Origin of the sequence: Alloalcanivorax marinus (assembly GCF_016785095.1) — a bacterium.
In the GTDB taxonomy this organism is placed as follows: domain Bacteria; phylum Pseudomonadota; class Gammaproteobacteria; order Pseudomonadales; family Alcanivoracaceae; genus Alloalcanivorax; species Alloalcanivorax marinus_A.
In genome coordinates this window covers 1-56,909 of record NZ_JAEKJB010000004.1, presented here as the reverse complement: position 1 = coordinate 56,909, position 56,909 = coordinate 1, and the positions used below count along the sequence as shown (strand labels likewise).

Annotated in this window: 50 protein-coding genes (1 of these 50 running past the window's edge); 30 read left to right on the top strand and 20 right to left on the bottom strand. The window is 66.9% G+C overall.

Annotated features, from left to right (window positions below):
- A protein-coding gene (locus tag JF515_RS04940; RefSeq protein WP_203101585.1) for an alpha/beta fold hydrolase crosses the window boundary here: on the bottom strand, positions 1-246 show its beginning. Its footprint begins 879 nt before the window's first position; the window shows 246 of its 1,125 coding nt (coding positions 1-246); the start codon lies at positions 244-246; its stop codon lies off the left edge, out of view.
- A 77-nt stretch (positions 247-323) separates the two neighbouring features.
- Here JF515_RS04940 and JF515_RS04935 point away from each other — a divergent pair, with 77 nt between their 5' ends.
- From JF515_RS04935 to JF515_RS04925, 3 genes are read left to right on the top strand one after another with little or no spacing between them, the layout of a single operon-like run.
- Positions 324-794, top strand: a complete 471-nt coding sequence (locus tag JF515_RS04935) for a PaaI family thioesterase (protein WP_338015170.1) — start codon at positions 324-326, stop codon at positions 792-794.
- Complete coding sequence (locus tag JF515_RS04930; protein WP_203101583.1) at positions 794-1,246, top strand: PaaI family thioesterase; 453 nt, start codon at positions 794-796, stop codon at positions 1,244-1,246. The genes JF515_RS04935 and JF515_RS04930 overlap by 1 nt, the downstream gene beginning before the upstream one ends.
- Entirely contained in the window at positions 1,243-2,493 is a 1,251-nt protein-coding gene (locus JF515_RS04925; protein ID WP_203101886.1) for an MFS transporter, read from the top strand. The genes JF515_RS04930 and JF515_RS04925 overlap by 4 nt, the downstream gene beginning before the upstream one ends.
- Positions 2,494-2,549: 56 nt before the next feature.
- Here the strand turns inward: JF515_RS04925 and JF515_RS04920 are convergent, their stop codons facing one another.
- Entirely contained in the window at positions 2,550-3,215 is a 666-nt protein-coding gene (locus JF515_RS04920; RefSeq protein WP_203101581.1) for an OmpA family protein, read from the bottom strand.
- 250 nt (positions 3,216-3,465) lie between these two features.
- Between JF515_RS04920 and JF515_RS04915 the strand changes: the two genes are divergently transcribed.
- The 4 genes from JF515_RS04915 to JF515_RS04900 are packed head-to-tail and all read left to right on the top strand — an operon-like array spanning position 3,466 to position 8,622.
- A complete protein-coding gene (locus JF515_RS04915; protein WP_203101580.1) occupies positions 3,466-5,061 on the top strand; it encodes an FAD-binding oxidoreductase in 1,596 nt (531 codons plus the stop codon).
- A gap of 4 nt (positions 5,062-5,065) precedes the next feature.
- Complete coding sequence (locus JF515_RS04910) at positions 5,066-6,568, top strand: glycerol-3-phosphate dehydrogenase/oxidase (RefSeq protein WP_203101579.1); 1,503 nt, start codon at positions 5,066-5,068, stop codon at positions 6,566-6,568.
- Positions 6,565-8,145 carry an FGGY-family carbohydrate kinase gene (locus JF515_RS04905; RefSeq protein WP_338015169.1) on the top strand — a complete coding sequence of 527 codons (1,581 nt, stop codon included), beginning with the start codon at positions 6,565-6,567 and terminating at the stop codon, positions 8,143-8,145. Before JF515_RS04910 ends, JF515_RS04905 begins: the two co-directional genes overlap by 4 nt.
- 51 nt (positions 8,146-8,196) lie before the next feature.
- Complete coding sequence (locus tag JF515_RS04900; protein WP_203101578.1) at positions 8,197-8,622, top strand: MerR family transcriptional regulator; 426 nt, start codon at positions 8,197-8,199, stop codon at positions 8,620-8,622.
- Between the two features lie 66 nt (positions 8,623-8,688).
- Here JF515_RS04900 and JF515_RS04895 read toward each other — a convergent pair whose 3' ends face one another.
- Positions 8,689-10,554, bottom strand: a complete 1,866-nt coding sequence (locus tag JF515_RS04895; RefSeq protein ID WP_203101577.1) for a cation:proton antiporter — start codon at positions 10,552-10,554, stop codon at positions 8,689-8,691.
- 169 nt (positions 10,555-10,723) lie between these two features.
- Between JF515_RS04895 and JF515_RS04890 the strand changes: the two genes are divergently transcribed.
- On the top strand, positions 10,724-11,917 hold the full coding sequence (locus tag JF515_RS04890; RefSeq protein WP_203101576.1) for a multidrug effflux MFS transporter: 1,194 nt from the start codon (positions 10,724-10,726) through the stop codon (positions 11,915-11,917).
- Positions 11,918-11,929: 12 nt separating this feature from the next.
- Here the strand turns inward: JF515_RS04890 and JF515_RS04885 are convergent, their stop codons facing one another.
- Together JF515_RS04885 and JF515_RS04880 are read right to left on the bottom strand one after the other, a co-directional pair.
- Positions 11,930-14,380 carry an FtsX-like permease family protein gene (locus tag JF515_RS04885; protein ID WP_203101575.1) on the bottom strand — a complete coding sequence of 817 codons (2,451 nt, stop codon included), beginning with the start codon at positions 14,378-14,380 and terminating at the stop codon, positions 11,930-11,932.
- Complete coding sequence (locus JF515_RS04880; RefSeq protein WP_203101574.1) at positions 14,373-15,047, bottom strand: ABC transporter ATP-binding protein; 675 nt, start codon at positions 15,045-15,047, stop codon at positions 14,373-14,375. Before JF515_RS04880 ends, JF515_RS04885 begins: the two co-directional genes overlap by 8 nt.
- On the opposite strand from JF515_RS04880, the gene JF515_RS04875 reads away from it, so the two are divergent.
- Positions 15,048-15,662 carry an arylesterase gene (locus JF515_RS04875; protein WP_203101565.1) on the top strand — a complete coding sequence of 205 codons (615 nt, stop codon included), beginning with the start codon at positions 15,048-15,050 and terminating at the stop codon, positions 15,660-15,662.
- Between the two features lie 40 nt (positions 15,663-15,702).
- On the top strand, positions 15,703-16,311 hold the full coding sequence (locus JF515_RS04870) for a DUF924 family protein (RefSeq protein WP_203101563.1): 609 nt from the start codon (positions 15,703-15,705) through the stop codon (positions 16,309-16,311).
- Positions 16,312-16,396: 85 nt separating this feature from the next.
- On the opposite strand, the gene JF515_RS04865 is transcribed toward JF515_RS04870, so the two are convergent.
- Both JF515_RS04865 and JF515_RS04860 read right to left on the bottom strand, forming a co-directional pair.
- Positions 16,397-18,988, bottom strand: coding sequence for a DUF349 domain-containing protein (locus tag JF515_RS04865; protein WP_203101561.1), 2,592 nt, complete (start codon positions 18,986-18,988; stop codon positions 16,397-16,399).
- Between the two features lie 76 nt (positions 18,989-19,064).
- The gene (locus JF515_RS04860; protein WP_203101559.1) at positions 19,065-19,955 is read right to left on the bottom strand and encodes an acyltransferase; all 891 of its coding nucleotides are present in this window, start codon (positions 19,953-19,955) and stop codon (positions 19,065-19,067) included.
- A 162-nt stretch (positions 19,956-20,117) separates the two neighbouring features.
- Between JF515_RS04860 and JF515_RS04855 the strand changes: the two genes are divergently transcribed.
- Together JF515_RS04855 and JF515_RS04850 are read left to right on the top strand one after the other, a co-directional pair.
- A complete protein-coding gene (locus JF515_RS04855; RefSeq protein WP_203101557.1) occupies positions 20,118-21,299 on the top strand; it encodes a CaiB/BaiF CoA transferase family protein in 1,182 nt (393 codons plus the stop codon).
- A gap of 101 nt (positions 21,300-21,400) precedes the next feature.
- The gene (locus JF515_RS04850; RefSeq protein WP_203101556.1) at positions 21,401-22,414 is read left to right on the top strand and encodes a hypothetical protein; all 1,014 of its coding nucleotides are present in this window, start codon (positions 21,401-21,403) and stop codon (positions 22,412-22,414) included.
- A gap of 158 nt (positions 22,415-22,572) precedes the next feature.
- Here the strand turns inward: JF515_RS04850 and JF515_RS04845 are convergent, their stop codons facing one another.
- The 3 genes from JF515_RS04845 to JF515_RS04835 all read right to left on the bottom strand — a co-directional run bounded on the left by JF515_RS04845 (position 22,573) and on the right by JF515_RS04835 (position 24,265).
- Positions 22,573-23,232 carry a TIGR04211 family SH3 domain-containing protein gene (locus JF515_RS04845; RefSeq protein ID WP_203101554.1) on the bottom strand — a complete coding sequence of 220 codons (660 nt, stop codon included), beginning with the start codon at positions 23,230-23,232 and terminating at the stop codon, positions 22,573-22,575.
- Positions 23,233-23,340: 108 nt separating this feature from the next.
- Positions 23,341-23,640, bottom strand: coding sequence for a YciI family protein (locus JF515_RS04840; protein ID WP_203101552.1), 300 nt, complete (start codon positions 23,638-23,640; stop codon positions 23,341-23,343).
- Positions 23,618-24,265, bottom strand: a complete 648-nt coding sequence (locus tag JF515_RS04835) for an inner membrane-spanning protein YciB (protein ID WP_203101550.1) — start codon at positions 24,263-24,265, stop codon at positions 23,618-23,620. Before JF515_RS04835 ends, JF515_RS04840 begins: the two co-directional genes overlap by 23 nt.
- Before the next feature lie 79 nt (positions 24,266-24,344).
- Here JF515_RS04835 and JF515_RS04830 point away from each other — a divergent pair, with 79 nt between their 5' ends.
- From JF515_RS04830 to rluB, 6 genes are all read left to right on the top strand, one after another.
- Positions 24,345-25,247: a PHP domain-containing protein gene (locus JF515_RS04830; RefSeq protein WP_203101548.1), complete on the top strand. Its 903-nt coding sequence runs from the start codon at positions 24,345-24,347 to the stop codon at positions 25,245-25,247.
- The gene (locus JF515_RS04825) at positions 25,244-25,867 is read left to right on the top strand and encodes an L-threonylcarbamoyladenylate synthase (protein WP_203101546.1); all 624 of its coding nucleotides are present in this window, start codon (positions 25,244-25,246) and stop codon (positions 25,865-25,867) included. Before JF515_RS04830 ends, JF515_RS04825 begins: the two co-directional genes overlap by 4 nt.
- Before the next feature lie 149 nt (positions 25,868-26,016).
- A complete protein-coding gene (locus JF515_RS04820; protein WP_203101537.1) occupies positions 26,017-27,231 on the top strand; it encodes a tryptophan--tRNA ligase in 1,215 nt (404 codons plus the stop codon).
- Positions 27,232-27,256: 25 nt separating this feature from the next.
- Complete coding sequence (locus tag JF515_RS04815; protein ID WP_425305600.1) at positions 27,257-28,189, top strand: segregation and condensation protein A; 933 nt, start codon at positions 27,257-27,259, stop codon at positions 28,187-28,189.
- 2 nt (positions 28,190-28,191) lie between these two features.
- Complete coding sequence (gene scpB / locus JF515_RS04810; RefSeq protein WP_203101827.1) at positions 28,192-29,049, top strand: SMC-Scp complex subunit ScpB; 858 nt, start codon at positions 28,192-28,194, stop codon at positions 29,047-29,049.
- Entirely contained in the window at positions 29,046-29,885 is an 840-nt protein-coding gene (rluB, locus tag JF515_RS04805) for a 23S rRNA pseudouridine(2605) synthase RluB (RefSeq protein WP_203101535.1), read from the top strand. The genes scpB and rluB overlap by 4 nt, the downstream gene beginning before the upstream one ends.
- Before the next feature lie 107 nt (positions 29,886-29,992).
- Here the strand turns inward: rluB and JF515_RS04800 are convergent, their stop codons facing one another.
- On the bottom strand, positions 29,993-30,709 hold the full coding sequence (locus tag JF515_RS04800) for a 16S rRNA (uracil(1498)-N(3))-methyltransferase (RefSeq protein WP_203101534.1): 717 nt from the start codon (positions 30,707-30,709) through the stop codon (positions 29,993-29,995).
- 124 nt (positions 30,710-30,833) lie between these two features.
- Here JF515_RS04800 and JF515_RS04795 point away from each other — a divergent pair, with 124 nt between their 5' ends.
- The 3 genes from JF515_RS04795 to JF515_RS04785 all read left to right on the top strand — a co-directional run bounded on the left by JF515_RS04795 (position 30,834) and on the right by JF515_RS04785 (position 33,777).
- Complete coding sequence (locus JF515_RS04795; protein ID WP_203101533.1) at positions 30,834-31,676, top strand: AAA family ATPase; 843 nt, start codon at positions 30,834-30,836, stop codon at positions 31,674-31,676.
- Between the two features lie 91 nt (positions 31,677-31,767).
- Complete coding sequence (locus tag JF515_RS04790; RefSeq protein WP_203101532.1) at positions 31,768-32,946, top strand: vWA domain-containing protein; 1,179 nt, start codon at positions 31,768-31,770, stop codon at positions 32,944-32,946.
- 126 nt (positions 32,947-33,072) lie between these two features.
- Positions 33,073-33,777, top strand: coding sequence for a hypothetical protein (locus tag JF515_RS04785; RefSeq protein ID WP_203101531.1), 705 nt, complete (start codon positions 33,073-33,075; stop codon positions 33,775-33,777).
- Positions 33,778-33,781: 4 nt separating this feature from the next.
- On the opposite strand, the gene JF515_RS04780 is transcribed toward JF515_RS04785, so the two are convergent.
- From JF515_RS04780 to JF515_RS04770, 3 genes are all read right to left on the bottom strand, one after another.
- Positions 33,782-34,684, bottom strand: coding sequence for a DMT family transporter (locus JF515_RS04780; RefSeq protein ID WP_203101530.1), 903 nt, complete (start codon positions 34,682-34,684; stop codon positions 33,782-33,784).
- Between the two features lie 93 nt (positions 34,685-34,777).
- Positions 34,778-35,530: a slipin family protein gene (locus JF515_RS04775; RefSeq protein WP_202553075.1), complete on the bottom strand. Its 753-nt coding sequence runs from the start codon at positions 35,528-35,530 to the stop codon at positions 34,778-34,780.
- Positions 35,527-36,894 carry an NfeD family protein gene (locus JF515_RS04770; RefSeq protein WP_203101529.1) on the bottom strand — a complete coding sequence of 456 codons (1,368 nt, stop codon included), beginning with the start codon at positions 36,892-36,894 and terminating at the stop codon, positions 35,527-35,529. The genes JF515_RS04775 and JF515_RS04770 overlap by 4 nt, the downstream gene beginning before the upstream one ends.
- A gap of 119 nt (positions 36,895-37,013) precedes the next feature.
- On the opposite strand from JF515_RS04770, the gene JF515_RS04765 reads away from it, so the two are divergent.
- The 3 genes from JF515_RS04765 (at position 37,014) to bioA (ending at position 40,289) form a co-directional block, all read left to right on the top strand.
- Positions 37,014-37,922 (top strand): AraC family transcriptional regulator ligand-binding domain-containing protein, encoded by a 909-nt coding sequence (locus tag JF515_RS04765; protein WP_203101527.1) that lies wholly within the window; start codon positions 37,014-37,016, stop codon positions 37,920-37,922.
- An 88-nt stretch (positions 37,923-38,010) separates the two neighbouring features.
- Positions 38,011-38,916: a hypothetical protein gene (locus JF515_RS04760; protein WP_203101525.1), complete on the top strand. Its 906-nt coding sequence runs from the start codon at positions 38,011-38,013 to the stop codon at positions 38,914-38,916.
- 68 nt (positions 38,917-38,984) lie between these two features.
- Positions 38,985-40,289 carry an adenosylmethionine--8-amino-7-oxononanoate transaminase gene (gene bioA / locus JF515_RS04755; RefSeq protein ID WP_203101523.1) on the top strand — a complete coding sequence of 435 codons (1,305 nt, stop codon included), beginning with the start codon at positions 38,985-38,987 and terminating at the stop codon, positions 40,287-40,289.
- On the opposite strand, the gene JF515_RS04750 is transcribed toward bioA, so the two are convergent.
- From JF515_RS04750 to JF515_RS04725, 6 genes are all read right to left on the bottom strand, one after another.
- A complete protein-coding gene (locus JF515_RS04750; RefSeq protein ID WP_203101520.1) occupies positions 40,249-41,328 on the bottom strand; it encodes a saccharopine dehydrogenase family protein in 1,080 nt (359 codons plus the stop codon). The two genes, bioA and JF515_RS04750, sit on opposite strands and share 41 nt — an antisense overlap.
- 178 nt (positions 41,329-41,506) lie before the next feature.
- The gene (locus JF515_RS04745) at positions 41,507-41,941 is read right to left on the bottom strand and encodes a hypothetical protein (RefSeq protein ID WP_203101518.1); all 435 of its coding nucleotides are present in this window, start codon (positions 41,939-41,941) and stop codon (positions 41,507-41,509) included.
- A 238-nt stretch (positions 41,942-42,179) separates the two neighbouring features.
- The gene (locus JF515_RS04740; RefSeq protein WP_203101516.1) at positions 42,180-43,634 is read right to left on the bottom strand and encodes a sodium:solute symporter family protein; all 1,455 of its coding nucleotides are present in this window, start codon (positions 43,632-43,634) and stop codon (positions 42,180-42,182) included.
- Between the two features lie 2 nt (positions 43,635-43,636).
- On the bottom strand, positions 43,637-43,816 hold the full coding sequence (locus JF515_RS04735) for a hypothetical protein (protein ID WP_203101514.1): 180 nt from the start codon (positions 43,814-43,816) through the stop codon (positions 43,637-43,639).
- Positions 43,817-43,857: 41 nt separating this feature from the next.
- Positions 43,858-46,575: a c-type cytochrome gene (locus JF515_RS04730; RefSeq protein ID WP_203101512.1), complete on the bottom strand. Its 2,718-nt coding sequence runs from the start codon at positions 46,573-46,575 to the stop codon at positions 43,858-43,860.
- Positions 46,572-47,078, bottom strand: a complete 507-nt coding sequence (locus tag JF515_RS04725; RefSeq protein ID WP_203101510.1) for a (2Fe-2S)-binding protein — start codon at positions 47,076-47,078, stop codon at positions 46,572-46,574. The genes JF515_RS04730 and JF515_RS04725 overlap by 4 nt, the downstream gene beginning before the upstream one ends.
- Positions 47,079-47,431: 353 nt before the next feature.
- Here JF515_RS04725 and JF515_RS04720 point away from each other — a divergent pair, with 353 nt between their 5' ends.
- From JF515_RS04720 to JF515_RS04695, 6 genes are all read left to right on the top strand, one after another.
- A complete protein-coding gene (locus tag JF515_RS04720; RefSeq protein WP_203101508.1) occupies positions 47,432-49,699 on the top strand; it encodes a xanthine dehydrogenase family protein molybdopterin-binding subunit in 2,268 nt (755 codons plus the stop codon).
- A complete protein-coding gene (locus JF515_RS04715; RefSeq protein WP_203101506.1) occupies positions 49,696-50,292 on the top strand; it encodes an NTP transferase domain-containing protein in 597 nt (198 codons plus the stop codon). Before JF515_RS04720 ends, JF515_RS04715 begins: the two co-directional genes overlap by 4 nt.
- A gap of 91 nt (positions 50,293-50,383) precedes the next feature.
- Positions 50,384-51,469: an efflux RND transporter periplasmic adaptor subunit gene (locus JF515_RS04710; protein ID WP_203101504.1), complete on the top strand. Its 1,086-nt coding sequence runs from the start codon at positions 50,384-50,386 to the stop codon at positions 51,467-51,469.
- A 6-nt stretch (positions 51,470-51,475) separates the two neighbouring features.
- Positions 51,476-54,613, top strand: coding sequence for an efflux RND transporter permease subunit (locus tag JF515_RS04705; protein ID WP_203101503.1), 3,138 nt, complete (start codon positions 51,476-51,478; stop codon positions 54,611-54,613).
- A 292-nt stretch (positions 54,614-54,905) separates the two neighbouring features.
- The gene (locus JF515_RS04700) at positions 54,906-56,072 is read left to right on the top strand and encodes an FAD-dependent monooxygenase (protein ID WP_238400863.1); all 1,167 of its coding nucleotides are present in this window, start codon (positions 54,906-54,908) and stop codon (positions 56,070-56,072) included.
- The gene (locus JF515_RS04695; RefSeq protein ID WP_203101501.1) at positions 56,069-56,875 is read left to right on the top strand and encodes an alpha/beta fold hydrolase; all 807 of its coding nucleotides are present in this window, start codon (positions 56,069-56,071) and stop codon (positions 56,873-56,875) included. The genes JF515_RS04700 and JF515_RS04695 overlap by 4 nt, the downstream gene beginning before the upstream one ends.
- Positions 56,876-56,909: the final 34 nt, after the last annotated feature.

Sequence of the window (56,909 nt, the reverse complement as noted above, 5' to 3'; positions counted from 1 at the left end):
GCCAAGCGCCGGCACCAGAATCAGCGGCAGCCGGTGCTTGTCCCGACGCACCGGCACGGTGTCCTGGCCGACCGCCACCTCGGCCATCGGAGGCAGGCTGTAATGCCGCACCGCCATGATGCCGTCGCGATGGATTTCCTCCCAGGGCGTCTTGTCGGTCTGAATGAACCGCCGTGGATGCCTGCGCCGCTCGATGGCGTGACGCAGCGCGCGGGTGGAGCGGGTAAGGGATGGGCGTGGCGCCATGCAACCTCTCGCCAATTGAACCTGTGGAAACGAGGGGGTAATCTTGCCGGGCCCGCAGTAACCGAGCATTGGCCGCCGTGACGGATTCCAAGATTCCCTACACCCGAATGGATGTGTGCAACCGTTCCCTGGAAACGGTAAAGCACTCGCGCAACCTGGGCATGGAAGTGCTCAGCGCCGAGGAAGAGGGCGTGCGCGTGCGCCTGCCCTGGCGCGAGGATCTGGTCGGCAATCCGGACACCGGCGTACTGCATGGCGGCGCCATCTTCGCGATGATGGACCAGGCCGGTGGCATGGCCAACAGTTGCCGGCTGTACCCGAACTTCGAGATCACCCCGACCATCGACTTCCGGGTCGATCACCTGCACGCGCCGACGCCGGGCAAGGCGGTGATCTGCCATGCCGCCTGCTACCGACTCACCGAGCACGTCACCTTCGTCAGGCTGACCACCTGGGAGGAAGGCAAGGAAGACGGCGAGCCGGTGGCCACCGGGCTGGCCACCTACACGCGTATGAAAATCGACAAGAACGGCCGGGTGGTGTCCTGATGACCGAGAGCCTCAAAGCGCTGATCGAAGCCTGCCGGCACGGCAAGGCGGATTATCAGGATCTGGTGGACCGGGTGCCCTACGCCCGCTTCCTGGGCATTGAACTGCGTGTTCAGGGAGAGGAGCTCACCTTTATCCTGCCCAAGAATCCGGACAATATCGGCAACCCGACGCTGCCGGCGCTGCATGGCGGCGCGGTGGCCGGCTTCATGGAACAGGCCGCGATCATTTTCATCCTGCTGGAAATGGGCGAGCCCAAGGTGCCCAAGACCATCGACTTCACCATCGATTATCTGCGTGCCGGGCTGTTCCGCGATACTTTCGCGGAATGCCGAATTACCCGCCTGGGACGGCGTATCGCCAATGTGCACATCAGCGCCTGGCAGAAGCGCCGGGAAGAGCCGATCACCATCGCCCGGGCCCATTTCCTGCTTTCCGAAGAAAACAATTGAACCCCTCGCTCGCCCCCGGCCCGACCCAGGCCCTGCTGCTGGGGGCCGTGGGCGTCACCGCCCTGGGCCAGACCCTGGTGTTCATTCTGCTACCTTCCCTGGGCCGCGCCGCCGGGCTGGCGGAAATCCAGGTGGGCCTGATCATCAGCTGCTCGTCCCTGGCGTTCGCCCTGGCCAGCCCGATCTGGGGCTATCTGAGCGAACTGCGCGGGCGCCGTCCGGTGCTGATCATCGGCCTGAGCGGCTACGCCGTGGGCACGCTGATCTTCGGCGTGATCTTCCACCTTGGCCTCACCGGGTTGCTGGCCGGCGGCGCGCTGCTTGCCCTCCTGGTGGTGGCGCGCATGGCCCAGGCGCTGATCATGGCCGCCACGCCCCCCTCGGCGGCGGCCTACACCGCCGACATCACCACCCCGGAGGCCCGTACCCGGGGCATGGCCCGCATTGGCGCCGCCAACAATCTGGGCACCGTGCTGGGCCCCGGCGTGGGTGGCATGCTGGCCGCGGTGTCCCTGGTGCTGCCGCTGTATCTGGTGGCGGCCCTGGTGGGGCTGATGGCCCTGGCGGTGATGTTTTTCCTGCCGCCTTCGCCGTACCGGGGCCAGCCCGCTGACCAGCGCGTGCGCGCGGTGCTTGCCACCGGGCTGCGCGCCTATGGCGACCGCCGTTTCCGTGATCTTCTGGTCACCGGCGTGGTGCTGTTCATGTGCCTGGCGCTGATCCAGCAAACCCTGGGTTTCCTGTTCCAGGACGCGCTGCACATGAGCCCGGCGGAGGCCGCCGGCGCCCTGGGCACCACCATGATGGCGGCGGCGATAACCTCGCTGCTGGGCCAGTTGCTCGTCGTGCAGTGGTTGCGGGCCCCGGCGCTGGTGCTGCTGGCGGTGGCGGTACCCGCCATCGGCGTCGGCGCCGGGTTGCTGTGGGTGTTCGATAACCGCATCGGCATGACCGCGGCGGTGATGCTGGTGGGGCTGGGGATCGGTTTCGGGATGCCCGCCATCATGGCCCTGGCCAGTCTTCGGGTGGCCAGCGAGGAGCAGGGCAGGGTGGCCGGCCTGGCGAGCGCCTGTCCGTCCCTGGGGTTCGTGCTGGGGCCGTTGGTGGGAACCGGGCTCTATTCGGTGGATCACCGCTTCCCGTACATGCTGGTGGTGGTGTTGATGGTGCCGCTGGCGTTTCTGGTATGGCGGCTGCGCGCCAAAAAGCAGATCGAGGAAGTGCCGGTGGAGGACGCCGCGGAATAATCGCGGAATAATCGCGGAATAGCAGGAGCGGCGGGCGCCGCCCCTGCTGGTGGGGCTTACTTCTCGTAGGGGATCAGGGTCAGTTCAACGCGACGGTTCTGCTGGCGACCGCTGGCGGTGCCATTGTCGGCGATCGGCTGGGTTTCGCCGAAACCGACCGTGTCGATACGCACCGCCTGCACGCCGAAGCCCTGCAGGACCTGGGACACGGCCTGGGCGCGCTGCTGGGACAGCAGCAGGTTATAACGCTCGCCGCCGGTGCTGTCGGTGTGGCCGGCCACCTGAATCATGGTGGATTTGTACTCCTTGAGCACTTCGGCCACGGAATCCAGCACCGGGCGGAAGTTGCCTTGCACGGCGGTGCTGTCGGTGGCGAAGGTCACGTTACCCGGCATGTTGAGGATGATGCGGTCGCCCTGACGGGTCACGGATACGCCGGTGCCTTCCAGTTTCTGACGCAGCTTGGCTTCCTGGGTGTCCATGTAGTAGCCCACGCCGCCGCCGGCGATGGCGCCGATACCGGCACCGGCCAGTGCCCGTTCCTTGCGCTCCTTGGCGTTGTCGGAGGTGGCGATCCCCAGCAGGGCACCGCTCACCGCGCCGATGGCGGCGCCGGAGGTGGCCTTGGAAGTCTGTTTCTCACCCGTGTACGGGTTGATGGTGCTACAGCCGGCCAGGGTCACGGCCCCCGCCAGCATGAGGCTTCCGGCAAGACGTTTCATTGTCGCTCCTTAGATCCTTTGTTTTCCGGTGGCTTCACCTTAGCCCACCGGGGAGGCGAAACCATAGCCAGCCGGTAAAAATCGGTAAAGTCGCGTAGCCTGGGAATGAGACCGGCGTTGCCTCACCTGGGCCCGAAGCGGGGCGCCTTGTCCTTAAAAGTCCATTTTTGTCCGCCAAGGCCAGTGAAAGCATGCCGCCCGGGCACTATCATCGAGGTTTTATCGCGGCCACCGCAGGAGAACCGACCGCATGCGACGCTGGAACGGCTGGGGCGACAGCGCCAACGACTATCCCTTGAAAGCGACCGGCGCCGCCTTTCTGGAGGCCCGCCTGGGTGCCGGCCGGCGGCTCGCCGACGCGGATCTGCGGCAGGTGCTGGCCACGGTGCCGGCCAGCCGCCTGCCGGACCACCCGCTGGTGGTCACGGACCCGGAGACCCGGCTGCGGCATGCCCGCGGGCAAAGCCTGGCCGACTGGCTGGCGATGCGCTCCGGGGACTTCGGAGTGTTTCCGGACGGCGTCGCCTTTCCGGACAGCAGCGATCAGGTACGCGAACTGCTCGACTGGTGCGCCGACCAGGACCTGCTGCTGATTCCTTACGGCGGTGGCACGTCGGTGGCGGGGCACATCAATCCCCGTGCCGGTGAGCGCCCGGTGCTGACCCTCAGCCTGGCGAAGCTCAACCGCCTCACCGACCTGGATGAAGCCAGCCAGATCGCCACCTTCGGGGCGGGCACCGCCGGCCCGGACGTGGAACGCCAGCTTGCCGAGCGGGGCTACCGGCTCGGCCACTATCCCCAATCCTGGGAGCTTTCCACTCTGGGGGGCTGGGTGGCGAGCCGCTCCAGCGGTCAACAATCCCTGCGCTACGGACGCATCGAGCAGCTGTTCGCCGGCGGCCGGATGGAAACGCCCACCGGTACCCTGACCCTGCCCACCATTCCGGCGTCCTCCGCGGGCCCGGATCTGCGTGAGATGGTGATGGGCTCGGAAGGCCGCCTGGGGGTGATCACCGAGGTCAAGGCGCGGGTCAGCCCGCTGCCCGAGGACGAGCAGTTTCATGTCGCCTTCCTGCCGGATTGGGACAGCGCCGTGTTACTGGCCCGTCACCTGGTGCAGGCGCGGGTGCCGCTGTCCATGGTGCGCGTTTCCAACGCCGAGGAAACCCGCACCCAGCTTACCCTGGCCGGCCACGAACGGCTGGTGGCGGCCCTGGAACGTTATCTGGCCCTGCGCGGCCAGCCGCGACAACGCAAATGCATGCTTACCTTCGGCGTCACCGGCGACAAAGCCCATTGCCGCCGGACCCTGGCCGAGGCACGCCGGGCCATCCGCGCCGCCGGTGGGGTGACCGCCGGCCGGGCCCTGGGCCGTAAATGGGAGGAGGCGCGTTTCCGTTCCCCGTATTTGCGCCACGGCCTCTGGGAACGGGGCTACGCGGTGGATACCCTGGAGACCTGCGTGGACTGGGGCCAGGTACCGCGCACGGTGGCGGCCATCGAGCAGTCGATCCGCGATCACGCCGGCGATGGCGAAACCGCACACGTATTCACGCACCTGTCGCATTTGTATGCGCAGGGTTCCAGTATCTACACCACCTATGTGTTCCGCTGCTCGGAGGACTACCAAGGCACCCGGCGACGCTGGTGGGCGATGAAGCAGGCCGCCAGCGACGCCATCGTCGCCAACGGCGGCACCATCAGCCATCAACACGGCGTCGGCCGCGACCACGCTCCCTGGCTGGTGCACGAGAAAGGCGAGCGGGGCCTCGCCGCCCTGCGTGACCTGGTGACCCATTTCGACCCGCAAGGGCGGCTCAATCCGGGCTGCCTCCTGGAGGACTGAGAACATGCTGGCACAGCGCCCGACCCTGGCCGACCTGGCCGGACAACAGTGGGATCTGATCGTGGTCGGCGGCGGCATCACCGGCGCCGGCGTGCTACTGGAAGCCGCCCGGCAGGGCCGCAAGGCGTTGCTTCTGGAGCAGCGCGATTTCGCCTGGGGCACCTCCAGCCGCTCCTCGAAGATGGTGCACGGCGGGCTGCGCTACATCGCCCAGGGCGACGTGCGGCTGACCCGCGACGCGCTGCGCGAACGGGAAAGGCTGCTGCGCGACCTGCCCGGGCTGGTGGAGCGCGCCACCTATCTGTTCCCGTTGCGCAAGGGCCGCTTCCCCGGTCGCTGGCCAATGACCGCGGTGTTGTCCCTGTACGATTTCCTGGCCGGCATCCGCGACCACCGGTTCCTGTCCAGAAAGGAGCTGTTGCGCCGGGTACCGGGCCTGGACGACACCGGCCTCAGCGGCGCCATGAGCTACACCGACGCGCTCACCGACGATTGCCGCCTGGTGATCCGCTGCCTGCTCGAGGCGGCCCGGGCCGGCGGCCAAAGCCTCAATTACGCCCGCGTTACCGGTACCCGCCGGGACGACGGCGTCACCCGAGTCCTGGTCCGGGACGAAGTAGCCGGCGAGGAGGGAGAACTGAGCGCGCCGGTGGTCATCAACGCCACCGGCGCCTGGGCCAACCGCCTCGGGGATGACAACGGCCAGGGCCCGCGCATTCGCCCGCTGCGCGGCAGCCACCTGTTCGTTGATCCCCAGCGCTTGCCGGTGGACGACTGCCTTACCGTGATGCACCCCCGGGATGGCCGGCCGGTGTTCGTGTTTCCCTGGGAAGGGGTCACCTGCGTGGGCACCACGGACCTGGATCACGGTGATGATCTGGACCTGGAGGCCAGCGCCAGCGGCGCCGAGGTGGATTACCTGCTGGAGCTGGTCAACGGCCAGTTTCCCGCCGCCCGGCTGACCCGCGACGATGTGCTGTCCACCATGGCCGGGGTGCGCCCGGTGATCGCCTCCGGAGACGGCAAGGACCCTTCCAAGGAACGCCGGGATCACGCGGTCTGGGAACGCGACGGCCTGGTCACGGTCAGTGGCGGCAAGCTCACCACGTTCCGCCTGATCGCCCTGGACGCTCTGGCCGCCGCCGGCCTGCTGGACCCTCGATCGGCACGCCGCGCGCGGCGCAGCAATGCGCCTCTGTTCCGCCCCTTACCGGAGGCGCCGCCCCAGGTGGATGCCTTCCTGCACGGTGCCCAGGATGACGACGCCCTGCTGCGCTGGGTATTGCGGAACGAGGCGGTGGTGCACCTGGACGATCTGTTGCTGCGGCGCACCCGTCTGGGCCTGCTGCGCCGCGATGGCGGCGAGGGCCTGGCGGAACGCCTGCGTCACCTGAGCGCGGAGCTGCTGGGCTGGGACGATACCCGCTGGGGGCAGGAGTGGGCCCGCTACCAGGACCTGCGGGCCCGGTTCTATGGGGTGCCGCCGGTGGAGCGGGCAGCGGCGTGAGCACCGCCCCGGCCCGGCCGGCGCCACTGCTGCTGGCGCTGGACCAGGGCACGCAAAGCGCGCGAGCCATGCTGTTCGACACCGCCGGCGAGCTGGTGGCGCGTCATCAGCAGCCGATCCAGGCCTACCGGGACACCGGTCCGGGGCAGGCGGAGCAGGACGCCGACTACTTCTGGGCGCAACTGGCGCGGGCCTGCCAGGGCCTGTGGGCGGAGCACGGCGCGCTGCGCGAGCGGGTGGTGGCGGTGGCGCTCACCACCCAGCGCGCCTCCGTGGTATGCCTGGATCAGGCCATGCGGCCGCTGCGACCGGCGGTGATCTGGCTTGATCAACGCCGCACCCGGGACTATCCGCGTCTGCCCTGGTACTGGCGTTGGCCGGTGGCGGCGCTGGGGCAGGGCGAGACCCTGCGCCAGTTTCAATCCAAGGCGGAATGCAACTGGCTGGCCGCCGACGAGCCCGAGCTGTGGGCCAGCACCCGTTATTTCCTGCTGCTGTCCGGTTACCTGACCTGGAAGTTGTGCGGCCAGCGCCGTGACTGCACCGCCAGCCAGGTGGGCTATCTGCCCTATGATTTCAAGCGCCAGGACTGGGCCGCTCCGACGGATATGAAATGGCGCGCCCTGCGCGTGCGCCGCGAGCAGTTGCCGGAGCTGGTGGGCCCCGGCCACTCTCTCGGCGCGATCACCGCCAGCGCCGCCGCCGACACCGGTATTCCAGAGGGGCTGCCGCTGATCGCCTGCGGTGCCGACAAGGCCTGCGAGGTACTCGGCGCCGGCGCCTTCAGCCCGGAGGTGGGCAATCTGAGCTACGGGACCACGGCCACCTTCAACACCTGCAACGAGCATTTCGTGGAGCCGATTCCCTTCGTGCCGGCCTATGGGGCGGCGGCGCCGGGGCGCTACAACTCCGAGATCATCGTGCAGCGGGGTTATTGGATGGTGAACTGGTTCAAGCGCGAGTTCGCCGCCGAGGAGGTTCGCGAGGCGGAGCGCCTGGGGGTGACCCCGGAGCACCTTTTCGAGCGCTTGCTGGAGCAATCGCCTCCCGGCGCCATGGGGCTCACCCTGCAGCCATTCTGGAATCCGGGCGTGCGCATTCCGGGGCCGGAGGCGAAGGGCGCCATCATCGGCTTCGGCGACGTGCACACCCGCGCCCACCTGTACCGGGCCATCATCGAGGGCATCGCCTACGCCCTGCGCGACGGCAAGGAGCGCTTGGAGAAACGGAACCGCACGCCGGTACGGGAATTGAGAGTGTCCGGCGGCGGCTCGCGGAGCGATGCGGTGATGCAGATCACCGCCGACCTGTTCGGCCTGCCGGCGGTGCGACCGCACACCTTCGAGACCTCCGGCCTGGGCGCCGCCATCAACGCCGCGGTGGGGGCCGGCTTGTACCCGGACCACGGCGCCGCCGTGGCGGCCATGACGCGCCGTGGCGAGACCTTCACGCCGCGCCCGGTGCCTGGCGCGCTCTATGACCGTCTTTACCGCCGTGTATACCGACGGCTTTATCCGCGCCTGGCGCCACTGTACCGTTCCATCCGCCACGCCACCGGTTACCCGGGCCAGTATTGAAAGCCCGGTGTTACACTGGGGTTTTGCCGATGCCAACACCGGGGTAATGCCATGCGCGTCACCGACCTGGCCCGCCGGGCCGACACCACCGCCGAAACCGTGCGCCACTACACCGACCTGGGCCTGCTGCGGCCGCGCCGCGATCCGGGCAACGGCTACCGCCTGTATGGTGGCGACGATCTGCGCCGCCTGCGCTTCGCCCTCAAGGCGCGCAGCCTGGGCTTCACCCTGAGCGACGTGCGCGAGCTGATCGAGGAGTCGGAAGGGGGCGAGGCACCCTGTCCCCGGGTGCGTAAGCTGATCGAGACGCGGCTGAGCGAGGTGGAGGACCGGATTCGTGAACTGAGCGGCCTCAGCGAGCGCATGCGCGCCGCCATGGCCGCCTGGGAGCACGCCCCGGATTGCCGACTGGACGACGGTCGCGTGTGCGGGCTGATCGATTCGTTCAACGCGGTCGGCGAGGAAACACATCCCTGAAGGAGATCGCCTTCCAGGGCCGATCGCGGCTGAAGCCGCTCCTACAGCTCTCCAGTAGGAGCGGCTTCAGCCGCGATCAGTGCCCTTGCCGGCGCCTTTCTCCGACGCTTTTTCGGAGGCCTTTTCGGAGACCCGTTCTTCCTTGGCATCATCCTTGATCAGCGCCATCACCGACCAGCCCGGGCGCGGTTCCGGCTGCGCCTCGGCGGTGAATACATGGATGCGGTCGCGGGGGTCGATGGCGAACAGCGGCCACACCTGGCGGTCTTCCACCGCCAGGTAGGCCTGGAAGTCGAATTCCTCGGTGATCCGGGTGCGGCGGATTTCCGCGCCCTGGCTGATCAGGCTGGCCAGTCGCGCGTAGCTGGCCTCGTTGCTGAACAGGGTGGCGCCGCGATGGTGCGCCGCCACCTCGTGCTTGTCTTCCTTCTCGCTCACCCAGGGCAGGCTGTAGACGTTGGGCTCGCCGAATTCCAGCCGGTAGCGCATGGTGGATACGGTGTTCAGTTCCCGTCGCGGGCTCAGCCCCAGCAGCTTGCCATAGCCGACCAGATCCAGGTGCTGGTCGGCGTGGCTGGACACCGGATTACCATAGAAGGTACTCAGCCCGTCCATGCGCGCGGAACGAATGCTCTCCCAGTTGGAATCGATCAGCAGCACCGGGAAGTTGTTCTGTTGCAGGGCCTTGCCGATGGCCCGGGACACCGGGTTGGCGCCGATCAGCAGGAAGCCGCGCGGCCCCGGCTCCGCCACTTTAAGCAAGCGCGCCAGCGGGCGCGCGGTAACGCTCTGCAGGGCCACCGTGCCGATAATGATCATGAAGGTAAGGGGCACCAGAAGGTCGGCACCGGCCACGCCACTTTCCTCCAGTCGCTGGGCGAACAGCGCCGACACCGCCGCGGCGACGATGCCGCGCGGCGCGATCCAGGCCAGCAGTGCCTTCTCCCGCCAGTTGAGGCTGCTGCCCAGGGTCGCCACCCATACCGACAGCGGCCGGGCCACCAGCTGCACGATGGCCAGCACCAGCAGGGCGGACGCCCCGAGGCTGAGCAACTGGTCCATTTCCAGGCGCGCCGCGAGCACGATGAACAGACCGGAGATCAGCATCACCGACAGGTTCTCCTTGAAGTGGAGAATGTCGTCGGTGCGCACGCCCTTGCGGTTGGCCATGACGATGCCGGTGACGGTTACCGCCACCAGGCCGGATTCCTCGCTGAGACCATTGGCGAGCACGAATTCACCGATCACCGCCGATAGAACCAGGAAGCTGCGCAGGTATTCCGGCACCAGATGGCGGCTGAGCAGGGCGCTCAGCATGAAGGCCACCACGGTACCGATCACGGCGCCCACGGCGATCGCCTGGAAGAACAGCCACAGGCCATGCAGCAGGGCGCCTTGCTGGCCGGTGGCCACCACCAGCTCATAGGCCAGTACCGCCAGGATCGCGCCCAGCGGATCGATGACGATGCCTTCCCAGCGCAGCAGCCGGGCGATGTTGGCCTTGGGCCGCACGCTGCGCAATAACGGCACGATCACCGTCGGGCCGGTGACCACCACCAGGGCGCCGAACAGCAGCGCCAGCCCCAGCGGCAGCTTGAGCAGCCCCCAGGCGGCCAGGGTCACCACGCCCCAGGTGATCAGGGCACCCCAGGTCACCAGCCGGCGTACCGTCTTCTCCAGGCCGCGAATCTCATCGAACCGCAGGGTCAGGGCGCCTTCGAACAGAATGATCGATACCGCCAGGGACACCCCCGGCAGCAACAGGTCGCCGAACAACTCAAGGGGTTGGATCAGTCCGCCCACCGAGCCGAGCAACAAGCCGGAGATCAGCAACGGCAGAATCGCCGGCAGTTTGATTCGCCAGGACGCCCATTGGCACAGAAAGGCGACCACGGTAATCAGCGCCAGCTGGAAGGGAGCGGAAAGTTCCATGGGCTTCCTTGTCTCGAGAATGCGGCTATGGTCCCAGCCAACCCGGAACGCCGCAAGCCTTTGTTTTGAAGCGATCAAAATCTGATAAAAAGCGCGTCAAAGCGGGCACCGGGGGCACTTGAATGATAGGCTTGCCCTCCCTCTGAACTGGTTTCCCGGGAAACGATTCATGTCCGCGATTTCTCCGCTGCGCCTGGCGCTCATGCTGGGCACGCTGGTGGCCCTTGGGCCGCTGGCCATCGACACCTATCTGCCGGCACTGCCGACCATGGCGGAGGGCTTCGGCGTGGCGGTGCACCGGGTGGAACTCTCGGTCAGTTTCTATGTGATCGGCGTGGCCCTGGGGCAATGGCTGGGCGGTCCGCTGTCGGACCACTTCGGTCGCAAGCCAGTGGCCTACGTGGGGTTGGTGGTGTTCATTCTCGCCAGCCTGGCGATCAGTATCTGCCGTACCGTGGAGCAGCTTTACCTGCTGCGCGTGGTGCAAGCGCTCGGCGGCGGCGCCACGGTGGTGATCGCCGCCGCCTCGGTGCGCGATCATTTCAACGGTCGGGAAGCGGCCCGGGTACTCACCTCCGTGGGCCTGGTGCTGCTCATCGCGCCGCTGCTGGCGCCGGCCATCGGCGCCGCGCTGCTCAAGCTGTCCGGCTGGCCCAGCATCTTCGTGATGCTGGCCGGTTACGCCGTGGTGGTGGGGCTGATGCTGCGTTTCGCGCTGCCCACGGTGACGCCCCAGGTAGCGGAGGAACCGCTGCGCCACCGCATGTTCGCCGCCTACGGGCGGGTGCTTCGCCAGCGCAAGGCGATGGGGTTCATCCTCGCCAACGGCCTGGTGTTCTCGGCCATGTTCACCTTCATCACCGACGCCGCCTTCCTGTACATCGAGTACTTCGGCATGGACGAGTCGGAGTTCCCGCTGCTGTTCGGCGCCAACGTGGTCACCATGCTCGGCCTGAACCGGGTCAACGTGCTGTTGCTGCGCCGCCATGACAGCCCGGTGATCATGGGCGTGGCGGTGCTGATCCAGGCGGTGGCCGCCCTGGTGCTGCTGGGCCTCACGCTGAGCGGCCACCTGACCCTGTGGACCACGGTGCCGTTGATCATGCTGGTGGCGGGCATGGCGGCGCTGGCGATTCCCAACGCCTTGGCCAGCTTCCTGGCCTATTTCGACCGGGACAGCGGCGCCGCCACCGGGCTCAACGGCTGCCTGCAGTTTCTTCTGGCCGGCCTGATCGGCACCGGGCTGGGCATGATCCATGATGGCACGCCGCTGCCCATGACCGCCCTGATGGCGGGCAGCGCCGTGGCGGCGCTGATCAGCTTCCGGCTTCTGGCCGGCGAGCGCATCGCCAACCGGCTCTAACCGCCGGCGCCGTCAGCCGGCCAGGCGCGCCATTGGGCGCTCCTGGTTGCGCGGCCGCGCCGCCTCCAGGACCAGCATGGGCACGACCAGCGCCCAGGGCAGCAGAATCCAGCCGGACAACGGCAGGTCGCCGTCGAACAGCTTGATGCCCAGGGGCACCAGCGCCGCCAAGTGCAGCAGGTGGGCGAACAGGGCGGCGCCGCCGAGCAGCAGCAACTGCTCCAGCACCGCCACCCGCCGCAACAGGGCGCTGCGTGCCCCCAGCACCCGCAGCAGCGCTTCGTCCTTGCGCCGCTGCTGGCCGCCGGCCAGCCAGGCCGCCGCCATCACCAGCACGCTGGCCGCCAGCAGCAGCGCCGCCAGGGCCAGGGCCGCGCGGCTGGCCTGGGCGATCAGCGCCTGGGCCTGGTCGAGCAGGGCGTTCACGTCCAGCAGGGTGATCTGCGGAAACTGGCGAATCAGCGCCGGCAGTTCCGTGGCGCGGTCCTCGGGTAGATAGAAACTGGTCAGCCAGTAGCGGCTCTGGCCGTCCAGGGTGCCCGGGCTGAACATGAAATAGAAATTGGGCTCGAAGCTTTCCCAGTCCACCTCGCGCAGGCCTACCACCGTGGCGGTCAGGTCACCGGCCTGGGCGGTAAAGGTCAGTTGGTCGCCCACCTCAAGGCCCAGGGACTCCGCCAGTTCCGACTCCACCGACACCTCGCCGGGGCGGTCGCCGAGCCAGCGCCCCGCCAGGGTCCGGTTGCTTTCCGGCAGGGCGTCCGCCTCGGTGAGTGACAGGTCCCGGTTGAGGGCGCGCTGGCCCTGATCGTCCTCGTCCTCTTCCTTGGTTACCGCCTCGCGGACCGGCTGGCCATCGATTTCGGTGAGCCGGCCACGTACCACCGGGTAATAGCCGGGCACGCGGGCACCATGATCGTCCAGCCAGGCGCGGAAAGCGTCCAGATCCTGGTCGAACAGGTTAAGCACGAAGTAGTTCGGCGCCTGCTCCGGCAACCGGTCGCGCCAGTCCGCCAGCAGTTGCCGGCCGACCTGCGTGGCCAGCGACATGATCGCCAGGGCCAGCACCATGGCGGCCAGCATCGGCAGGGTGGTCAGCGGTCGCCGCGACAGCCGGCGCAGGGCCAGCCGCGCGGCCAGGGGCCAGCGCTGGCCGGCCCGGTCCGCCAGGCGCAGCGGCATCCACAGCAGCAGTGGCAGCCCCACGGCCACCGTCACCATCAGCGCCAGCAACTGGCCCAGATCCATCAATGATCCTGACAGCATCATCGCCACCAGCACCGGCGCCAGCAGGGCGCCGACCAGGTTCAGGCCGGCCCGGGCGGAGGGCGCTTCCGGGCTGTCGCCGAGGATTTCCCTGGCTGGCAGATGGACCAGCCGCCACAGGCGCGGCAGGGCGAAGCCCGCCCAGATCACCAACGGCGCCAGGCCCAGCAGTAGCCAGGTGTGCCAGGGCGGTCGCCAGGCCAGTTCGTCGCCCAGCCATTGCCGCAGCGCCAGGAAAGCGCCGGCGGCCAGGGCCAGCCCCACCAGCAGCGACGGCAGCAGCGCCACCAGTTCGCGGCCCAGCACCCGGGAAAGTATCTGGCGACGGCGGGCGCCGAAGGTCTTCATCACCGCGCAGCGACGCGCCTGCTCGGCGCCGCGCACGCCGGCGGCCAGGTAGACCGCGCCGCCGCACAGCAGCACCACCATCATCACCGCCAGTTGCCCCCACAGGGTGAGCTGGCGCAGCGGGCCCATGGAGCGCAGACCGGCATCGTCGCGGGTGTCGATTTCCTGGTTCACCGCCAGGGTCGGGCGCAGCGCCTCCGCCACCGTGTCCAGGGCGTCGCCGGGGGCGGCGATGCGCAGTTCATGGCGCACCCGGGTGCCCGGGCCGAGAATGCCGGTGGAGGCCACGTCCGCCCGGTTCATCATCAGCCTCGGGTTCATGCTGTAGAAGCCGGCGCCCTGGTCCGGCTCGCGGATCAGCACCTTGCTGACCAGCAGGGCGCGGTCGCCCACGGTGATGAACTCTCCGGTGGCCTGGCCAAGCCGGTCCAGGGCGGTGCCGGCCAGCCACACCTCGCCGGGAGCCGGTCCATGGGCCGCCGGGTAGGGATCGCCGAAGCGCTGGTCGGCCACGGTGAGCGCGCCGAACAGCGGGTAGCCGTCGTCCACCGCCTTGACGCTGGCCAGCACGAAGGTGTCGTCGCGCACCAGCACGGTGGTGAAACGGGTGACCTGGGAATGGGGCCGGTCCGCCACCAGCGCGACCTGCCCGTCACCGGCCGGCTGGCTGCCTTCCAGGATCAGGTCACCGCCAATGGCCTCGGCGGTGCGGTTGGCGAAGCGGTGGTCCAACTCGCCGCGCATCAGCACCACCGCGGCGATCGCCAGGGACGCCACCAGCAGCGCCAGGGCCTGGATGCGGAAGGCGCCGGAACGCCAGGGGCGCATCAGCAATCGTGGATCAAACACTCAGACGGCCCTCCACCAGCTCATGGTGATGGGCGCAATGGGCGGCGAGGGCCGGGTCATGGGTGACCAGCACCAGGGCGGTGCCATGGTCCCGGTTGAGGTCAAACAGCAAGCTCGCCACCTGTTCGCCGTTGGCCCGGTCCAGGCTGCCGGTGGGTTCGTCGGCGAACAGCAGGTCCGGTTCCAGGGCGAACGCTCGGGCCAGGGCGACCCGCTGCTGCTCGCCGCCGGACAGCTGGCCGGGAAAATGGCGCTCGCGGTGCGCCAGGCCAACCCGCTCCAGCCAGTGACGGGCCCGCGCCCGGGCCCGGTCGGCGCCGGTGATCTCCAGCGGCAGCATGACGTTCTCCACGGCGTTGAGGTCGGAAACCAGATGAAACGCCTGGAATACGAAACCGCAATAGCGCCCGCGCAATGCCGCCCGACCGTCCTCGTCCAGGCGGCTGAAAGGCTCGCCGCGCAGCCGTACTTCGCCGCCGCTGGGCACGTCCAGGCCGGCGAGCAGGCCCAGCAGAGTGGATTTTCCGGAACCGGACGGCCCGGTGATGGCCATACTGTCACCAGGGTTCAGCGTCAGGTCGATATCATCGAGGAGGGTAAGCGTGCCTTCCGGGGCGGGAACCGTTTTGCTAAGTTGACGCGCGTCGAGTACCGGAGTCGAAGCCATATGTTGGGACGCCTGCTGATCGTAATCTGTTTGATTGTGCCCGCCATCGTGCGCGCCGAAGGGGTGCTGGTGCTGGGCGACAGCATCAGCGCGGCCTATGGCATCGACGAAACGCAGGGATGGGTACAGCTTCTCCGACAGCGTCTGGATAAGCAATGTTCCGGGTTACCGGTGGTGAACGCCTCGGTGAGCGGCGATACCAGCGACGGTGGCCGGGTGCGTCTGCCCAAGCTGCTGGAACGCCACCAGCCGGATACCGTGGTCATCGAGCTGGGCGGTAATGACGGCCTGCGCGGTCTGCCGCCGCGCCGGCTGGCGGACAACCTGGCCACCATGATACGCCTCAGCCGTGAAGCCGGCGCGGAGGCGGTGCTGCTGGGCATGCGCATCCCGCCCAACTACGGACAGGGCTACACCCGCCTGTTCGAGGGCGCGTTCCAGGACGTGGCCGAAGAGACCGGGGTGCCGTTCCTGCCGTTCCTGCTGGACGGCGTGGTGGAGGCCGGGCAACTGCAGGGCGACGGCATCCATCCCACCGCCGAGGCGCAGCCCCGGTTGCTGGACAATGCCTGGCCGGTGATCGAGACCGCGCTGCCCGATGAGGCCTGCGAATGACCTGCCCACCGCCCGTGACCTTCCAGGAAGGAGCCGCCCCATGGATCTGAGCGCCCCCCATCAGGACGTCCTCACCTTCTGGTTTGGCGACGACGGCGGCGACTGGCCGCCGGCGTCGGTGAGCCGGCGCTGGTTCAAGAGCACCCCGGGCCGAGACGCGGAGATCGAGGAACGGTTCGGCGACCGGGTGCGGGCCGCTTTGCAGCGGGAACTGGTGGACTGGGAACGGGAAGCCGGCTCGCGGCTGGCGCTGATCGTGCTGCTGGATCAGTTCACCCGCAACATTTACCGGGGCACCGCCGATGCCTTCGCCGGCGATCATCGGGGCGCCACTCTGTGCCTGGAAGGATTGTCGACGGGCATGGACCGGCGCCTGGATTGGGCCGGGCAAGTGTTCTTCTGCATGCCGCTGATGCACGCCGAGGATGAGGACCTGCAGAAACGGTCGGTGGCTTGCTACCGGGACATCCAGGCACGGGCGCCGGAGGTGGCACGGGCCGCCATCGGGCACAGCCTGAAAGCAGCGGAAGAACATTCGCGGATCATCCGGCGCTTCGGGCGCTTCCCGCACCGCAACCAGGTTCTCGGTCGGGAAAGCACCGCCGAGGAACTGGTGTTCCTGGAAACCGCCAAACGCCACGGGCAATAGCGGGATTTGAGCGCCGGATCGCGACCGAAGCCGCTCCTACGGTGGCTTCCATACCCGGTAGGAGCAGCTTCAGCCGCGATCAGCTTTATCCGGCGTGCGGCTCAACAGCGGCCAGGGCCACCGTCATGCGCTGGCGCAGCGCCGGGTCCAGCGGGGCGTCCGCGTCCCGTTGCTCCACCAGCTTGAGCGCTTCTTCCAACGGCGCGTAGCCGGCGGACTTCATCGCCCGGGGCAGTTGTTCAAGCTGCCAGGCCATGCGTTCGGCGCGGGCATGCTCCGGGCTGTCCACGCCGGCCAGGGCTTCCAGGGCCACCGCCAGGGCGCGGTCCTGATCGGAGGCCTCGCCGTCCGGGGCGGCCGCCAGGCGTTGCTCCGCATCGCGCCAGCGATGCCAGCGGGGCAGATCGGCGCGGCGGCGGCGCAGGCTGTCCAGCAGCTGCTGCTTGCGGCGCTGCTGACCGCGTTCCAGAGCACCATGATCGAGCCCATCCAGCTCCCCGATCAGCGCCGCCAGCGCGGCATCATCCAGCTCCAGCGGATCGTCGCGCAGGCGGCGTTCGCCGTCGTCGAGCAGGGCGGCGGCCCGCTCACGCTCAGCCTGCCGGGCCTCGTCCCGGGCCTGGCTGGCGGCCTGACGGGCGCCGAAGATGGCGTCCATCAGGCCCCGGAAATCCTTCTGCCAGCGCCGGTGCCGGGCCGGTGGCAGCCAGGGCGCGGCGCGCCACTCCTTCTGCAACTCGCGGGCCTGGCGGGCGGCGTCGTGGGCATCTTCCCGCTCGCTCAGGGCGCGGGCGCGGTCGATCATCCCGGCGCGCTGGCGCTCGGCCTCCTGCCAGGCCCGGTCCAGGTGTTCGTCGATCTCGGAGAGCAGGGCGGAAAAGCGCTTGCGCAAATCACGACCGTCGGTGAAGCGCACCGGTGAATGGTCCTTCCATTCCTGGGGGGCGCGCCGGCGGATCTCCCACACCGCCTGCCAGTCCGCCTTGTCCCAATTCTCGCCGTTGACGAAGGCCGCCAACTGGTCGCACAGGGCGCGGCGGCGGCGCAGGTTCTCGGCTCGTTGCGCATCCAGTTCCTCGAAATGGGCCCGGCAGGGTTCATAGGCCCGGTCCGAGGCGGCCTTGAAACGGTCCCAAAGAGCCTGATCCTGGTCCTGGTCGGAGCTCATCAGCGCCCGCCATTCATCGTGCAGGGCCTGGATCGCACTGGCCCGCTCGTCGGCGTCCATGGACTGCTCGATAAGCGCTTCCATGCGCTCACACAACGCGTCCTTCTTGGGCTGGGCGGCGAAGGCATGCCAGTCACGCAACTCCTCGCGCCGCGCGCCGTGGCGTTCCAGTTGCCGCGCCAGCCAAGGATCGTTTTCCTCCGCGAGCACCGCCTCGGCCTTCAACCACAGGCGGTTGGCGTGTTTCAGGTTGCCGCGCTGCAACTCGCGGCGCAGTGCCACCACCAGGCCCTGGTGGCGGCTGCGCTGGGAGCGTCGCGGGGAAGCCTCCCGGGTCAACTCGGCAGGCCCGGCGGCATCGACATCGCCGCCGAGCGGCGGCGCCAGGTCCGCCAGGGAGGAGGGGGCCGGCACCCGCCGGGGCCATTGTTCGGCCAGCGCGTGGCGGTCTTCCGGGTCCGGGTTATCGCGGGCGGCCTCGGCCAGCGCGATCAGTCGCCGCCACTCATCCAATTGCGAGCGGAACGCCAGCTCCTGGTCGTCGTCGCCGGGGGCTTCCTCGGCGGCGGCCTGCCAGCGGCGCTCCTGGGTGGCCACCGCGGAACGCAGCTCGCCCAGTTGCTGGTCCCAGGTGTCGCCGTCCAGGTCACGCATCAGAGCGCGCAGGGTGTCCAGGGCCGCGTGCCGCTCTTGCCGGGCGGCCGCCAGCTCCGCTTCCCGTCGCTCCTCCTGGCGCGCCTGCTCAAGCCGCGCGCGGGCGTCCTCCAGGGCCTTGCCGGCGCGTTCCGCCTGACGTGGGTCGGCGCCCTCGGCGAGCGCCTCCCAGCGTTGTTCCAACTGGCCGAAACGGGCCGCGAACAGGGGATCGGCGCTATGGGCGGCGAGGTGCTCCAGGGCATCCAGGGTCTGTCCCCGTTCCTCCTCCCGACGCTCCTGTTCGGTGTGTTCGCGCTGATGGGCCTTGAGGCGCTCCCGGGCCAGGCGCACCACCTTCTTGTCGCGACCCTCACGGCCCAGCTGGCGCAACCGCTCGTCGTCTTCCAGCCGTTCCGCGGCGGCCAGCCGGGTAGCCGCGTCCTTGCCATGCAACGCCAGTTGGTACAACGACTCGGCATCGCGGATCGACGCCAGCGCCGCCTCGCGGCTGGCCGCGTCCGGGCTGTGCCGGACCACATGCATCAATACCCGGGGATTGTCGGTATGGCGGATCAGCCGCAGGCGGGTCTCGGCGGCGGGAGCCCCGGCCACGGTGCCGGCCAGCAGCGCCATGATGCGCTCGGAGGCGGCGTCACGCACCGCCGCGTCCGTGTCCTTGGCGATCAGTTGATCAAGCAGGCTGAGATCAAGCAGGGCGGCGGCGGCCGCCGCGCGTACTCGCGGGCTGTCGTCGTCGCGCGCCAGCCGCGCCAGCAGTTCGCTGTCCTGGTCCGGATTCAGGGCCGTGGCGGCTTGCGCGCGCACGTCGGCGTCCCGGTGTCGCCACCGGGGTTTGAACAGATTGCCTAGCATGGCCTTCCCATCGGATTCGCTTTGTATTTCTCGGGGCCGGGATGGCACCGGGCCACTACTATAGGCAAATCCGCCCTTACGCGGAAAGCCGTGACTGAATCAAAGCGTCCTTTTCCGTCCACAATTCGCTGATCCAGGCCTGGATGCGAGCGCGGAATTCCGGGTCATTCTCGTAATCGCCCCGCGAAGCCCAGTCCGGGATTGGCCGGCGGTGCACGATCACCTGAACTTCATCCATGGCGCCGCCCAGGAATCCGAGCAGGGAGCGGGTGGTATTCGGCGGATAGACGATGGTGAAATCGAGCAGGGTATGTAACTGGCCGCCCATCGCCTTCAGGGTGAAGGCGGCGCCGCCGGCCTTGGGCTTGAGCAGGTGGGTATAGGGCGAGCCCTGTTCGTCGTGTTTTTCCCGGGTGAAGCGGGTGCCCTCGAAGAAGTTCATCACCGACACCGGGTAATGGGCGTATTTCTCGCAAGCCCGGCGGGTGGTTTCCATGTCCTTGCCTTTCAGTTCCGGGTGCTTGGCGAGCTGGGCACGGGTGTAGCGCTTCATGAACGGAAAATCCAGCGCCCACCAGGCCAGCCCCAATAGCGGCACCCAGATCAATTGCTGCTTGAGAAAGAACTTCAAAAACGGCACCCGGCGGTTGGTGGCCATCTGCAGCACCAGGATATCGGCCCAGGACTGGTGGTTGGACGTGACCAGATACCACTCCTGGCGCGCCAGCCCCTCCATCCCCTCAATCCGCCAGCGTACGCCACTGGTGAGCCTGGCGATGGCGTTGTTCACCGCGATCCAGGTCTCCGCGATCACCACCAGCACCCGGGCCAGCATCACCTGGGCCCGATGGAACGGCAGGCACAGCCGCAGCAGGGCGAACAGATACAGCAGTGGCGCCATGATCAGGGTGTTCAGTGTGATGCCCACCAGGGCCAGGGTGCCGCGCAGTTTGATGAGTGGCGTCATAATGATCCGCGATATCCATGGAAGAGGCGCATGCTAGCGCAGTTGACGCCCGCGCCCCATGTCCGTTTCGGTCAGTCGGCGATGGCAATGGCCATTGGCGGCGCCGTCCCCGGACGGTAGGGTTCCGGTTCCCCACAGCCCGTTTTGGAAAGGAGCGGTTTCATGAGCGGACCCCTGGCCACCCTGAAAGTCCTGGATTTTTCCACCTTGCTGCCTGGCCCCTTCGCCACCCTGTTGCTGGCCGACATGGGCGCCGAGGTGCTGCGCGTGGAGTCGCCCACCCGTCCGGATATGGTTCGTCTGCTGCCGCCCTCCGAGGACAATGTCTCGGCGGTGCACGGCTACATCAACCGTTCCAAACGCTCCCTGGCGCTGGATCTGAAAACCCCGGAAGGCCGCGAGGTGGTGTACCGGCTGGTAAAGGACTACGACATCGTGGTGGAGCAGTTCCGGCCCGGCGTCATGGACAAGCTGGGGGTCGGCTACGAGACCCTCAAGGCGATCAACCCGGGCCTGATTTACTGCTCAATCACCGGCTACGGCCAGGATGGCCCCTACCGCGACCGCGCCGGCCACGATCTGAATTACCTCTCCATCGCCGGCATGACCAGCTATAACGGTCGCCGGGACAGCGGCCCGGCGCCGATGGCGTTCCAGGTGGCGGACGTGGCCGGCGGCTCCTGCCATGCCGTCATGGGCCTGCTGGCGGCGGTGATTCATCGCCACCATACCGGCGAGGGCCAGCAGGTGGACATTTCCATGACCGATGCCGCCTTCAGCCTGCACGGGCTGAGCGCGCCGCCGGCCCTGGTGGCCGGCGAGGACCCGACCCTGGAAGGCACCACCCTGAATGGCGGCAGCTTCTATGATTGCTACCGTACCCGTGACGGTCGCTACCTTTCCGTGGCGGGGCTGGAGCCCCAGTTCTTCAGTCAGTTTTGCGAGACCATTGGCCGGCCGGATCTGACCACCAAGGGGCTCAGCCGCGAGCCCGCCCAGGTGGCGGAGGTGAAGGCGGCGATCGCCGAGGTGATCGGCGGCCAGGACCATGATCACTGGTGCCAGGTATTCGCCGAACTGGACTGCTGCGTGGAGCCGGTGCTGAGCTTCAGCGAGGCGGCGGCGCATCCGCAGCTCCAGGCCCGCGGCATGGTGGTGGAGGTACCGCGCCACGATGGCGGGCATCAGCGTCAGGTGGCGTCGCCGTTCAAGTTCTCGGCCACGCCGGTGGGCTACCGGTTCAGCGGCGCCCGGCTTGGCCAGCACAATGAGGCGGTGCTGCGCGAGCAGGGCTTCGACGACGACGAAATTGCCGCTCTTCGCGCCGCCGGCGCCCTGGGCTGATTCCCGAGGCGTCGCCGGCACGCTATGCTGGCGCCATGAGGTGTTGGTGGTCACTTGGTCGTTCGTTGTTGCCCGGCATGATAATGCTTGGTATGTCGTCCATGGCGGGGGCACAGCCCGTCGACGCCTGTCGTTGGGAAGGCGCCGGCACCCTGGTGGACCGCACCCATGACTGGCTGTCGCGCAGCCTGTGCTGGCCGAGCCGCTGGGTGGACGGTTTCTTCGAGGACCCGCTGCGCGAGAACAACGAACCGGCCGCCAGCTTGGTGCGTCTTACCGGTGAGCGGGTATGGCGCGACGATGGCGACGGCGCCAGCGACGTGGACCTGGACGCCCGGGTCTGGCTGCCGAGCGCTGAACGCCGCTTCTCGCTGCTGTTCCGTAGCCACGATGAGGATCAGGATCCGGAGACGCCGGTGGCCCGGGAAATTCCCGCCGGGGAACGCGACAATGGTTTTCGTGGGGCCCTGCGCTGGGCCATCGAGCGCACCGACGCCATGGATCTGGATCTGGACGTGGGCGTGCGTTCGGACCTGACCACCTTCACCCGCCTGCGTTACCGCCGTCTTTATCCACTGTTCAACGAATCCGCCTGGTTGCGCTACACCCAGCGCATCTACTGGCGCGACCCTGACGGCTGGGGCAGCCGCTCCCTGTTCGACCTGGACCGGCCGCTGGCGCCGGACACCACCCTGCGTTTTTCCAGCGAGATCCGTTACACCGAGGAACTCAACCAGGCCGGTGATGGGCTGGGGCTGTTCCAGGGCGTGAATTTGTTCAAACGGCTGGACGGGCGCTCGGCGCTCAATCTGGGGCTCGGGGTAGGGGGCCACAGTAAACCGGCCGTGGTGGACAATTACCGGGTCTATGCGCGCTATCGGCGTAACGTGTGGCGGCCCTGGCTGTTCTTCGAGGTGGAGCCGTTCGTGCTGTGGCCCCGGGATCAGGGTTACCAGGGCGTCAACGGGGTGGTGCTGCGCCTGGAAACCCTGTTCGGGCGGGTGGCCAGGGAGCCTCTGAATACCGCCTTGCGTACTCAGGCTTACAGGCTGGCTCACAATCAAGGCGCCCTTTTGAAGGCAGGCTGGTTGCCTGTCGAAAAAGGGCAACGATGAATGTGGGCCAGCCTGTAAGCCCCACCGGGCGTGGCCTGAAGTGCACCGCCGCCGCGCCTTGCCTCTTGGAAAGGGCGCCACCCTGCCCGTCGAGACAAGACACGACGGCGGCGCACTTCAGGCCACGCTGAGCACGTAAGGCGGTATTCAGAGGCTCCCTAGTTAGCCCAGGTGCTGCGGCGGCGGCCGGATTTGGATTTGAGCAACAGGCCGGCGATGGCGCCGAGTAGCAGGATGCCGACCCCGGTGATCCATTTGCGCGAGGTGTTGTCGCTGCGCAGCATGGTGTTTTCCGCCTTCAACTGATCCAGATCCGAGCGCAGCATGCTCAGTTCCTCGTTGAGCCGGCGGTTGGCCTGGTCCAGACGAATCGGATCGGCGGCCACGTCGCGCAGCTTGTCCAGCTCCTGACCACGGCTGCTCAGCGAGCCCTTCAATTCCTCGTTCTCGCCACTCAGGCTGTCGCGCTCCTGGCGAATCCGCCCGAGTTCCTCCTGGAGTTCACCGACCTGTTTCTCGAGCTGCTGGTTTTCCTGGCTGACCCGCTGCAGGCGGATGGCGGCGGTGGGGGAGCGGCTGATGTACTGCTTGCCAATGTAGCCCTCGGTGCCCTGGTAGCGGATGTGCGCCCAGTCGCCTTCCTCGCCGAGAAACTCCACCTGGGTACCGCTTTTCAGCCCGCGGTGGACGATTCGATAACCGGAACCGGCGCCGGAGCGGACCGGTACGTAGATTTCATCGTCCACCCAGGCGGTGGCGGCCAGGGCCGGCGCCGACAAAGCGGCAATCAGGAAACAGCAGAACCAGCGAACCAGCATGAACGGGCACTCCTTGATGATCTGGGCGCGAAGTTTAGGCAACCGGCGCGGCGAACGGCGCCGAAGTAGTCACATTTCCCGGCCCTGGCGGGCCGGGTTTGTAAAAAATCAGGGCAGAACGGCCTTGAACGGTTTCACCGTGACCCGCTCGTAGACGCCGGCCTCGATATAGGGGTCGGCGTCGGCCCAGGCGCGGGCATCGTCCAGGGAGTCGAACTCCGCCACCACCAGGGAGCCGGTGAAACCCGCTTCGCCGGGATCGGCGCTGTCCACCGCCGGGTGCGGCCCGGCCAGCACCAGGCGGCCCTGATCACGGAGCCGCTCCAGGCGCGCCAGGTGGTCGGCGCGAGCGCCGGCGCGGCGGTTCAGGGAATCGGCCACGTCTTCACTGATGATCGCGTACAGCATCGTCCTCGTCGTCCTTCTTGGTCGGTTCCGGTTCGTTTTTGTCCTGGTGAAACAGGCGTTGGCGATCCGCCTCCGGCATGCGTTTGTAGAAATACAGGAAGGCGGCCACGTAGAACACCATCTGGATGGCGGTGAAGCCGAACAGCTTGAAGTTCACCCAGAATTCAGTGCTGAAATTATAGGCGATGAACAGGTTCAGCCCCCCCAGAGCCAGAAAATACAGCACGAAGGCCAGGTTCAGCCGGCTCCAGTCGCGGCGCTCCAGCGTTACGACGAAGCCGAAGCCACCCACCATCAAGCGTTCGCACAGGCGTTGCAACAGGTTGCGCTCGCCCAGGAAGTGGCCCACCAGCAGCACCGCGCCAAGCACGAAGCTGATGATCGAGGGACGCCATTTAATGAACACATCATCGCGCAGCAACAGGGTCAGGCCACCGAACACCAGGGTGATCACGAACACCACCAGATGCAGCCGGTGCCAGCGCTTCCAGATCAGCCGGCCGGCCAGCACCTGGAAGGTGGTGGCGCCGATGATGCCCCAGGTGGCCAGCATGATGTCCTGGCCACTGAGGAAATAGAGGCCGAAAAACACCACCACGGGCAGGTAGTCGAACAGTTGCTTCATGGAATCGTTCCTTGTTCGGATCGCCGATGGTATCGGGAACCGCACGGCAAATCATCCCGAGTATGGTACCGTTGCCCCCATGATTGAAGCCGCACCCTTCCAACGCCCCGACCTGCATTGCCACAGCCTCGCCTCCGACGGCGTGCTGTCGCCGGCGGATCTGGTCGCCCGCGCCGCCGAGTACGGCGTCGATGCCCTGGCGCTCACCGACCATGACACCCTGGCCGGGTTGCCCGAGGCCCGCGCCGCGGCGGCCCACCATGGCCTGACCCTGGTCAACGGCATCGAGCTGTCGGTGCTGTGGGGCAGTCGCGAGATTCATGTGCTGGGCCTGTGGGTGGACCCGGATTGCCCGGTGCTGGCCGCCCGCGTCGCCGATCAGTTGGAAGCCCGCCGGCAGCGGGCAAGGCGCATCGGCGCCCGGCTCGACAAGGCGGCCCGGCTCGAGGACAGCTACGCCAAGGCCTGCGCGCTGTCGGATTCGGACACCCCCGGCCGGCCCTGGTTCGCCCGGGTGCTGGTGGAGGAGGGCGTGGTGCGCGATCAGCGCCATGCCTTCAACCGCTTTCTCAAGAAAGGCCAGTCGGCGTTCGTCGCCACACCCTGGGTCAGCCTGGAGCAGGGCATCCAGGACCTGCGCACCGGCGGCGGCGTGGCGGTGCTGGCCCATCCCCAGGCCTATGACCTGACCCGCAAACGTCTGCGCGAGCTGGTGCGCGACTTCCGCGCCGCCGGAGGCCAGGCCATGGAGGCGGTGATGCCCGGACTGACCCGGCACCAGGCCGGCCTGCTGGAGGAATGCTGGCGCCACTTCGGGCTGGCGGTGTCCGGTGGCAGCGATTTTCACTCGCCGCAACAGAAATGGCTGAGCCTGGGCGGCCTGCCGCCGTTCCCGCCGGACGGCACGCCGGTATGGCGACTGGCCGGTGCTCCGGGGGACCTTGCGCCGACCCCGGGCCGGGTGGAGAATGCCGCCCCATGACCGAAGTACTGCATATTCATCCCGAGACTCCCCAACCGCGCCTGATTCGTCAGGCCGTGGACGTAATCCGTCAGGGCGGGCTGATCGCTTACCCCACCGACACCACCTATGCCCTGGGCTGCGGCATCGGCGAGAAGGATGCCCTGGAGCGTCTGATCCGCCTGCGGCGGCTCGACGACAAGCACCAGTTCACCCTGCTGTGCGCGGACCTGTCCGTGCTCGCCACCTATGCCAAGGTGGACAACCCGGACTATCGCCTGCTCAAGGCGCACACGCCGGGGCCTTACACCTTCATTCTCAAGGGTACCCACGAGGTGCCACGGCGCCTGATGCATCCGAAGAAACGCACCATCGGCATCCGCGTGCCCGATCATCCGATCTGCCAGGCACTGCTCAAGGAGCACGGCGAGCCGATCATGACCTCCACGGCACACCTGCCGGACGATGAGTTCCCCCTCACCGACCCCCAGGACGTTCGTGACTTCCTGCAGAATCAGGTCGATCTGGTCATCGATGGTGGCTTCTGTGGCGTCACCGAAACCACGGTGATCTCCCTGGCCGATGGCACCGGGCCGGAAGTGGTCCGCGAGGGCGCCGGCCCCCTCGACGCCATTTTCTGAACATTCGTTACCCAACCGGGCCGGGCTGGCATCGAGTCTGCATGAAGAAAATGGGTTGAACGGGCTCCGGTGGACCGCCGGCCCTGTCTTTACCCCGGCGGTTCCCTTTATAATCGCCGTTTTCTTGCCGTTACGACAGGAGTCGGCTTTTGAGTTCCGTGGTTCCCTCCCAAAGAGTGGTATCGGGCATGCGCGCCACCGGGCGCCTGCATCTGGGGCATTACCATGGCGTGCTCAAGAACTGGGCACGTTTGCAACACGAGTACGAGTGTTTCTTTTTTGTCGCTGACTGGCACGGTCTCACCACCGAGTACGAGAATCCGCACGCCATTCAGAACCATGTCTGGGACCTGGTGATCGACTGGCTGGCCGCTGGCGTCAACCCGGGGTCCGCGACCCTGTTCATCCAGAGTCAGGTGCCCGAGCACGCGGAGCTGCACCTGCTGCTGTCGATGATGACGCCGCTGTCCTGGCTGGAGCGGGTGCCCACCTATAAGGACCAGCAGGAAAAGCTGCGTGAGAAGGATCTGAGCACCTACGGATTTCTTGGCTATCCGCTGCTGCAGGCGGCCGACATCCTGATCTACCGTGCCGGCCAGGTCCCGGTGGGCGCCGATCAGGTGGCCCATGTGGAGCTGACCCGGGAAGTGGCGCGCCGCTTCAATCACCTGTACGGCCGCGAGCCGGGCTTCGAGGAAGCGGTGGTGGCCGCCATCAAGAAGATGGGCAAGAAGCAGGCGCGCATCTACACGGAGAACCGGCGCAAGTACCAGGAACAGGGTGACGAGACCGCCCTGGAAACCGCCCGCGCCCTGGTCCAGGGTCAGCAGAACATCACCCTGGGCGACAAGGAACGCCTCAACGGCGACCTCGAGGGCGGCGGCAAGATGATTCTGCCGGAGCCCCAGGCGCTGCTGACGCCGGCGTCGCGCATGCCCGGCCTGGACGGGCAGAAAATGTCCAAGTCCTACGGCAACTTCATCAGCCTCCGCGAGGAGCCCGACGAGGTGGACGCCAAGATCCGGCGCATGCCCACGGACCCGGCCCGGGTCCGACGCAGCGATCCGGGCACGCCGGAAAAATGCCCGGTGTGGGAATTCCACAAAGTGTACTCCGACGCCGACACCCAGGACTGGGTGCGCCAGGGCTGCACTACCGCCGGCATCGGCTGTCTGGAATGCAAGAAGCCGGTGATCGAGGCGGTCCAGGAGGAGCTGGCCCCGATCCGCAAGCGCGCCGAGGAACACATGCGCAATCCGGATCTGGTACGCACCATCGTCGCCGAGGGGTGCGAGGAAGCCCGCGAGGAGGCCCGCGCCACCCTCGAGGAAGTGCGCGCGGCGATGGGACTCCATTACCGGTGATCGCCAAGGAGGCGAAGCAGCAGCCATGAACGACGTCATCGACCAACAGGCCCCCCCGCGAGGGGATGGCAATAATCCGCTGGCGCCGCCCGGTCCGCGGCAGGCGGAGATGCCCTTTGGTCTGATGTACGGTCAGGCGATCACCAAGCTGCCGGACGACCTCTATATTCCGCCGGATGCCCTGGAAGTCTTTCTGGAGGCCTTCGAGGGGCCGCTGGACCTGCTGCTTTACCTGATCAAGCGGCAGAACCTGGACATTCTGGACATCCCGGTGGCGCAGATCACCAGCCAGTACATGGAGTACGTGGATCTGATGAAGGCGCTCAACCTGGAGTTGGCCGCCGAGTATCTGGTGATGGCCGCCATGCTGGGCGAGATCAAATCGCGCACCCTGCTGCCTCGGCCCAGCCACGACGAGGACGAGGACGGGGAGGACCCGCGTGCCGAGTTGATCCGTCGGCTGCAGGAGTACGAGCGTTTCAAGCAGGCCGCCGAGGACATCGACGGGCTGCCGCGTCAGGAGCGTGACTTCCAGATCGCCGCCGCGCGGCGCCCGGACTATGTGCGCCAGAAAGCGCAGCCGGACGTGGACCTGCGCGAGCTGTTGCTGGCCTTCAAGGAGGTGCTGCACCGGGCCGATATGTTCGAGAGCCACCAGGTATCGCGGGAAAAGTTGTCCACCCGCGAGCGCATGGCCAACGTGCTCGACCGCCTCAAGGGGCGAGAGTTCGTGCCCTTCGTGGAGCTGTTCGAGGCCGAGGAAGGGCGTCTGGGCGTGGTGGTGAGCTTTCTCGCGGTGCTGGAACTGGTGAAGGGTTCGCTCATCGAGCTGATCCAGAACACACCGTTCAGCCCGATCCACGTCAAGGCGAAAACCCTGGTTCTGGAGGAAAGTGAAGCCCTGGCGGCGCTGGAAATCGACGACGAGCCCTCAAACGACATAGCCGAGGACGATTGACCGTGGAGCCCCAGCAGATCAAGAACATCGTGGAAGCGGCGATCTTCGCCGCCGACGGCCCGCTGGACCGGGACGCGCTGTTGATGCTGTTCGACGAGCACGACCGCCCGGACAAGGCTGACTTGTCACGGTTGCTCGAGGAAATCGCCACGGAATACGGCGAGCGCGGCATCGAGCTGCGCGAAGTGGCCAGCGGATTCCGCTTCCAGGTGCGCAAGGACCTGGGGCCCTGGGTCAGCCGGCTGTGGCAGGAAAAACCGCCGCGCTACAGCCGCGCGATCCTGGAAACCCTGGCGCTGGTGGCCTACCGCCAGCCGATCACGCGGGGCGAGATCGAGGAGATTCGCGGCGTTTCGGTCAGCTCGCACATCGTCAAGAGCCTGCTTGAGCGGGGCTGGGTGCGGGTAGTCGGGCACCGCGACGTGCCCGGCCGGCCGGCGATGTTCGCCACCACGCGGCAGTTCCTGGACTACTTCGATCTGAAGAGTCTGGAGGACCTGCCGCCGTTGTCGGAGATCAAGGATCTCGACAAGCTGAACGAGGAACTGGCGCTCAGCGACGTCCCCGACGCGGACGGCGACGATGACCAAGAGGCCGGCCATGGCGAGCCCGGAGCGGCGGCGGAACGCCTGTTCGGCGTCGAGGACGACGAGCCGGAAATCGACGATGCCACCTTGATGAGCATGGACAAGGTGGACGCTGTGAATGCCGGTTTCGAAACCCGGTTCCGCCACAAAAGCTCACCGGAAGCGGAGAACGACGCCGCGCCGGTGGCCCCGGTCGCCGCCGAAGCGGCGCCGCGAACGAATGACGACGACGGCGGCGACGATGCCGCCAACGAGGACGAATCGACCTCATGAGTGAGAAATTGCAGAAAGTCCTGGCCCGCACCGGGCTGGGATCACGCCGTGAACTGGAGACATGGATCGCCGATGGGCGCGTCTCGGTGAACGGCCAGGTGGCGACCCTGGGCGACCGGGTGGAGCCGGAAGACACAATCAGAGTGGACGGCAGGATCATTCCAGTGAAGGCGGAAGAAGACGTAATTCGGCGCGTGATCATTTATCACAAGCCCGCCGGTGAGGTGTGCTCGCGGAACGACCCGCAGGGCCGCCCCACAGTGTTCGACAACCTCCCCCGGCTGCAGGGCCTGCGCTGGGTGCAGGTCGGCCGCCTGGACATCAACACCACCGGCCTGATGCTGTTCACCACCGACGGGGAACTGGCGCATCGGCTGATGCACCCGTCCAACGGCTTCGTGCGTGAATACGCGGTGCGGGTGCACGGCGAACTCACCGACGCCAAGCGCCAGGCGATGCTGGACGGGGTGCTGCTCGAGGACGGCGTGTCCAGCTTCGAGAGCATCGAGGACGCCGGCGGAGCGGAAGAGGGTGCCAACCACTGGTACAAGGTCAGTCTCACCGGTGGCAAATACCGGGAAGTGCGCCGCCTGTTCCAGTCCCAGGACCTGGAAGTGGCGCGGCTGATCCGCATCCGTTTCGGCGACCTGACACTGCCTTCCGATCTGCGCATGGGGCGCTGGAAGGAACTGACCGCCGAGGAGATCCAGCCGCTCACCGACCGGGTCGATCTCAAGGGCAAGAAATACACTGGCCTGTACGGCCGTGCCCGACTGCGTCATCAGCGCGGCAACAAGCCACCGCGCAAGCCGCGCCGTAACCCCTACCGCCGCTAAGGCATTTAGCAAGCCATCGCGACTGAAGTCGCTCCTACGGCGGGTCGTACGTCCCCGTAGGAGCGACCGGGCGGCGTTCCGCTTCAGTCGCGATAACCCGCCACGCCCTACGGCAACCGCATCAAAGCCCCCACCAACGCCGGCAAAGCCGTCTCCACCCGCAGAATGCGGGTGCCGAAGCGGTGCGCCCGGAAGCCGTGTTCCTGCAGCAACTCCACCTCGAACGGTGTCCAGCCCCCTTCCGGCCCGATCGCCAGGGTGGCCGGCCCGGCCTGCTCGTGGGGCAGGGCGGGGTGGTCGCCGGGGTGGGCGAGGTAACGCGCCCCGGGACCCGCCCAGCCATCCAGTTCATCCTCCACGAACGGCCGGAAGCGTGGCGCCTGGATCAGCTCCGGCAGCACCGTGTCGCCGGCCTGCTCCAGACCCAGGAGCAGTTTTTCCCGCAGCAACCCGGCCTTCAGGTTGGGGGTGCGCCAATAGCTCTTGTCCACCTTCCAGGCGTTGATCAGCACGATGCGCTTGATGCCCAGGCTGGCGGCGTCGATCAGCAGGCGTTTGAGCATCTTGGGGCGGGGCAGGGCCAGTACCAGATTCAGCGGCAGCGGCGCCGGCGGCTTTGAATCCACTTTAAAAGATAGTGTTATCTCATTGTTTTTCATGGATTCTATCCGCGCCTCGCCAAGGCCGTCGTTGAGCACGCCGGCGCGACAGCGGTCGCCCTCGGCGAGCTTGAGCACGGTGCGCGCATGGGCGCTCTGACGCTCGTCGAGCCGCCATAGATCGCCTTCCAGGCGTTGGTCGGGGTGCAGCAGGAACAGGTTCATGGGCGGCGATTATGGCACAGCCACTGACGTAATCCTCCCGCTCCGTGGCGGTTCCGGCCCTTTGCCCCGGGCCCGGGGGTTGCTAGAGTGCGCAGCGTTATTCTCGATGATGTGGAGAACCCGCATGCAGTTTCAGGGCACCGAAAAGTACGTTGCCACGGAAGATCTGAAAATGGCCGTCAACGCGGCCATCGCTCTGCAGCGCCCGCTGCTGATCAAGGGTGAGCCCGGCACCGGCAAGACCCTGCTCGCCGAGCAGGTGGCCGAAGCGCTCGGCAAGCCGTTGCTGGCCTGGCACATCAAGTCCACCACCAAGGCCCAGCAAGGCCTCTATGAGTACGACGCGGTGTCCCGGCTGCGCGACTCCCAGCTCGGCGCCGAAGGCGTCGAGGACGTGTCCAACTACATCAAGAAGGGCAAGCTGTGGGAGGCGTTCGCCGCCGACGAGCAGGTGGTGTTGCTGATCGACGAGATCGACAAGGCGGACATTGAGTTCCCCAACGATCTGCTTCAGGAATTGGACCGCATGGAGTTCTTCGTCTACGAAACCGGCGAAACCGTGCGCGCCGAGAAGCGCCCGATCGTGATCATCACCTCCAACAATGAGAAGGAGCTGCCCGACGCCTTCCTGCGCCGCTGCTTCTTCCACTACATCAACTTCCCCGACGCCAAGACCATGCAGTCGATCGTTGATGTGCACTTCCCGGAGATCAAGAAGGAGCTGGTCACCGAAGCGCTGGAGCTGTTCTTCGACCTGCGCAAGGTGCCGGGCATGAAGAAGAAGCCCTCCACCAGCGAGCTGATCGACTGGCTCAAGCTGCTGATGGCCGACGACATCCCCGAGGACATCCTGCGCAACCGCGACACCAAAAGCGCGGTACCGCCGCTGTACGGGGCGCTGGTCAAGAACGAAGCCGACGTGCAACTGCTCGAACGGCTGGCCTTCATGAACCGCCGCGAACGCTGAGCGGTGATCGCGGCTGAAGCCGCTCCTACGGTGCACGTTGTAGGAGCGGCTTCAGCCGCGATCCGCACCGAGGATTGGGGAGGCACCTTCCATGCTGATCGGTTTTTTCGAGGACCTGCGCGCCCACCGGGTGCCGGTGAGCCTGCGCGAGCTGCTGGACCTGTTCGACGCGCTCAAGCACCACGTGGCGTTCGGCTCCATCGAGGACTTCTACATGCTGTCCCGGGCGGTGATGGTCAAGGACGAGAAGTACTATGACCGTTTCGATCGCGCCTTCGCCCATTACTTCGAGGGGCTGGAGAGCATCGAGCCGGACTGGCTCAGCCAGACCATCCCCGAAGAGTGGCTGCGCAAGCAGCTCGAGAAGACCCTGTCCCCGGAGGAACGGGAACAGCTGCAGGGTCTGGGCAGCCTGGAGAAGATTCTCGATGAACTCCGCAAGCGCCTCGAAGAGCAGGAAAAACGCCACCAGGGCGGCAATAAATGGATCGGCACCGGCGGCACCAGCCCGTTCGGTGGCTACGGTGAAAATCCGGAAGGCATCCGCATGGTGGGGCCGTCGCGCAACAAGAGCGCGGTGAAGGTCTGGGAGAAGCGGGAATTCCGCAACCTGGACGATTCCGTGGAGCTGGGCATCCGCAACATCAAGCTGGCCCTGCGCCGGCTGCGCAAGTTCGCCCGTACCGGCCGCGAGGACGAGCTGGACATGGACGACACCATCAAGTCCACCGCCCGCAACGCCGGCCTGCTCGACATCAAGATGCGCCCGGAGCAGGAAAACCGGGTCAAGGTGCTGCTGTTCTTCGACATCGGCGGCTCCATGGACCCGTACATCAAGATGTGCGAGGAGCTGTTCTCCGCCGCCCGGCTGGAGTTCAAGCACATGGAGTATTTCTATTTCCACAACTTCATCTACGAATACGTGTGGAAGGACAACCGCCGCCGCTGGGACGAAAAGGTCTCCACCTGGGACGTACTGCACAAGTACGGCAGCGACTACAAGGTGATCTTCATCGGCGACGCCGCCATGAGCCCCTATGAGGTGAATTCCGTGGGCGGCTCCGTGGAGCACTGGAACGACGAGCCCGGCGCGGTCTGGTTCCAGCGTCTCATGGAAACCTACGAGAAGGTGATCTGGCTGAACCCGGAACCGGAACGGGCCTGGCAGATGACCACCTCCACCCAGTGGATCAAACAGCTCACCGACAACCACATGTACCCGCTTACCCTCGAAGGCATCGAGCGGGCCATGAAATACCTGAGCAAATAAAGCGCGGTGGGAGCGGCCCGGGCGGCGGGCCGCATCGGCCGCGATCCCTCCTTAAGCTTTCCTTAAGCCAACCCTCCAACCGCCGCGCTACCCTTGCCGGGTCTCATGCATCAACAAGGCCCCGGAATGAATCAACGCCTGCCGCGCCTGATGGCGCTTACGTTTTGCGTCAGCCTGCCCGCCCTGACCCTGGCCGACGTGGACAAGGTCTATTCGCCGCGCATCCATGCCGGCGACTGGGAACTGGAAACCCGGGGCACCTACCTGGATGATGGCGACCAGGCGGAAGACGGTCGCTGGCTGGAGAAATTTTCCCTGGGCCACGCTTTTAGCGACCGTTTCGCCCTGGAAGCCTATCTGAAAACCGAAAAACCACCCGGCGAATCCCTGGAGCTGGAAGCCTACGAACTGGAGGCCCGCTTCAACCTGTTTCAGAACCCGGACCGGGCCCTGGCGCTGCTCGGCGAAGTGGAAAAGGAGCGCGAGGACGACGTTTGGGAGTACAAGCTCGGCCCGCTCTATGAGCAGCGGCTGCCATCGAACCTGCGCCTGCGATTAAACGCCTTCGCCGAGAAGCAGGACGGCGCCGACGCCGAGGAAAGCGACATCGAATACTCCGGCGCGGCCCAACTGGCCTGGTTGGCCGACGATGAGCTGGCGCCGGCCTTGGAGTACTACGGCGAAAGCGGCAATCATGGCGCGGGCCCGGTGCTGCTGGGCGAATTCGAGCTCGGCGGCCACGAGCTGGAATGGGAAGCCGGCGCCATCTTCGGCCTGTCCGGCGGCGCCGACGAGGTGGTGTATCGCTGGTCCCTGGAAACGGAATTCTGACGGTTCAGCGTCGCGCCGGCGTCTTCACCAACTTGAGGGCGCCGATGCTGGCCAGCACCACCACCAGACCCAGCCACTGGACCGGCCCCAAGTGCTCGTCCGGGAACAGGGCCAGGGCGGCGGTGACCGTGACCACCGGCCCGAACATGGCCACCACCGCCGCCTCCGAGGCGTTGGCGCGGTGGAAGCCCTCGAACAGCAAGAAGAAGGGCAGCACCGTGGACAGCACCACCAGCACCACCATCCAGCCCAGGGCCGGGGCGCTCAACGCCAGTTCCGAGGCCGGAATGCCCGGCAGCAGCCCCACCGTCATGAACACCAGGGTGAAGCTGTTGGACACCTGGTTGAATCGCACCGAGCCGAGCGGTTTCATCAATCCCTGGCTGAGCGTCAGGAAGCTGGCGTAGCAGGCCGCCGCGCCCAGGCCGTACAGGGTGCCGGCCAGGGTCACCCGCCCGATCTGCCAGCCCGGCAGCAGCAGCAGGGCGATGCCGGTCCAGGCGCCGGCGAACACCAGCAGGTGGAGCGGGGCGGGCAGGCGCCGCAAGCGCACCGCCTCGATCAGCATGATCAGCGCCGGAAACAGGTACAGCAGCATCCGCGACAGGCTGGCGCCCAGTTCATGGATGGCGTTGAAGTCGCACCAGGTGGAGAAGAAGAACAACAGCCCGCTGACCGCGCACAGCCCCCACTGCCGGCGGCTGAGCCGCTCCTTGGGCCGCCCCCGGTTGATCCACAGGGCGCCCAGCCAGAACAGCGGCACGGCGAGCAGGAAGCGCCAGATCAGCAGGGCGTCCACGGACACGCCGTGCTGGTAGACCAGGCGGGCGAAAATGCCCTTGAAGGCCATGGCGAAGGTGGCGACGGCCACCAGCGCCAGGCCGGACTGCCAGAAGCGGCGCGACATGGGGAGACTCCCGTCCAGAGGGGCGCCCATGGTCCACGCCGGCGGCGCCGAAATCCAATGAAAACGGCGACTTTATGATATTCCCCACGGGAATCATTTATCCCGGTTCATAAAACTTTCGATCATGTCCATGGGCAACGGGAAGACGATGGTGCTGGAGCGCTCGTTGGCCACCTCGGTGAGCGTCTGCAGGTAACGCAGCTGCAACGCCTGGGGCTGGGAGGCCAGGGTGCGGGCGGCATCCAGCAGCACCTCGGAGGCCTCCTTCTCGCCGTTGGCGTGGATCACCTTGGCGCGCCGGATGCGCTCCGCCTCCGCCTGCCGGGCGATCACCCGCACCATGTCCTCGTCCAGGTCCACGTGCTTGATCTCCACATTGGTGACCTTGATGCCCCAGGGGTCGGTCTGCTCGTCGAGAATCGCCTGGATGTCCTGGTTCAGCTCGTCCCGGGAGGCCAGCATCTCATCCAGCTCGTGCTTGCCGAGCACCGACCGCAGGGTGGTCTGGGAGAGCTGGCTGGTGGCGGCGTAGAAGTCCTCCACGTTGATCACCGCGCGCTCGGAATCCACCACCCGGAAATAGAGCACCGCGTTCACCTTCACCGACACATTGTCCCGGGAAATCACGTCCTGGCTGGGCACGTCCAGTACCCGCACGCGCAGGTCCACCTTCACCATCTGCTGGATCACCGGGACCACCAGGATCAGCCCGGGCCCTTTCACCTTGTAGTAGCGGCCGAGCATGAAAATCACCCCGCGCTCGTACTCGCGCAGGATGCGGAACATGCTGAACACGAAACCGATCACCAGGATCGCGAACGCGATCCAGAAGTAGCTGAACATCATGGGGAGTCCTCCTCCACGTCGAGGGTAAGTCCGTCCCGGCCACGCACCAGCAGTACCTGGCCCCGGCGCACCGGCCGGGCGGCGCGGGCGCGCCACACCTCACCGGCGGCGCGCACCTGGCCTTGTTCCTGAAAATCCTCCAGGGCCACGGCCCGGGTGCCGATCAGGGTGTCGGCGCCGCTCACCACCGGGTGGCGGTGCGCCTTCACCGCCAGTCGCACCGCCACGCCCAGCAGCAAGGCGCCGCCGGCGCCCACCGCGGCGATCACCGGCAGCGCGATCTGGAAAGCGGGCAGGTCCGTGTCCATCAGCATCACCGAGCCGATCAGCAGGGCGGCCAGCCCGCCGGCGCCGAGCACGCCGAAGGAGGGCGACAGGGCCTCCGCCACCATCAGCGCCACGCCCAGCACGATCAGCCCCAGGCCCACGTAGCTCACCGGCAGCATCTGCAGCGCGTATAGCGCCAGCAGCAGGCAGATGGCGCCCAGCACGCCGGGCACGCCGACGCCGGGGCTGGAGAATTCCAGTACCAGGCCGTAGAGGCCCACCAGCATCAGGATGTAGGCGATGCTGGGGTCGGTGATCACCGCCAGGAAGGCGGTGCGCCAGTCCTGCTCCACGGTTTCCACCGTGGCGCCGGCCAGCTCCAGGGTCACGGTGTCGCCGTCCACGGTGACCTGGCGGCCGTCCAACCGGGCCAGCAGGTCGTCCAGGTCGGTGGCCATCAGATCGATGACGTTGCGTTCCAGGGCCTCCCCGGCGGGCAGGCTTCGCGCCTGGCGCACCGCCTGTTCCGCCCAGTCCGCGTTGCGCCCGCGCAGCTCCGCCAGCGCGCGGATGTAGGCCACGGCGTCGTTGATCTGTTTGTGGCGCAGGGCCGAGCCGCTGTCCGGCGGGGCGCCCGAGGAGGTTTCGGGATCGGAGTCCGGCGGGTCGGCGCCGCCGGGGAGCGGCGAGTCGCCGCCGATTTGCACCGGGGTGGCCGCGCCCAGATTGGTGGCCGGCGCCATGGCCGCCACATGGGCGGCGTAGAGCAGGTAGGTGCCGGCGCTGGCCGCGCGGCTTCCGGACGGCGCCACGTAGACCGCCACCGGCACCCGGGAATCGAGCAGGGCGTGGATCATGTCGCGCATGGCGGCGTCCAGGCCGCCCGGCGTGTCCAGGCGCAGCACGAACAGCGCCACCCGGTCCTCGTTGGCGCGCGCCAGGGCGCGCACGAAACCGTCGCTGACCGCGGGCCCGATGGCGCCCTTCAGATCCAGCACCCGCACCGTGGGCGCCGCCGTGGCGAACGCCGGGGCCAGGGCGCCGAGCAGCAGCGTCATCAGGGCCAGCCGGCGGGTGCCTTCCTGCCATCGCCTCATTGCCACCTCCTGGTGATCCGCACCCCCATGAAACCGCACTCCAGGCCCGCCGGGCAATCTTCCGTTGACCCCGGCCCGCTCGACCGCTAGCGTTCCGCCGATAACAGGGAGAAAGACGAATGGAACACCACGACGCCTCGCCACGGACAGACGGCAGGGCATCGCTGGCCCCCAACCGCACCATGCGCCGTCTGGTGATGGAAGGGTTGGGGCGGCTCGGGCACGACGGTGCCCGCCTTGCCTACGAAACGCTGCCCGGTGGCCACCCCGCCTATTGCGACCCGCATCTGGAGGCACCGCTGTTCTGGAGTGGCATCGCCGAGCGCTCCGGGGATGACTGTATCGGCCTGCATATCGCGGAGGCGGTGCGGCCACGACTGCTGGACGACATTCTGCTGATCATGTACGCCAGTGACAGTTTCGAGGACGCACTGGCGCATTTTCTGCGCTTTCAGAGGCTCCTTTCCGGCGGTTTCCAGGCCGCTCTGGAGCGCCGGGGCGAGACCTCCCGGCTGATCTACGACATCAACTACCCGGGCTTCGGCCCCCTGCGCCAGCAGGCCGAGTGCCTGGCCGTGTTGCTGACCAAGTTGTTCGCGTTGTTCACCGACGACGCTTTCAAGCCCACGGCGGTGACGTTTCGCCACGGTTGCCCAGGGCGTACTCCGGAATATCGCCGCCTGCTGGGGCTGGACCCGGCCTTCGGCCGCCCCCATGACAGCCTGGGTTTCGCCAGCTCGCTGCTGGAGCGGCGCTCGCTGAATGCCAACCCGGGCCTGGTGGCGCGCCTGCTTCCGCCGCTGGAAGACGATCTGGAGAACCTGGACGATCAGCAATTCCTGCTGCGGCTGCAGCATTGGGTGGAAGCGCACCTGGGCAGCGAAGAGTTGCGCTTGTCTCGCTGCGCCCGGGCCTTCGGCCTCAAGCAGATCGACCTGCGGCGCTGGTTGGCGGAGCGGGGCACGGACTTTCCCACTCTGTGCGACGAAGCCCGCGAGAGGCGGGCGCGCACCCCGGGCCAAACGTAAAATTCACGCTGGCGCCTTTTGACAATTGGCCTCGCTATTGCATAGTACGGTTTTTCCGGTTCGAGCTTTCCCTGGAGCGAACCCGCCCATGCGTCTGTTGGCCTTAACGACCCTGCTGATGTTCACCGTCACCGCCCACGCCGAGCGCTTCTTCGGCGAGCTGGACGCGGTGAGTGAGCCGGTGCTCGGTGCCCGCACCGGGCTGATCGAGGACCTGGACCGCGACAGTCTGCGCGTGAACGCCGATGCTGGCACCAGCGTGGAGCTGCCCACCCAGTGTGTCTCGTCCTCGCTGATGGCACGCAGCCAGACTCGCTTCTCCGCGCTGTTTCCCCGTGATGGCGGCGACCGGGCGCAGCGTATGCAAGGGCAGGGCAGTTCCGTCACCGAAGCCGGGCTGACCCTGGGCCGGGTGTTCGGGCCCAGCCGGGGCTACCATCTGGATGCGGTGTTCAAGGCCCAACGCAGCCTCAACTACCACTACGACCTGCCCGCCATGGCGGATTTCAACCCGCGGATGGAGGAGGCTGGCTCGCTTACCGAGAGCCAGGGCTTCAATATCGACACCCGGCTCAGCAAAACCTTCGGCGACCTGGATATGGCCCTGCGGGTGGAAAAACTGTTTCCGCGCCGGGACGGTGACCTGGTCTACAGCCCCTACCGCACCACCGCCCTGGCCAGCTTGGCCACCTATCTGGACCCGGCCTGGTGGTGGCCCTGGCCGAGCGCCAGGCTGAACATCAATATCGACGCCCGCGAGGCCTTCAACGAGGCCGACGACGCCCGCTTCGCCGGCGCCAATCTGGCGTTCGCCCAACTTGGCTTCGCCACCGTGCGGCTCGGCTACCGCCACGATCTGATCGCCAACCTGGACTCCAGCGCCAGCCTGGGGCTGGGCTTTTCCCTGTTCAAGCGTTTTGATTTCGACATTTCCGGCACCAAGAATCCCGGCGACTCCTACGGGGTCCGCGCCAGCCTGATGGCGCCGCTGTAGACCCCGGGGCTTGAGTCCGGGCCCGTGAGTTGGCATGGTTGCCCGACTCTTCCAGCCCTGGACCCGTTATGTCTTCCATCGATCTCGCCTTCGACCGTGATCACCTCTGGCACCCTTACACCTCCACCTCCAAACCGTTGCCGGTGTACCCGGTGGCCCGCGCCCAGGGCGTCCATCTGGAGCTGGAGGACGGGCGGCGGCTGATCGACGGCATGTCGTCCTGGTGGGCGGCGGTGCACGGCTACAACCACCCGCGCCTCAACCGGGCCGCCAAGGACCAGATCGACAAGATGGCCCACGTCATGTTCGGCGGCCTCACCCATGAGCCGGCGGTGGAACTGGGCAAGCGGCTGGTGGCGCTCACCCCGGAGCCGCTCAGCAAGGTCTTTCTCGCGGACAGCGGCTCGGTATCCGTGGAAGTGGCCATCAAGATGGCGCTGCAATACTGGCTCAGCCAGGGCAGGGCGGAGAAACATCGTCTGATCGCCCTGCGCCACGGCTACCATGGGGATACCTTCGGCGCCATGGCCACCTGCGATCCGGTCAACGGCATGCACCACCTGTTCAACAAGGTGCTGCCCCAGCACCTGTTCGCCGACGCGCCGCGCATCGGCTACCACGATGACTGGGATGATGGTGATCTGGATTCCCTACGCACGCTGCTCGAACAACACGCCGATGAGGTGGCCGCGGTGATCCTCGAGCCCATCGTGCAGGGCGCCGGCGGCATGCGCTTTTATCACCCGGAGTACCTGCGCGGTGCCCGCCGTCTGTGCGACGAACATGGCGTGCTGCTGATCTTTGATGAGATCGCCACCGGCTTTGGCCGTTCCGGGGAACTGTTCGCCCTGGAGCACGCGGGCGTTTGTCCGGATATCCTGTGCCTGGGCAAGGCGCTGACCGGCGGCTACATGACCCTGGCGGCCACATTGTGCAGTGACCGGGTGGCGGCTGGTATCTGCGACGGCGAAGCCGGCGTGCTTATGCACGGCCCTACCTTCATGGGCAACCCGCTGGCCTGCGCGGTCGCCAACGCCAGCATCGATCTGCTGCGCGAAAGTGACTGGCGCGACCGGGTGGCCGGCATCCAGTCGCAGTTGCGCCGGCAACTTGAGCCGCTGCGCGACGCCCCCGGCGTCGCCGATGTGCGCGCTCTTGGCGCGATCGGCGTGCTCGAGCTGGAACAACCCCGGGACGTGGCCGCCACCCAGAAAATGCTGGTGGAGCGGGGCGTCTGGATTCGACCGTTCGGCAAGCTGGTTTACATCATGCCCCCCTACGGCATTGAAGCGGACCAGCTCACCGCGCTTACCGACGCCATGGCGGCGGTGGTTAGCCTATCACCAGCTCCCCGGACTCCGGCAAGCGACTGACGAGATCCGCGCCCACCAGTTTAGAGGGCGTATAGGCACCGCCGGCATGCGGTTGCGCCAGCAGATGTTCGATCACCGCCAGTGAACCGGTGATGGTAAGGCTGTAGCCGTTGGCCGTGCGGATGCGGGCGGTTTTCTTTTCGCCTCGGGCATTGCGCGCCTCGCCCCACACGAAGGTAGGCATGCTTGCCCGTTTTTCCTCGTCCGGGCCCTTCACGGTCTTCTCGATACGCGCCTTGATCAATCGCTGCACCCATTTGAAGCCCAGCACCGGACGGATGTAGTTGGCCCGTTTGGCGCCCGAAATCATCCGCGGAGAGCCGGGGATGAACACCTCGATATTGGCGATGCCCGTGCTGTGGTAGGCGGTGGACACGTCGCCCCAGGGAATGGTCATCGCTTCCTTTTCACCATCGCCGAAGTCGATGCGGCGCACCTGGTAGGCGAGGGGAACGGTTACGATGTGGCCGTCCCGGCGCACCTTGCCGCCCTGGGCCAGCCCCTCCACGGAAGTCTTGGCGGTACCCGGCGAAAAGCCGGAGCGGGAATCGAAGCCCAGCGCCAGATGCGTGGCGTCGGGCAGGGCGGCTTTCAGCGATGCCGCCACGCAATCCGTGGGAATCACGTCGAAACCGACACCAGGGCAGAGCACCACGCCGGCGGAACGGGCCTTGTCGTTCAGCGACTGGGCCAGCTCGAACACGGCGATCTCACCGGTGATGTCCAGATAGTGGGCGCGCGCCGCCAGACAGGCCATCATCATCGGCTCCGCGGTGGCGGAAAACGGCCCGGCGCAGTTCAGCACCAGTGAACAGCCCTCGATCTCCCCGGTGGCTCGCGCCACGTTATCCAGCCCGAACACTCGTGCCTCCAAACCCAGCTCCCCGGCCAGCGCCTCCACCTTGCCGGCGCTGCGTCCCGCCAGAACCGGGCGGTGACCCCGGCGGGCCGCTTCCCGGGCAATCAACTCGCCGGTATAGCCATTGGCGCCATAGATCATCCACGGCGCTTGCGCCGAATCGTTATTCTGCTCACTCATGGTGTCACTCCTGACTCCGGATTCAGTGCGTCTCTTTCAAAGGGCGGGGCCCGCCAGCCAAAGCTGCCAGTGTTTGAGCACCTTGTAGTTGGCCGGCACGCCGAACATCTCCGCCACGCATTCGCCATATCGTGTATTTAACATAATATACATTATACGCACTCAGGCGGATTTCTTCTCAGGCGGATTTCTTCTCTGAGTCAGGGGCGGCCCGTTGCCGGCCTCGATGCCACAGGAAGCACGCTTTCATGGCCTGGTACAGCATCACCGCGAACATCAGCCGGATCACCTCCACCAGCACGCCCGCGAAGTTTCCGAACCGGATCAGCGATTCCAGCCACAGCGCCAGGAACAGTAACAATAAGGCGACCGCCGCCACGCGGCTTCGCCGGTACACGCCATACGCCAGGCTCGCGCACGATAACGCCGCGAGCAGATTGATCACGAACCCAATGCCGTCGCCCATGGCCAGCCTGACTACGGCGCCGACCAGCAACACCAAGGCGCTGATCGCGCCGACCACCCAGCCGTTGTGGATGCCATGGGCCAAGGTCCGAGAGTTGTCGGTCTCGACCTCCGCGGCTTCCCCCGCGCAGTACGGCCACTTCTTCATGTTGATTTCTCCCCCGAAAAAACGAAACCGTCCTTTTTAATGCAATAAGATGCATTTTCAAGAAACGGTCGTCGTTTTTGCGATCAGGGTCGAGACCTATACTCAATCTGGCGCGGCTGCAGGAGGATTGGTGCCCGCCCTCCCCTGGCCACCCTCTTTTTTACCCGAATCGCCGGTAAGCCGGGCAAAAAAAAGGCGCGCCAGGCGGCGCGCCACAAGGGGTTGCTCGGTTGGTGTTTCAGTATTTCTTGCTGGCGTCCACGAACTCGTCGGCCCGCTGGGTCGGCGCGCTGGTCGCCAGGCTGACGCCAATGTACAGGGCCGTGGAGACGATGATGCCCCAGATGCCGGCGGGCAGGCCGAACAGGCTGTTGCCGGTGGCGTACATGATCAGCACGAACACGCCGGTACCGACCACGCTGACGAACGCGCCCGCGCCGGTACCACGCTTCCAGTAGAAAGCACCGATGATCGCCGGCACCACCGCCACCAGGCCGGAGGAAGCGGCCACGGACAGCACCGCGATGAGATCGAGCTGCAGCTCGGCGAAGCCCAGGGCCAGCAGCGCGATGATCGGGATCACGACCTTACCCACCCACAGCTGCTTGCTGTCGTCGCTGCCGGGTTTGACGTTGGCGTACACGTCCCGGGCCAGCATGGAAGACAGCGTCAGCATGATGGAGTCGATGGTGGAGACGGCGGCGGCCATGATGCCGATCAGAACGATGGCGCCCAGCACCGGGGGCACGAATTCAGAGCCCAGCAGCGTGGCGGTGGCCAGGTCGGCCTTGGCCAGATCCGGGAAGGCGGCCAGGGCGGAGAAGCCCCACAGCACGGAGACCAGGGTGTAAACCAGGCCAAAGCCGAGGAAGCCAAGCAGCATGCGGCGCATGGCGTGCAGAGACGACGGCATGTACAGGCGCTGGCTAACCTGCGGGTTGGAGAGGCTGAAGAAGAACCAGGGAATGGTCAGCCCCAGGAAGGTGACGAAGCTGAACAGGCCCGGCCCGGGCACCACCAGGCTTTGCGGTTTTTTCTCGGCGAGGGTATCGAACAGTGCGTGGAAGCCGCCAAGCCCCTGGATCACCAGCCAGGCCACCAGGGTGGAGGCGATGATCATCATGATCGCTTGCAGGGAGTCGGTCCACATCACCGAGCGGATGCCCGCGACGTAGGAGAAGAAGATCGCCACGGCGGTGGCCAGGACCACGCCGGTGGTGAACGGGATGGCACCATCGGTGGCGCCCTGCAGCAGGTAGCCAACGCCGGCCAGTTGCACGGCGGCGTAGGGAATCAGGAACACACAGCTTGAAACCGCCACGGCCACGGACACTTTTTTGTCGTTGTAGCGGTGGCCCAGCATTTCACTGGGGGTCACATAGCCGAATTTCTTGCCCACGGCCCAGAATTTGGGACCGAAGATGGCCACCAGGGACACCCCGGCGAAATAGACGATTTCAAAGCCCAGGGCACCCACCCCGCCTTTGTAGGTAAGGCCCGCCAGGCCCACCATCATGAAGGCGCTGTAGGTGGTGGCGCTGTAGCTCATGGCGGAAACGAAACCGCCCATTTTACGGTCACCCAGGAAGTACCCGGACATGTTGACCATTTTGCCCTGCCGGGCCAGTACCGCGATGGCGATGGCGACCACCAGGTAGATCGCCACCGACCACCAGATCATCGATTCGGTCATGTTCAGTGCCCCTCGAAATCCTTGGTGATAATGAAGTTGACGACGATCACGGCGACGCCGGCCAGGGTCCAGAACAGGAAGCTCCCGTACCAGGCGTGCACGTCACTGAGTACCGTGTAAGGCACCACGTAACAGAGCACGACCACGGCCCAGATGAGCCAGATCCACTTGCTTCGTTGCATTTCCCACCTCGTATGCTTTGGTTGATTAGCGAAGTACGCTTTTATGGTTGTTGGTTGTGCTCCCTGCGTATCTCGGCGACGGTCCTTCCGACGTCTTTCCAGGGCGTTTCTCCCGGTGCGAAACGCGCCCGCAAGTAATGCACCAGATCGCTGACCTGGCGGTTGCTCAAACTGTGTGAAAAGGCCGGCATCGAGCCGGCGGCGGCGACGCCCTGGATATGTACGCCACCCAGAATGGATTGAATGACGTTATCCGGGCGCTCGCTGTGCAAATTGGTGTTCAGCGCCAGCGACTGCTGGGCGCCGGTGAAGCTGGAAGCGGCACCGTCGGCGTGGCAGGAGGCACAGGCGCCGTCGAACACGCGCTGGCCGGCTTCCAGGCCGACCGGTTCGGCGCTGGCGGCGAGCCGCTTCCGGGCCTGCTGTTGCTGGGCCTCGGTGGCGCTGCGCGGGGCGTCCATTTGCGTGGCTACGTAATGGGCGATGGCGCGCACGTCGGTTTCCGGCAGCTCCGCCAGGCCCGCCACCACCGGCGCCATCGGCCCGCCGGCCACGCCGTGGAAGTCCGAACGTCCGGTACGCAGATACTGGAACAGGGATTCCTCGGTCCAGGCCACCGGCGCGCGGCTGTTGGCGGTCAGCGCCGGCGCTTCCCAGCCATCCACCAGGGTGCCGGCCAGGCGCGCCTCGCCGGTTTTCTCGGCACCAAACAGGTTGCGCGGTGTGTGGCAGGCTCCGCAGTGCCCTGCCCCCTCGAACAGATAGGCGCCGCGATTCCACTGCGGCGAGCGCGTCGGGTCCGGCTGGAAGGTCCGGTCCCGGTGGAACAGAGTGTTCCAGCCCGCCATCATCGAGCGCACGTTGAACGGGAAGCGCAGGTCGTTGTCCGGCGCCGGCGCGGCCACCGCCGGTTGCGCCATCAGATAGGCATACAGCGCCTGCATGTCGGCGTCGCTGAGTTTCGCGAAGTCGGTGTAGGGAAACGCCGGATAAAGGTGGCGGCCATCCCGGGAGATGCCCTCGCGCATGGCGCGCTCGAAAGCGGCGTAGGACCAGTTGCCGATGCCGGTATCCGGGTCCGGCGTCAAATTGGTGCTGTAGAGGGTACCGAACGGTGTTTCAAAAGGCCGCCCGCCGACGTTGGTGAGACCCTCTTCCGCGGTATGGCACACCGCGCAATCACCGGCCTCGGCCACCAGCCGGCCACGCTCGATGGTCTCCGCCGAATACAGATTGGCGGCGGGCCGGCTGATCGGCGCCAGGGACGCCCGCCAGGGCCACAGGGTGGCAAGCAAACCGGTGAGCGCCAGGCCCGCGGCCCACCACCAGCGGCGTTTGCCCCGGTCCCGGCGCGCCTGCAGGGAGGCGCGTACCCGTGCCGGCGAAAACGGTGGCGACCGGAAACGCACGCCGGTGGCGTCATACAACGCGTTGGCCACCACCGCCACCGCCGGGCTGAGGTCCACTTCGCCGGTTTCCGCCAGCGGGCCCGCCGGACGCCGCGGCGCCGGTGGCATGGCGGCGGGTTTTACCGGCAGGTGGCGGTCATCGTCACCGCCCCACTCGTCCGCCGGCGGCGCTGTGTCCGGCATGCCCAGCAGTTTTTGTTCCAGGGCGGCGCGCAGCGGTGTGCTGTCCAGCAACGGACCCAGGGGGCCGTCGGCGCCGGCATCCTGTCCGGCCACCAGCCGCGACAGGCGCACGCCGCCGGTCACCGTGTTCACCTCGACGTCGGCGATCCAGGCGCTACGGGTGCCGGAGCCGGCGTCGCCGGATTCCGAGGGGCGGTGGCTGTAGGCCACGCCGCGCCCGCGAACCAGGTCGGCGCGGCCATCGTTGGCGGCGGGTCGATCCCAGGCGGCCTGGCTGGCCACCGATTGCAGCAGTTGCCGGCCACGGGGGTCCTTGATGTGGCGCAGGCGCAGGGCCACCGGGTCCTCGCCGAGGGCGGCGGCGACCTCATCCAGGAATGACTCCTGAACAAAGGTGTATTGCAGCGCCGCCGCGTCCGGATCACGCAGCAGGCCGTCGGTGAGACGGCCCGTAAGCCACAGTGCCAAAGGCGGCACGGAAACGTAACCCAGGTCGTCATCGACCTGGAAGTCGCCGCCGTCGGCGGCGCCGCTGACCCGCAGGCGGCGGGCACGGGCCAGGGCCCGGGCGTCCAGCGCGTAGGGTTCCGGCTCCAGCCGCACCGCCACCGGCTGGCCCACCGCGCGGGCCAGCAGCGCGGCATCGGCGGCGGCGTCATCGCTGCCCTGGCGGCCGACCCGGGCTTCGCCATGGCCGTCCAGGTGAATGCGTGTCGGATCGGTTTCCAGCAAACAGGCCAGTTCCCGGCGTAGCCGGTCGGTGTCCGCCACCGGACCGTCCACGCGCACCGCGCCTTGCGGGTTGCAGTCGGCGATCACCCAGTCCGGCTCGATGCCCCAACCCAGCCGCCCGGGCCACTCATAGCCACGCTGCAAACGGTCGGAGGCCGGGGCCGGCGGGGTGCCGCGTTGGTCTCCGGCGGGCGTCGACCAGCGCAGCCGCAACCGGTTGGTGGCGCGGCGGGCGGCCTCCGGCGTCGGCGCCACCACGCCAACGAAATTGCCATCGGTGACCACGGTGACGTCATCGTCCAGGCCGTCCCGGTTGACGTCCAGCAATTGCGAACAAACGAAGGCGCGGGCATCCAGGCGATACACGGGGGGCCGGACCACCCGCCCATAGGCCAGCGGCTGATCACCGTCACGTGACCGTGGCAGGCGGCTCATGCGTCGCCCTCCTGGTCCAGACCCGCCGCGCGGCAGGCGGCGGCAAGAATTTCCTGGTGAGTGCCGCAGCGGCACAGGTTGTGATCCAGGGCGCGAACCAGGGCCTCACGGCTGGGTGCCGGGTTCTCGTTGAGCAAGGCCCGCACGCTCATGATCATACCGTTCAGACAGTACCCGCATTGCGCGCCCTGCTCATCAATAAAGGCCTGTTGCACCGGGTCCAACCGGTCGCCGTCGGCCAGGCCTTCCAGGGTGGTGACGCTGTGGCCTTCCACGGCACCGGCGGGCAGCACGCAGGCACGCGCCGCGCGACCGTCCACCAGCACCATGCAGGCGCCGCACTCGCCCAAGCCGCAGCCGAACTTGGGACCGTTCAGGGACAGATCGTTGCGCAGCACATACAACAATGGCGTGGACGGCGCCACGTCGAGGCACCGGTCCTCACCGTTGACGGTAAGCCGGAGTTCCCGGTCCTGGGACCGGTCACTGTTTGTAGCGGGCATGCGTATGCTCTCTCCGACGTCGCACCGTTCAAGTGCGCGACGGTATTTATTCGTTACTTTATGGGGCACACACTCTTTTTTGGTGCTGATTTAGAATGTGTGCACCCTTGTTGGGCAGAGGCGCGGGGATTGTTTCCAAATCGGAATTCCGCCCCTCAAAGCCGGTAAAATAGCTTTAAATAGAATCAAATGTGATGTCAACAAGGCCGTACAGAATAGCAGGAAATTCTTTGCCTTCATTTCCTTGACCCTCGGATAAATGGTGTATACGTTTTTTCTCCAGAAAATTCCCGGGGTCCGCGCCAGCCACGCCCCTTGCCCGCGTCCGTACACCGCGTGATGATTTGAAGCCTATGCCAACCAACGCCCTGCCAACCCGCGACGCCCTGCTCCACCAGCCCGATGTGCTGGTGGTGTTTCGCGACCCGCAACCGACGCCCAAGCCGGCGCCGGGCCAACCCGGCACGCACTCGGATTTCGTGCCCACGGAGCCGGAGCTGTTCATCGCCGTGCTGGCCGATGGCCGGGTACTGGGCTTCAACGGCCACGTGGATCTGGGCACCGGCATCCGCACCGCGCTCGGCCAGATCGTGGCCGAGGAGTTGGAAGTGCCGTTCGAGGCCGTGACCATGGTGCTCGGCCACCCCTCCGAGGTTCCCAACCAGGGCCCCACCATCGCCAGTGCCAGCATTCAGATCACCGCCCAGCCGCTACGTATCGCCGCGGCCCAGGCCCGTGAACGGCTGCGGACCCTGGCGGCGGCGCGCCTGGAGGTGCCGGTGGACCGGCTAGTGATAGCCGAGGGCACCGTGCACGACCGTGAAGATCCGGCTCGCCGGGTCGATTACGGCAGCCTGCTGGCGGGCCGCCGCGAGGCCCTCAAGCTGGCCGCCGAGGCACCGCTGAAGCCACGCGCCGACTACCGGCTGGTGGGCCGGCCGGCGGCGCGGGTGGATATCCCCGCCAAGGCCCGGGGTGAACTGACCTTCGTTCACGATGTGCGCGTGCCCGGCATGCTGCACGGGCGCGTGGTGCGCCCGCCCTACCACGGCCTGGATCGCGGTGAATTCGTGGGCAACAGCCTGATCGAAGTGGATCGGGACTCCGTGGCCGGTCTGCCCGGCTTGGTGGAGGTGGTGGTGATGGGCGACTTCATCGGCGTGGTCGCGGAGCGGGAGGAGCAGGCGATCCAGGCCGCCCGCCAGCTGCGGGTGCGCTGGCGCGAGCCGGATCCGGCGGCGCTGCCGGCACTGAACGGTGCCGAGGATCTGGAAGCCGCCCTGCGCGCGCTACCCGCCCAGCGCCGCCCGCTGCTGGACGATGAGGACATCGACCCGCCCGCCGGCGCCACCACCCTGCGACGCACCTATGTCTGGCCCTACCAGTTGCATGGTTCCATCGGCCCGTCCTGCTCGGTGGCCGAATATGGCGAGCAGGGTCTGACGGTATGGTCCGGCACCCAGAATCCGCACAGCCTGCGCGCCGATCTGGCCCGCCTGCTGGAGCTGGATGAAGGTATTATCGAGATCCGGCGCCTGGAAGCCTCCGGCTGCTATGGCCGCAACTGCGCCGACGACGTGGGGGCCGACGCGGCACTGCTGAGCCGTGCCGTGGGCCGGCCGGTGCGCGTGCAGCTGTCCCGCGAGGAGGAACACCTGTGGGAGCCAAAGGGCGCCGCGCAAGTCATGGACGTGGAAGGTGAACAGGCCGCCGACGGCGCCCCCGCCAGCTACCGTTTCCTGACCCGCTACCCATCCGACAACGCACCCACCCTGGCGCTGCGCCTGACCGGCAAGGCGGCCGCCTCGGAGACACCTTTCCAGATGGGCGACCGCACCGCCGTGCCGCCCTACGCCTATCCAGCCCGGCACATCGCCTGCGACGACGTACCAACGCTGATCCGCGCCGCCTGGCTGCGCGGCGTTTCGGCGCTGCCCAACACCTTCGCCCATGAGAGCTACATCGACGAACTGGCGGAACGGGCCGGCGAGGACCCGTTGGCCTACCGGCTCCGCTACCTGGACGATGAACGGGCCCGGGCGGTGCTGAGCGGTGCCGCCGAGCGCGCCGGCTGGCAACCCCGGCAACGGCGCGCCCCGGCGCCGGACGCGGACGGCTGGCTGCACGGCCGCGGGCTGGCCTATGCCCGCTATGTGCACAGCAAGTTCCCGGGTTTCGGCGCCGCGTTGGCGGCCTGGGTGGCCTTCCTCAAGGTGCATCCGGACAGCGGCGAGATCCGCGTGCAACGGCTGGTGGTGTCCCAGGACGCCGGCCTGATGATCAACCCCGCCGGGGTACGCCATCAGGTTCACGGCAACATCATCCAGATGCTGGGCCGCACCCTGAAGGAGAGCGTGCCGTTCGAGGACGGTCGCCCGGCGGCCCGGGAATGGGGCGGTTACCCGCTGCTGCGGTTCTCCGAGTTGCCGGACATCGATCTGCTGCTGCTGGAGCCGCCCGAGACCCCGCCTCTGGGCGTGGGCGAATCCACCGCCCTGCCCGCCGCGCCGGCCATCGCCAATGCTCTGTTCGACGCCACCGGGGTGCGTTTCCGGCGTCCGCCCTTCACCGCGGATCGGGTGCGCGCCACCCTGGCCGCCGGCGCCCGGGAAGCGGTGTGACCGATAGCGGCGCCGATCCGTGCCAAGCCCTGGCGGTGGTCGCCGCCGCCGGTCGGGCACGCCGCTTTGGTGCCGATAAACGGCGCGTGCCACTCGCCGATGGCCGCCCCTTGATCACCACCACCCTGGACCGGGCGCGGACCTTCTTCGACCGCGTGGCCGTGGTGATCCGCATTGACGACGACCCCGCCGAGCTGGGGTTGGGTGATGCACGGGTGCTGCGCGCGCCCCGTGCCGACCGGGGCCTGGGAGCCAGCATCGGCGATGCCTTCACCGCCTTGCTCGCCAGCGATGATCCCGCCTCGGTGGCGGCCCTGTGGCTCGGCGACATGCCCTGGGTCAGCGACGCCACCGTTCAGGCCCTGCTCGCCCGGGCCGGCGCCACGCGCATCGTGCGCCCGCTCCTGGACGGCGTGCCGGGTTTCCCGGTGTTGTTTGGCCGCGCCTTCTGGCCCGAGCTCGCTGCCCGGGCCGATGGCGACGGCGCTCGGGACCTGATCGCCCGCCATCGTGAGTCGTTGATCGAGCTGCCGGTGAGCGACCCCGGCGTGCTCCGCGATGTGGATCGCCCTGGTGACCTCCCCCACGCCTGACCCCGGCAACCCTCTTGCTTGATCCGGGTCCACCGACTTGGCCTAATGCCACTCCGTAACTGATAACCGGAATCATTAACAGGGGTAGCGGATGGTTAGCGGAACCCGCCCGTGGTGGGCGTTGGTGGTATTGCTCTGGACCGGGGGCGCATCCGCCGCCGAGCCGGTGACCCTGGCCGAGGTGCGCGCCGAGCATCGCGAGGAACACCTGCCACTCACCGGCACCATCACCGCCCGTCGTGGCGCGCTGCTGTCCACCGCCGTGGCCGGCCAGGTTACCGGGCTGAAGGTGGAACCGGGCGACAGCGTGGCCCGGGGGGACGTGCTCCTGGAGCTGGACGCGGAACTCAACCGGCTGGCCCGTGACAGCGCCCGGGCCGCCGCCGAGGAGGCCCGGGCGGCCCGTGACGATGCCCGCCGCCGGCTCAACGAGGCGAGCACCCTGGCGGCAAGGCGCAGCATCGCCGCCACCGAGGTGCGCGGCCTGGAATCGGAGTTGGAAATCGCCGAGGCCGCCCTGGCCGCGGCGCGGGTGGAGCAGCGCCGCCAGGAGGCCCTGCTGCGCCGCCATACCCTCACCGCGCCGTTCGACGGCGTGATCAGCGGCAAGCTCACCGAGGTCGGCGAATGGGTGACGCCGGGCACCGCCGTGCTGGAGCTGGTCAATCTGCAGGAGCTGCGCGCCGATTTCGCGGTGCCTCAGGAGTACTTCCCCCGCCTCGATAAGGACAACGTGCTGACCGTACGTCTGGGCGGAGACGCCGGCCCGGCCCACGATGCCCGCATCACCGCCATCGTGCCGGTCAACGACCCGGATTCCCGCACCTTTCTGTTGCGCGCCCGGGTCACCGAGCCGCCGCCGATGACGCCCGGCATGTCGGCCCGCGCCACCCTGGTGCTGCGCGGCGACACCGCCAGCCTGGCGATACCCCGGGACGCCCTGGTGCGCTATCCGGACGGCCGCGTCACCGTGTGGGTGGCCGAGTCTCGGGATGGCAAGCTGCTGGCCCGCGAGCAGCGCCTGCGCGTGGGGCCGGGCCTGGACGACCGGGTCACCGTGCTGGAGGGCCTGAGCGCCGGCGACCGGGTAGTGGTACGCGGCAACGAGAGCCTCAGCGACGGTCGTGAGTTACGGATTCACCCATCGGGTCCGTCCGACCGACCGGCCCCGGAGTAACCGCCCGTGTTCGAGAAGATCGTCCGTAACGGGACCTTGATGACCGTGGTGGTGCTGATCATCACCCTGCTGGGTATTCTCGCGGCACTGCGTATCCCGGTGCAGATGATTCCCGACCTGGAGGTGCGCACCATCACGGTGCAGACCCGCTGGCCCGGCGCCACGCCTCAGGATGTGGAAAAGGAAATCCTCATCGAGCAGGAAGAATATCTGCGCAACGTACCGAACCTGCGACGACTCACCGCCACCGCCTACAGTGGCGAGGCGGAAATCGAGTTGGAATTTCCATTTGGCGTGGACATCACCGAAACGCTGATCCGCGTCAACAACGCCCTCAGCCAGGTGCCGGACTACCCGGACAACGTGGACCAGCCGCGTATTCTGTCCACGTCCTTCTCCGCCAATGCCTTCATGTACTTCTGGGTGGCCCCCCAGTCCGGTAATCCCAAGGACCTGGACCTGGACATGATGCGCGACTTCATCGACGACAATGTGCGTACCCGCATGGAAAGCGTCGAGGGGGTCTCCCAGGTGGAGTTGCGCGGCGGCGCCGAACGCCAGGTACGTGTGCTGCTGGACCCGCAACGGCTGGCGGAGCGCGGGCTCACGGTGATGGACGTGCGCGACGCCCTGCGCCAGCGCAACAGGGATGTGTCCGGCGGCGAGGTGGACAGCGGCAAACGCCGTTACCTGCTGCGCACCGTGGGTCGCTTCGACCAGGTGCCGGCGTTGCTTGATCTGGTGCTCACGCGCCGTGGCGACGGCGTGATCCGCCTGCGCGATGTGGCCGAGGTGGAACTGGACCACTTCCCGGTGCGCGGCCTGTCGCGGGTCAATGGCGACCCGGTGATCACCCTGGCGGTGCGTCGGGAGAGCGGCGCCAACGTCATCGACATCAAGTACGCCATGTTCGATCAGGTGGCGTTGATTGAACAGGAGGTGCTGGAACCGGCGGGCCTGCGCATGGGCCTGATCTCCGACGACGTGCGTTATGTGGAAGCCTCGGTACGCAATGTCTGGATCAACCTGGCGATCGGCGCGCTGTTCGCCACCCTGGTGATGTTCCTGTTCCTGCGCTCGGTGCGGGTTACCGCCCTGGGCGTAATCGGCATTCCAATCTGTACCATCGCCGCTTTCCTCGGCCTGTTGCTGGCCGGGCGCACCATCAACGTGATCTCCCTGGCCGGGGTGGCGTTCGCCATCGGCATGACTCTGGACAATTCCATCGTCGTGCTGGAGAGCATCGAGATCGAGCGGCGCCGGGGGCTGGACCGGTTCCGGGCCTCCGTGGAGGGTATCCGCAAGGTGTGGCCCGCGGTGTTCGCCTCCACCCTGACCACGGTGCTGGTATTCCTGCCGGTGGTATTCATCACCCAGGAAGCGGGCCAGCTCTATTCCGATATCGCCATCGCCGTGGCGGCCTCGATCCTGGTGTCGATGCTGGTGGCGATGACGGTAATACCGACCCTGGCGGCGCGGCTGGATTTCGCTGCCGTGTTCGATCATCAGCGCCAGGAAAGCCGCTGGCTGGGCCGTCTGCACGGCCTGTCCCGCTGGCTGAGCGCCAGCGCCGGGCGGCGCGCGGTGGTGATCGCCACCACCCTGCTCGGTGGCACCCTGGTGATCGTGCTGCTCACACCGCCGGCGGAGTACCTGCCCGAAGGGGAAGAAGCCAAGACCTTCGCCTCCATGAACGCGCCACCGGGCTACAATCTCGAGGCCATGACCGGGATCGGCGATCAGGTCCAGGCCCATTTCCTGCCGTTGGTGGACGCCGACCCGGCCGCCTGGGAAGCCGGTGAACTGCCGGCGCCACCGGTGCGCTACCTGAACCTGTATGTGGACGCCCAGGGCCTGCGGGTGATCGCCGAGCCGGTGGACCCGGGCCACATGGAACCCCTGATGGACGCGCTTACCGCTTTCTATGAGCAATACCCGGGCATGCGCGCCTTCGCCGCCCGGGGGTCGATCATCTCCAGCAACGACGGCGGCACCCGCAGCGTCAACCTGGACATCGCCGGCAGCGACCTGGCGACCCTGTTCCAGGTGGCCCGGGCCGCCTACCGGCGCGCCGGGCAGGTGTTCGACAACCCGCGCATTCAGACCCAGCCCGGCAGCTTGTCCCTGGCCCAGCCGCTGCTGGAAGTACGGCCGGACTGGGAACGGGCCGCGGAAGTGGGCCTCAGTGCCCAGGACCTGGGCTTCACCGTGGCGGCGCTTACCGACGGCGCCTACCTGGACGAGTTCTTCCTCGGCGATGACAAGGTGGATATCTACGCCTACGGCAACCGGGGCGTGACGCCACGCCTGGCCGCCCTGCCCGGCCTGCCGGTGCAAACACCCCAGGGCACCAGCGTGCCTCTGTCTTCCCTGGCTCGCCTGGAGGAAACCGTGGATACCAGTACCGTGCGCCGGGTCAATGGTCGCCGCACGGTGACACTGAACATCATTCCCCCCAGGGAGGTGGCACTGGAAACCGGTGTGCGTCTGGTGCGCGAGGACGTAATCGGCGCGCTGCGCGCCGAGGGCCTCATCCCGCCGCAGATCAGCGTCGACATTTCCGGGGCCAGCGATCAATTGGACGCCACCCGTGAGGCGTTGACCGGCAACTATGTGGTGGCCCTGCTGTTGATCTACCTGCTGCTGGTGGCGATCTTCACCCACTGGGGCTATCCGCTGCTGATCATGACCACCATTCCGGTCGGCATCGCCAGCGGTATTCTCGGCCTGACCCTGCTTAACGGCGCCGGAGCCCTGCTGCCGGCGCTGGGCCTGCCCGGGTTCAATCAACCGTTCGACATGATCTCCATGCTTGGCTTTCTGATCCTGATGGGCACGGTGGTCAACAATCCAATCCTGATTGTCCATGAGGCGCTCACCAACCGGCGCCAGGGGCTGCCCGTGGCGGAGGCGGTGAGCGAAGCGGTAAGCAGCCGCCTCAGACCCATCGCCATGACCACCATCACCACGGTGTGCGGCCTGGCCCCCTTGGTTCTTATCCCGGGCGAGGGCACCGAGCTTTACCGTGGCGTGGGCGCCATCGTGCTGTTCGGGCTGCTTGGTACCGCCCTGGTGACCGTGACCTTCCTGCCGGCACTCACCGCCAGCGTGCTGTCGCTGGGCAAAACGCCGGCCCGCCCCTGATTCCACCCCGCCCCGAACCGGTGCGGGGCGCCGCGCCTTTCCTGTTTATGGTGCATGCACTGTTTTATTTCAAAATCAGCGTGTACGCACCATAAAGGGGCCCTGCTTGAGGGTCTCGCTCCAAACCCTTTATTTCTCGGGGTCCAAGCGGCCGTTAACGCCTTTTTCCTGCTTGTCAACGAACAGATGCTGAAATAATGACCGGGAGCAAAAAGAGGGTTGACCCCCAAATAAATGGTGTATACGTTGTTTCTAGTTGTCCAACACCATGAATCGTCAGGAGGGTCTGATTTTGACTACCACCAAGCCTAATATCGCCGTGATTGGCGCCGGACTGGGGGGCGCCGCCGCCGCCGCGCTGCTGCAGAAAGCCGGCTACCCTACCCAGGTTTACGAGCAGGCACCGGAATTCTCCCGCCTGGGCGCGGGTATCCACCTGGGTCCGAACGCCATGAAAGTGATGCGTCGGATCGGCATCGAGGACCAGCTGGAGCGCATGGGTTCCCATCCCAGCCACTGGTTCAGCCGCGATGGCGAAACCGGTGAGTACCTGTCACGCATCCCCCTGGGCGACTTCGCCAAGGAAGAATACGGCGCCGCTTACATCACCGTGCACCGTGGCGATCTGCACGCTCTGATGGTGGATCAGCTCGATCAGGACCGCCTGCACTTCGGCAAGCGTCTGGAAAAAGTGGATGATCAGGGCGATCAGGTGGTGATGACCTTCGCCGACGGCAGCGAAGCCACCGCCGACCTGGTGATTGGCGCCGACGGCGTGAATTCCGTGATCCGCGAGCATCTGCTGGGTGAGGAAGCACCGATCTACAGCGGCTGGGTGGCGCACCGGGCGATCATCTCCGCGGAAAAACTCAAGGCCTACGACCTGGACTTCGAAGCCTGCGTGAAGTGGTGGTCCGAGGACCGGCACATGATGGTTTACTACGTCACCGGCGACCAGAAGGAATACTACTACGTGACCGGTGTTCCGGAGCCCGACTGGAATCACGGCACCTCCTTCGTGGACAGTTCCCGCGAAGAAATGCGCGCCGCCTTCAAGAACTACGGCCCGGAAGTTCAAGCTCTCATCGATTGTACCGATAAAGTCACCAAGTGGCCGTTGCTTGAACGCAACCCGCTGCCGCTGTGGCACGATAACCGCCTGGTTCTGCTTGGCGATGCCGCTCACCCGATGAAACCCCATATGGCCCAGGGCGCGGTGATGGCCATCGAGGATGCCGCCATGCTGGTTCGCTGCATGGAAACCACCGGCGCCGAGAACTACGCCGACGCCTTCGAGCTGTACCGTACCAACCGCTTCGAACGTGCTTCCCGCGTGCAGCAGGTGTCCCACGACAATACCTGGTTGCGTCAGAACGAGGACCCGGCCTGGGTATTCGGTCACGACGTTTACGAAGTCCCCCTGAAAGACCCCAAAACGGAGGTCGAGGAGCAAGCATGAGCAGCACCCGACTCTACGGCGCCAACGTTAACGCCAACGGCATTCGCCAGCATTACCTGCGTTACGGCGGCAAAGGCCAGCCGCTGATTCTGATCCCGGGCATCACCAGCCCGGCGATCACCTGGGAATTCGTGGCTGAACGCCTGGGGCGGAATTTCGACACCTATGTTCTGGACGTGCGCGGTCGCGGCCTGTCGTCCACCGGCCCGGATCTCGACTATGGCACCGACGCCTGCGCCGATGACGTGGTTGCCTTCGCCGAGGCCCTGGGCATTGAAGATTACGTGCTGGCCGGTCATTCCATGGGGGCGCGGTTCGCGCTGCGCGCCGTGACCCGAGGCGCCAAGGGCGTCGCCAAACTGGTGCTGATCGACCCGCCGGTGTCCGGCCCGGGCCGCCGCGAGTACCCGAGCAAACTGCCCTGGTACGTGGATTCCATCAACGACTGCACCGAAGGTGCCGGCCTGGAAACCATGCGCAAGTACTGCCCGACCTGGACCGAGGAGCAACTGCTGCTGCGTGCCGAGTGGCTGCACACCTGCTACCTGCCGGCAATCGTGAAAAGCTTCGAGGAATTCCACGAGGTGGATATTCATCAGGATTTCCCGAAGGTTCAGGTGCCGACCCTGCTGATGTGCGCCGGCAAAGGTGGCGTGATCCAGGAAGAGGACAAGGAAGAGATCAAACAACTGCTGCCATCCGTGCGCATCGAAACGGTGCCGGATGCCGGCCATATGATTCCCTGGGACGATTTTGAAGGTTTCTTCCAGGGCTTTGGTGACTTTCTGGGAGCGCGGCCTTGAGCCGCCTCCTTGAGGAGAGAAGCATGACGCGACC

What these genes read in the sequence shown, in the direction of transcription:
- JF515_RS04930 (WP_203101583.1), top strand. Translation starts at nt 794, where the DNA reads ATGACCGAGAGCCTCAAAGCGCTGATCGAAGCCTGCCGGCACGGCAAG.
- JF515_RS04920 (WP_203101581.1), bottom strand. Translation starts at nt 3,215, where the DNA reads ATGAAACGTCTTGCCGGAAGCCTCATGCTGGCGGGGGCCGTGACCCTG.
- JF515_RS04915 (WP_203101580.1), top strand. Translation starts at nt 3,466, where the DNA reads ATGCGACGCTGGAACGGCTGGGGCGACAGCGCCAACGACTATCCCTTG.
- JF515_RS04910 (WP_203101579.1), top strand. Translation starts at nt 5,066, where the DNA reads ATGCTGGCACAGCGCCCGACCCTGGCCGACCTGGCCGGACAACAGTGG.
- JF515_RS04900 (WP_203101578.1), top strand. Translation starts at nt 8,197, where the DNA reads ATGCGCGTCACCGACCTGGCCCGCCGGGCCGACACCACCGCCGAAACC.
- JF515_RS04895 (WP_203101577.1), bottom strand. Translation starts at nt 10,554, where the DNA reads ATGGAACTTTCCGCTCCCTTCCAGCTGGCGCTGATTACCGTGGTCGCC.
- JF515_RS04890 (WP_203101576.1), top strand. Translation starts at nt 10,724, where the DNA reads ATGTCCGCGATTTCTCCGCTGCGCCTGGCGCTCATGCTGGGCACGCTG.
- JF515_RS04880 (WP_203101574.1), bottom strand. Translation starts at nt 15,047, where the DNA reads ATGGCTTCGACTCCGGTACTCGACGCGCGTCAACTTAGCAAAACGGTT.
- JF515_RS04875 (WP_203101565.1), top strand. Translation starts at nt 15,048, where the DNA reads ATGTTGGGACGCCTGCTGATCGTAATCTGTTTGATTGTGCCCGCCATC.
- JF515_RS04870 (WP_203101563.1), top strand. Translation starts at nt 15,703, where the DNA reads ATGGATCTGAGCGCCCCCCATCAGGACGTCCTCACCTTCTGGTTTGGC.
- JF515_RS04865 (WP_203101561.1), bottom strand. Translation starts at nt 18,988, where the DNA reads ATGCTAGGCAATCTGTTCAAACCCCGGTGGCGACACCGGGACGCCGAC.
- JF515_RS04860 (WP_203101559.1), bottom strand. Translation starts at nt 19,955, where the DNA reads ATGACGCCACTCATCAAACTGCGCGGCACCCTGGCCCTGGTGGGCATC.
- JF515_RS04855 (WP_203101557.1), top strand. Translation starts at nt 20,118, where the DNA reads ATGAGCGGACCCCTGGCCACCCTGAAAGTCCTGGATTTTTCCACCTTG.
- JF515_RS04850 (WP_203101556.1), top strand. Translation starts at nt 21,401, where the DNA reads ATGGCGGGGGCACAGCCCGTCGACGCCTGTCGTTGGGAAGGCGCCGGC.
- JF515_RS04845 (WP_203101554.1), bottom strand. Translation starts at nt 23,232, where the DNA reads ATGCTGGTTCGCTGGTTCTGCTGTTTCCTGATTGCCGCTTTGTCGGCG.
- JF515_RS04840 (WP_203101552.1), bottom strand. Translation starts at nt 23,640, where the DNA reads ATGCTGTACGCGATCATCAGTGAAGACGTGGCCGATTCCCTGAACCGC.
- JF515_RS04835 (WP_203101550.1), bottom strand. Translation starts at nt 24,265, where the DNA reads ATGAAGCAACTGTTCGACTACCTGCCCGTGGTGGTGTTTTTCGGCCTC.
- JF515_RS04830 (WP_203101548.1), top strand. Translation starts at nt 24,345, where the DNA reads ATGATTGAAGCCGCACCCTTCCAACGCCCCGACCTGCATTGCCACAGC.
- JF515_RS04825 (WP_203101546.1), top strand. Translation starts at nt 25,244, where the DNA reads ATGACCGAAGTACTGCATATTCATCCCGAGACTCCCCAACCGCGCCTG.
- JF515_RS04815 (WP_425305600.1), top strand. Translation starts at nt 27,257, where the DNA reads ATGAACGACGTCATCGACCAACAGGCCCCCCCGCGAGGGGATGGCAAT.
- rluB (WP_203101535.1), top strand. Translation starts at nt 29,046, where the DNA reads ATGAGTGAGAAATTGCAGAAAGTCCTGGCCCGCACCGGGCTGGGATCA.
- JF515_RS04800 (WP_203101534.1), bottom strand. Translation starts at nt 30,709, where the DNA reads ATGAACCTGTTCCTGCTGCACCCCGACCAACGCCTGGAAGGCGATCTA.
- JF515_RS04795 (WP_203101533.1), top strand. Translation starts at nt 30,834, where the DNA reads ATGCAGTTTCAGGGCACCGAAAAGTACGTTGCCACGGAAGATCTGAAA.
- JF515_RS04790 (WP_203101532.1), top strand. Translation starts at nt 31,768, where the DNA reads ATGCTGATCGGTTTTTTCGAGGACCTGCGCGCCCACCGGGTGCCGGTG.
- JF515_RS04785 (WP_203101531.1), top strand. Translation starts at nt 33,073, where the DNA reads ATGAATCAACGCCTGCCGCGCCTGATGGCGCTTACGTTTTGCGTCAGC.
- JF515_RS04780 (WP_203101530.1), bottom strand. Translation starts at nt 34,684, where the DNA reads ATGTCGCGCCGCTTCTGGCAGTCCGGCCTGGCGCTGGTGGCCGTCGCC.
- JF515_RS04775 (WP_202553075.1), bottom strand. Translation starts at nt 35,530, where the DNA reads ATGATGTTCAGCTACTTCTGGATCGCGTTCGCGATCCTGGTGATCGGT.
- JF515_RS04770 (WP_203101529.1), bottom strand. Translation starts at nt 36,894, where the DNA reads ATGAGGCGATGGCAGGAAGGCACCCGCCGGCTGGCCCTGATGACGCTG.
- JF515_RS04765 (WP_203101527.1), top strand. Translation starts at nt 37,014, where the DNA reads ATGGAACACCACGACGCCTCGCCACGGACAGACGGCAGGGCATCGCTG.
- JF515_RS04760 (WP_203101525.1), top strand. Translation starts at nt 38,011, where the DNA reads ATGCGTCTGTTGGCCTTAACGACCCTGCTGATGTTCACCGTCACCGCC.
- bioA (WP_203101523.1), top strand. Translation starts at nt 38,985, where the DNA reads ATGTCTTCCATCGATCTCGCCTTCGACCGTGATCACCTCTGGCACCCT.
- JF515_RS04750 (WP_203101520.1), bottom strand. Translation starts at nt 41,328, where the DNA reads ATGAGTGAGCAGAATAACGATTCGGCGCAAGCGCCGTGGATGATCTAT.
- JF515_RS04745 (WP_203101518.1), bottom strand. Translation starts at nt 41,941, where the DNA reads ATGAAGAAGTGGCCGTACTGCGCGGGGGAAGCCGCGGAGGTCGAGACC.
- JF515_RS04740 (WP_203101516.1), bottom strand. Translation starts at nt 43,634, where the DNA reads ATGACCGAATCGATGATCTGGTGGTCGGTGGCGATCTACCTGGTGGTC.
- JF515_RS04735 (WP_203101514.1), bottom strand. Translation starts at nt 43,816, where the DNA reads ATGCAACGAAGCAAGTGGATCTGGCTCATCTGGGCCGTGGTCGTGCTC.
- JF515_RS04730 (WP_203101512.1), bottom strand. Translation starts at nt 46,575, where the DNA reads ATGAGCCGCCTGCCACGGTCACGTGACGGTGATCAGCCGCTGGCCTAT.
- JF515_RS04725 (WP_203101510.1), bottom strand. Translation starts at nt 47,078, where the DNA reads ATGCCCGCTACAAACAGTGACCGGTCCCAGGACCGGGAACTCCGGCTT.
- JF515_RS04720 (WP_203101508.1), top strand. Translation starts at nt 47,432, where the DNA reads ATGCCAACCAACGCCCTGCCAACCCGCGACGCCCTGCTCCACCAGCCC.
- JF515_RS04710 (WP_203101504.1), top strand. Translation starts at nt 50,384, where the DNA reads ATGGTTAGCGGAACCCGCCCGTGGTGGGCGTTGGTGGTATTGCTCTGG.
- JF515_RS04695 (WP_203101501.1), top strand. Translation starts at nt 56,069, where the DNA reads ATGAGCAGCACCCGACTCTACGGCGCCAACGTTAACGCCAACGGCATT.